Here is a 54,187-nt window from a genome sequence, read left to right on the forward strand (position 1 = left end):
GCCCTGCTCGACGAGTTCGCCGCGACGACGGACGAGGACGCCCAGCGCACGGTCGTCGACGAGCTCCAGGCCGAGTTCGACGCCGAGGCCCCGGTGATCCCCCTGTTCCCGAGCCCGGAGTGGGGCGCGTACACCGACGCTCGGTTCACGGGCTGGCCGACCGAGGAGAACCCGTACGCCACGCTGAGCACGCGCGCCCCGACGACGGTGCTGGTGCTCACGACCCTCGAGCCCGCACAGGGCTGACCGACGTCCGGCCGGCGCGACCTGCGCCGGCCGGACGCCACACCATCAGACCTTCCGTACCGCACCGAAACGGAGGACGCCGTGCTCTTCGTCCTGCGGCGACTGGGCTTCTACCTGCTCGCCTTCTGGGTGTCCGTCACCCTGAACTTCCTTCTTCCGCGCTTCATGCCGGGCGACCCAGTCTCGCGGATGTTCGCCCGCTCGCAGAGCCGGATGACGCCGGAGCAGGTCACGCAGCTCCGACAGCTCTTCGGGCTCGACGAACGCCCACTCTGGCAGCAGTACCTCGACTACCTGGGCAACGTGTTCACGGGACAGATGGGGGTCTCGATCTCCCGCTTTCCGACGCCCGTCGTCGAGGTCATCGCAGGGCAGATCGGCTGGACCCTCCTCCTGGGCGGGACCGCGCTGCTGATCGCCGTCGTCGTCGGCAACCTGCTGGGCATCCTCGCCGCCTGGCGACGCGGCGGGTTCCTCGACTCGATGCTGCCGCCCGTCCTCGTCTTCGTCGGCTCGTTCCCATACTTCTGGCTGGCGATGGGCGCGCTGTACCTGTTCGGCGTCTCGCTCGGCTGGTTCCCGCTGCGCCACGCGTTCAGTGCGGGCACCTCCCCGGCATGGACCGGTGAGTTCGCGAGCGACGTCGCCATGCACCTCGTCCTGCCCGCCGTCACGATCGTCGTGGTCTCGGTCGGCGGCTGGATGCTCGCGATGCGCAACACGATGATCGCCACGAACGCCGAGGACTACATCGTGATGGCCGAGGCGAAGGGCCTGCGCCCGGGCCGCATCATGTTCCGCTACGCGGCGCGCAACGCCATGCTCCCGGCCGTGACGTCCTTCGGGATGTCCCTCGGCTTCGTGGTCGGTGGCGCACTGCTGACCGAGGTCGTGTTCGCCTACCCCGGTGTCGGCTACCAGCTCCTCGCCGCCGTGCAGGGGCTCGACTACCCGCTCATGCAGGGCATCTTCCTCACGATCACGGCGGCCGTGCTGATCGTGAACTTCCTCGTCGACATCGTCTATGTCCGTCTCGACCCGCGCGTGCGGGTCTCCTGACGGGGCCAAGGAGACCGAGACCATGTCCGTCACAGAATCCACGTCGGCGTCGATCGGCGCCGCATCCGGCGCCGGCTCACGGCCGAACGCGCCCCTCGACCTCGCGCCCGACGCGACGGCCTCGGCCGGCCCGTCCGGCAGGCCCGCGCCCCGCCGCGGATTCCTGCGCAGCCTGCTCCGGAACCGCAAGGCGACCCTCGGCGTCGGGATCCTCCTCCTCTTCGGCGCGCTCGCCCTCCTCGCGCCCCTCCTGGTGCCCGGGGACCCCACGGTCATCACTGGCTCCGGTTCGCAGCCGCCGTCCGCCGAGCATCTGCTCGGGACGACGGCCAAGGGGCAGGACGTCCTCGCCCTCACTCTCTGGGGTGCCCGGTCGTCGCTCGCGGTCGGCTTCCTCGTCGGGCTCGCCGCGACCCTGGTGGGCGTGACCGTCGGGCTCGCCGCCGCCTATTTCGGCAAGGTCACCGACGACGTCCTGTCCCTCGTGACGAACGTCTTCCTGCTCCTGCCCGGGCTTCCGCTGCTCGTCGTCCTGGCGGCGTTCCTGCCGCCGGGCGCCGGGACCGTGGTCGTCGTCCTCATCGTCACCGGCTGGGCGGGTGCTGCGCGTGTGCTGCGGTCCCTGGCGCTGTCCATCCGGGCGAAGGACTTCGTCGCCGCCGCGACCGTCACCGGCGAAGGCCCAGGCTGGATCATGTTCCGCGAGATCCTGCCCAACATGGCGTCCATCGTCATGAGCACGTTCCTCGGCGTGGTGATCTTCGGCATCGGCAGCCAGGCCGGGCTCGAGTTCCTGGGCCTCGGCGACGTCTCCGTCGTCTCGTGGGGCACCAACCTGTACTGGGCCAGCAACGACGGCGCGCTCATGGTCGGCGCCTGGTGGGCCTTCCTGCCCTCGGGTCTGTGCATCGCGCTCGTCGCCTTCGCGCTCTCCCTCCTCAACTACGCGGTCGACGAGGTGACGAACCCCCGGCTGCGCGTACCGCGCCGACGGCGCTCCGGGGTGCAGGCGCCCGGCGGCGGAACGGTCGTGTCCGACGTCGCGGAGGCCGCCACGGGCACCGCCACCAGCCCAGCGAGCGCGAACGGGCACACCACGACCCCCGTGCTCGAGGTGCGCGACCTCACCGTCGAGTACCGGGGCGAGAACCGCACCGTCGTCGGCGCCGACCGCGTCTCGTTCACGATCGGCGAGGGCGAGGTCTTCGGCCTCGCAGGGGAGTCCGGCTGCGGGAAGTCCACGGTCGCTCACGCGATCATGCGCCTGCTGCGCGCGCCGGCCGTGATCACCGGCGGAAGCGTGCGGTTCTGCGGGCGCGACGTGCTCGCGATGCCGGACGACGAGCTGCGCAGCTTCCGCTGGCGTGACGTCGCGATGGTGTTCCAGTCCGCCATGAGCTCGCTCAACCCCGTGATGACCATCGGCGACCAGATCGTCGACGTCTTCACCACGCACGAGCGGGTCTCGCGCACCGAGGCGTGGCGGCGCGCCGGCGACCTGCTGGAGCTCGTCAAGATCGAACGCTCGCGCCTGCGCTCGTACCCGCATCAGCTCTCCGGGGGCATGCGGCAGCGCGTCGTGATCGCCATGGCCGTGGCGCTGCGACCGCGGCTGCTCATCATGGACGAGCCCACCACGGCGCTCGACGTCGTCGTGCAGCAGGAGATCATGGCGCAGATCGCGGACCTGCGCCGGGAGCTCGGCTTCGCGGTGCTGTTCATCACCCACGACATGTCGCTGATGATCGAGCTCTCCGACCGGATGGCCGTCATGTACGGGGGGCGGTTCGTCGAGAGCGCCCCTGCCGCGACGATCCTCGCGGAACCGCGCCACCCGTACACGCGCGCGCTGATGAACGCGTTCCCGCCGTTGACCGGACCCCGCACCGAGCTCAGGGGTCTCGCCGACGGCGTGCGGTTCACCGACATAGGCGACCTCGTCGAGGTGGCCGGGGGCCACTGGGTGGCGCCCCACGACACGCTCCACGACGAGGAGGTCTCAGCATGAGTGCCACGACCGATCATGCACGCGGCCACGTCGGCGGCGCCACCGACGCCGGCACGCCCGTGGTGGAGATCCGCGGGCTGGTCAAGGACTTCCCGGTCGGCGGCCTCCTCTCGCGGAGCACGTTCCGCGCGCTCGGCGGTGTCGACCTCGACGTCCGGCGGGGGGAGATCATGGCCCTCGTCGGTGAGTCCGGCAGCGGGAAGTCCACGATCGCGCGGTGCGTGGCACGCCTCGAGCAGCCGACGTCGGGCAGCCTGCGCGTGGACGGCGTCGACGTCCTCGCCACCGAGCCACGGCGCGCGTCCCGCGCGTACCGGGCCAAGGTGCAGATGGTCTTCCAGGACCCGTTCGGCTCCCTGAACCCCGCCCACCGCGTCGAGCACTTCCTCACGCGGGCTCTCCTGCTGCACGGCCGCGCGACGTCGGCCCGGACGCTCAGGAGCCGGCTCGCGGAGCTCCTGGACACGGTTGACCTGGACCACGCCCTGCTCGACGCCTACCCGCACGAGCTGTCCGGGGGGCAACGCCAGCGAGTCGCGATCGCCCGCGCACTGGCGGTCGAGCCGGAGGTCATCCTCGCGGACGAGCCCACGTCGATGCTCGACGTGTCGGTGCGCATCGGGATCCTCAACCTCATGCGCCGGCTGCGCGACGAGCGGGGCATCTCCCTGCTCTACATCACCCACGACCTGGCGGCGGCACGGTACATCGCGGACCGGACGACGGTGATGTTCGCCGGTGAGGTCGTCGAGGCCGGGGAGTCGACCGCACTCATGGCCCGTCCCGCCCACCCGTACACCCGGCTGCTGCTGTCGGCCGTCCCGGACCCCCAGCGTGCGGGGACGTTCGACCCGGTCGAGCGGGCAGCGCTGCGTGCGCAGGTGCTCGGCGCCACGACGTGCCCCCACGCCGCCGACGGGCAGTGCCGGGACGACTCGCCGGTGCACCATGCCGTCGCACCGGGCTGGACCGTGCGCTGCCATCGCTACCGCCCGCACGCCGAGGTAGCCCGCCGGGCACTCGACGTGTCCGGCACGGCTACCGCCCAGATCCCGCCCGCCTAGACATTCCCTGATCAGGCAATGCCCCACCAGACAAGGACAGAGCTGCATGAGTGAGCCGACCGTCGGCACCGCACGACGGGCCGACGACCGGATGGTCGAACGTGCCCAGGCCGATCCCCATCGACCCCGCTTCCATTTCGTCTCGCCCGCAGGATGGCTCAACGACCCGAACGGTCTGGGCCAGTGGGACGGCACGTTCCATCTCTTCTACCAGTACAACCCGTACTCGCCCGTCCATGACCGGATCCACTGGGGGCACGCCACCAGCACCGACCTCGTGCGCTGGACGGACGAGCCGGTCGCGCTCGTCCCCGGCGATACCGGACCGGACGCCGAAGGATGCTGGTCCGGCGTTCTCGTGGACGACGGCGGGATCCCGACGATCGTGTACTCCGGACGGCATGACGGGCGCGAGCTGCCGTGTGTCGCGACCGGCTCCGGCGACCTGCGCACCTGGACGCCGGCCGAGGACAACCCGGTCATCGCCGCGACACCACCGGGCGTGGACGTCACGGCCTTCCGCGACCACTGCGTCTGGCGGGAGGACGGCCGGTGGCGCCAGCTCGTGGGATCGGGCATCCGAGGACGGGGCGGCGCCGCCTTCCTGTACGACTCCGCGGACCTGCGTTCCTGGGAGTACGTCGGCCCTCTGGTGGTCGGCGACGCGTCGACCGGCGAGGCCGGGGACCCGGACTGGACCGGGACGATGTGGGAATGCGTGGACCTGTTCCGGCTCACCGGCCCGGACACGGCCACGGACGTGCTCGTCTTCTCCGCGTGGGACCAGGAGGTCACCCACCACCCGCTGTACTGGATCGGTGCCTACGAGGGCGACGTCTTCACGCCGCATCGGCTCGGGCGTCTCGACTACGGCGGCCGGTACTTCTACGCACCGCAGTCCTTCCAGGACGCCCAGGGCCGGCGTCTGATGTTCGGGTGGATGCAGGAGGGCAGGCCCGACGCCGAGACTCTGCTCGCCGGATGGTCGGGCGTCATGTCGCTGCCACGCCACGTGACGTCGGCGCCCGACGGCACGCTGGCCCAGGAGCCCGCGGCCGAGGTGAGCCTCCTGCGGCGCGATGGCATCCGCACCGCCCCGGGTCCGCTGCGTGGCGGCGAGCGTCGAGCCCTCGAGATCTCGGGGGATCAGCTCGACCTGGAGGTCGACGTCGTCCTGAGCGCGGGCAGCAGCCTGGAGCTCGCCGTCCGGGTCGCCGGGCAGGTCGACGACCCGGACGGCGAACGCACGCGCCTGGTGCTCGAGCGTGACCGAGGTGGTGCGGTCACGCTGCGGCTCGACCGCTCGCAGGCCAGCCTGGACCCCGCCGTCGACGCCACGCCTCGGTCGGGCGAGGTACCGACCGCGCCCGACGGCGCCGTGCGACTGCGGGTGATCGTCGACCACTCGGCCCTGGAGGTCTTCGCGAACGGCCGGCCGCTGACCGCACGCGTCTACCCGACCCGGCCCGACGCCACCGGCGTCGAGCTCGCCGCGTCGTCCGGCGCGGTCACCGTGACGCGGCTCGACGGCTGGCACATGGCCGACGCCTGGGACGCCCGACCCCGAGAACTGTGGCCGACGACGCCCTGACGAAAAACCGCTCCAGAAATACGCATGACGCCCAGTGACGACAGAGAGGTCGACCACCATGACCACCATCCAGCCATCCCGCCGAGCACTGCTCCTCGGTGCGGCCGGCGGCCTCGCCGCCGGCGCCGTGTCCGGGCCGCCCGGCGCGGCAGCCCTCGCCCCGTCCGCATCCGGCAAGCGTGGAGGAACCCGGAGCATGAACCAGACCTATCGCCCCGCCTACCACCTGAGCGTCCCGGACAACTGGAAGAACGACCCGCAGCGCCCCATCTACCTCGACGGCGAATACCTCTACTACTACCTGTACAACGCCGACTACCTCGCCGGCGGCGGTGGCACGGCCTGGCGGCTCGCCACGACGCGCGACCACGTCTCCTTCACCGACCAGGGCACCGCCATCCCGAAGAACACCAACGCGAACGGAGACTGCTGGTCCGGGTGCCTCGTCGTCGATCACGGGAACACGGCGGGCTACGGAGCCGGCGCCGTCATCGCGCTCGTCACGCAGGCGCCCGCCGGGAAGCAGGCGCAGTACCTGTGGTACTCGACCGACCGAGGCCGCACGTTCCAGCCCGGCGGCACCGACCCCGTGCTGCCGAACCCCGGCGCGCACGACTTCCGCGACCCCAAGGTCATCCGGGACGACGCCCGGTCACGATGGTTCATGGCGAACGCCGAAGGTAGCCGGATCGGGTTCTACGCGTCGGCCGACCTGCGCCGCTGGGAGCGCGTCGGGGAGTTCGCCAGGGACGACATCGGGCTCCTGGAGTGCCCCGACATCTTCTCGATGCGCGCCGACGACGGCTCCGACCACTGGATCCTCGGCGTCAGCGCCAACGGCAAGGGACGCGGCCTGCCGGCGACGTACGCCTACTGGACCGGCAGCTTCGACGGGTCCACCTTCGTCCCGGACGGGGCCGAACCCCAGTGGCTCGACTGGGGGTACGACTTCTACGGCGCCGTGACCTACCCGCACCACCGAGCGGACGGGACCGAGGACTCCGCCGTCCGGCACGCGCTCGGCTGGGCGAACTTCTGGGACTACCCGCACAACGCGCCGAGCATGGCGACCGACGGCTACAACGGCGACGACATGATCGCGCGGGACCTGCGCCTCGGGCGCGGCGACGACGGGACCTACTACCTCGCCTCGCAGCCGACGGCGGCCCTCGCCGACTACGTCACCAGCACCCACCGGCTGGGCGACGTCCGCGTCGACGGCACGCGCGACCTCGACGTCACCTCACGGGCCTACGAGATCTCGTGCGACCTCGTGTGGGACCCAGCGAACCGCCCCGGCAACATCGGGTTCGAGCTCTGCCGGGCCCCGGGCGGTGGGCGGCACGTCGCGGCGGGTGCGTACCTCGACGGCGGGTTCGTCTTCGTCAACCGGCGCCCGACCTTCAACCCGAGCGGGGGAGAGTCGCAGACGCCGGTCGACCGCGCGGCGGGACGCCTGCGCTTCCGAGCCCTGGTCGACCACGCCAGCGTCGAGGTCTTCGTGGGTGACGGCCGGATCGTGCACTCCCACCGGGTCTTCCCGCTGGCCGGTGACAACCACATCCGGCTCTTCTCCTACGGCGGGGCGGCCGTCTTCGAGGACCTGACGGTGCGCGAGCTCGGGGTGAGCTGACCCGTCCTCGCGCACCTCGCATGCTCGTCGAAGGAGCAGCACGGGGCGGCTCCTTCAGCTTCCCTGCGCGACCGAGCGTCGTGCCTGGTCCCGGAACTTCGCGGGTGATGCGCCGACCACGCGCCGGAACGCGGTGCTGAACGCGCTCTCGGACTGGTAGCCCGTGGCTCGTGCGAGCTCGGAGATCGACAGCGTGTCGCGGGCGAGGGCGTCGCGGGCGAGGTTCATGCGCCACTGGATCAGGTACTCCAGGGGCGGGACCCCGACGTGGCTCTTGAAGGCCTGGGCGAACGCGGAACGCGACATGTGGCTGATCTCGGCGAGCTCCTGGAGGCTCCAGGAGTGAGCCAGGTCCGCGTGCACGGCACGCAGGGCGGCGCCGACGCCGTCGTCGTTCAGGGCGCCCAGCCAGCCGCAGGGCCAGTCTGTCTGGCCGGCATGAGCACGCAGCATGTGCACGAGCAGGACCTGTGCGAGGTGGTTCTGCACCAGCGGGCCGCCGGCCGCGGCGACCCCGACCTCGGCGGCCAGGAGATCGATCAGCTGCGCGAGACGGCCGCCATGAGGATCGGCCACGCGGACGATCACGAGCGGCGGCAGAAGATCGGTCAGGAGGGCCGCGTTCCTGTCGTCGAACCCGATGTGCCCGACGCAGAGGTAGAGGTCGTCCTCGGACTCCGGGCCGATCCGTACGAACCCGTCCTCGGCACCCGCCCACACCGGCTCCGCGGGGCGCGGGCTCGCGTCGAGCGTGCTGGCCAGCACATAGGGCGGAGGGTTGCCCAGCAGAAAGGTGTCACCCGCCTGCAGGAGCACCGGCTCGTGCCCTTCGAGGATCAACCAGCACGTGCCGCGTACGAGGCCGCCGATCCGCACGTGCAGGAACGTGTCGAAGCGCAACGCCCACTCACCCACGGCCCGGAGGCTGGGCCCGACCACCGTGCGGGGCCGGAGCAGGCCGATCGCGTCAGCCACTGGATCCCGAAAGCCGAGCACCGAGAACCCCTCCTGGACGATACGTAAAGAACGCCGGACTATGCGTTATGGATCGTACCGCGCTGATCCCGCAGTATCGATGTCGCAGGTGAACCACGAGCACACGAGGAGAGCCCGGACACCGGGCGAGAAAGGCAAGTCATGTCCGACTTCGACATCCGCGAGTTCTACGACCGCTACACCGAGGCGCTCAACGCGCACGAGTTCGATCGCATGGACGAGTTCGTCGCCGAGTCCATCCTCTCGCACGGCCAGCCGGCCACCCGGGCAGACGTCATCGCGGCGCTCAAGGGCATCGCCGACGCGGTTCCCGACATCCGCTGGGAGATCAAAGAGGTCGTGATCCACGCCGAAGGCGAGACCCTGTCCTGCCACTCCGTCAACCACGGCACACCCACCAAGGAGTGGCTCGGTGTGGCTCCCACAGGCGCTCCGATCGAGATCGATGAGATCGCCATGTACAAGGTCCACGACGGAAAGTTCGTGCAGATGTCCAACGTCCACGACGTCGAGGCCCTGAAGAAGCAGCTCGCGGGCTGACCCTGTCGGGCTCGGCCATGCATGGCCCGACGCATGTGGCGCCTCGCCCGGACGGGCGGGGCGCCGCATGCTCGAGCAACGCGTCGCGGCCCTACAGGTGGTCCGAGTAGAAGTCGGCGAGCCGGTCGACGGCGGCGTCGACGTACTCGGGCACGTCGTACATCTCGTAGTGGCCGGCACCCTCGACCACCAGGAGGTCGACGGGGTTGGGCGCCAGCTTCCACAACCGCATGCCGGACTCGTAGGAGCCGGTGTTGCCGATGCGTCCGGCGAGGACGACCTGCAGCGGCTGGGTCATGAGCTGATCGACCAGGTGATACGCGTCGTAGCCCAGGAGCAGCGAGTCGCTGCGGGAGAGGCGGCGGTTCGTCGAGTGCTCGTTCCTGCCCCGCTCGGTGCGGTAGTAGGTGATCGCCTGGGTGGTGTCGATGTCGGTCAGGCCGGCCGCGGCGGCGTCCTCCAGGGTGTCGGGCAGCCAGTTCACGCGGGTCAGCTCGCCGGTGCGATTCTCCGCGATGCGGGCGTCGGCCATGGCGTCGAGCGCCGACGCCGGGCCGTCCGGCTGGAAGCCGCGGAAGGAGTCGCCGATGTCGCCCGGGACTACCGTGCCGACCGCCTTGATGCGGTGGTCCGTGCGTGCGGTGTGCACCGCATAGCCTCCGCCGGCGCAGATGCCGAGGACGCCGATGCGGTCCGGGTCGATGCCGGGGATCGTGCTGAGCGTGTCGATCGCGAAGGAGATGTCCTCGCCGCGGCGGTACGGGTCCTCGAGGTCGCGGGGTTCGCCGCCGCTCCGGCCCTGATGGGCGGGGTCGAAGACGAGCGCCGCAATACCGCGGGCGGCGAGGCGGGAGGCGTAGTTCGCGCCGATCTGCTCCTTGACGCTGCTGCCCGGCGTCGAGAGCACGACGGCGCGCAGCGGCGCGGTCTCGTCGCCGTCGTCGGGCAGGCGGTCGGGGAGGTGGAGGTCGGCCGCGAGCTCGATCGGCCCGCGGGGGATCGTGATGTGCTGCAGCATCTGACGGCACCCTTCACGTAGAGTCGGTTCGACATCCGGTCAGTTCGAAGTGGTCACTAGTACAATATCGAACTAGTACAAGACCGTACCATCCGAGGAAGGGGCTCGTGTGTCCGTCGATGCCGCGCAGCTGTGGACGCTGAACCATCGCCTCCTGACCGTCGTGCTGGACGCCTGTAGCGCCGAGCTGGCCGAGCTCGGGCTGGAGACGAAGGAGTTCTTCGTGCTTGCCGAGGTGGCGGCCTCGCCGTACCCGGCAGAGCTGGCGACGGCGCTGGTGATCCCCAAGGCGAGCGTGACGCTCTACGTGCGCAACCTGGTCGCCAAGGGCTTCATGCGACGCGAGATCGACGACGCGGACCTGCGGCGGCACCGGCTCGTGCTGACCGCCGAGGGCGAGGCAGCGCGGGACCGCGCGCTCGCGGCGCTCGCGACGGAGTTCGACCGGAGGCTGGCGATGATCGCGCCTCGCGACCGCACCGAGCTGCGGCGGATCCTGCTGGCGCTGCTCGAACCCGCTCCGCAGGCGACGTCGTGAGCGACGACGCGCTGCGGGCCCGGCCGTGGACCGACGACGAGCTGGCTCAGCTCGACCGCACGGCGCTGATCCGCGTCGCAGGAGCACGTGCCGACGGGACGCCGCGGCCCTCAGTGCTAGTCGGGCACGTCCGCGTCGGCCAGGACGAGCTCATCCGCTCGCTCAACGGCCCGGACGGCGCTTGGTACCAGGGCGCGGTCCGTTCGGGGCATGGCGTGGTCGAGGTCGACGGGCGACGCTTCGCCGTCGCGTTCATTCCGGACCTCGGCCGGGAAGCGGAGGTCGACCAGGCGTTTCGGGCCCGGTACGGCGACGACTCCGGCGTCCGCCAGATGACCCGCTCTCCGGCGCGCGACGCAACCCTGCGGGTGGTCCCGCTGACATCGTGAGGGCGTCAGGTCCGCGCGCCAGGCATGTGCGCAACCAATTCAGCACTTTCCCGTTGTGGAAACTCGATCCCCTTGCTTTGGCATCTCCCAACCCGGAGGATCGAACCCGACAGCATGCCAGCGTAGGGGGAACGCTATGAAGGTCACGATGCTCGCGAAGGATTGCGACAAGAAGGACTGCCCGACGATCTACGAGACCGACCGAGACACGATCCTCGTGCAGGGCGAGACGCCGACCGATCACGGTCTGACGATTCCTGCGCACGAGACGCTGGTGGAAATCCCCGTGGAGCTGATCCGGAAGGCTTTTGGTGACCGGATTGGTGTCTAGGAATATCGGAGACCTGTTCGATCAATTCCAGGACGAAGCGTTCCGGCTGGAGACGCTTGACGACTACAGCCAGTCGGGCAGTGTCGACGCCTACCGGTTGTTCCTCGACGGGAAGAACAAACCCGCCGACTACAACGCCGACTGGCTCGACGAGGTCCGCGGACACACCGGGGCTGGGCGGCGGATGTACCGGGTGCACGTCCTTCGCCGGCCGCTGACACCGTATCTGCGCTTCGAGCTCGGGTGGGGGTACATCACCAACGCCACGGCGGGCGAGGAGTTCTTCATCCTCGATGTGACCGAGCAGCCCAATCCCCTGCCCGATCATGTGGGGGACTTCTGGCTCTTCGACTCGACCACCTCGGCCCGCTTCAACTACAGCGACGGGAAGTTCCTCGGGGCAGATGTGCTGACCGTTGACCAAGGTCCGGAGTACGTCGCCTACCGGGAGACGGCTCTGGCGCATGCGGTGCCGTTCGCCGACTGGTGGGCAGACCACGGGGAGTGAACCGTTCGGAGCTGGGTGCAGCGCTGCGGGCCCTACGGCGAGCCTCTGGCACAGAGGCCAAGGCCGTGGCCCGCAGCTCTGTCATGTCCGCCAGCAAGCTGAGCAAGATCGAGACCGGAAAGCTCTCTCCCAGCGCAGATGACGTCGACCGGATCCTGACCGCCATCGGGGTCTCCGAGACGGTCAAGGCGGAGTACATGGAGGCCGCCCGTGCGGTGGCGACGGAGGCCACGGCGTGGCGTCTGATCCAGCGCGCCGGCCTGCACAAAGCCCAGAAGCAGCTGCAGGCCATTGAGGCCGACATGAGGCTGATGCGGGTGTTCCAGCCCGCGCTGGTGCCGGGCCTGCTCCAGACCCCGGAGTACATGCGGGCCATCCTGTCCCGGCACGACGACCTGACCGAGGAGACGGTGCGACGCACCATCAGCGCGCGGCTTGAGCGGCAAGAGGTCTTGTACGACCTGAGCAAGAACCTGCGCTTCGTCATCACCGAACCGGTGCTCCGGTGGCTGATCGTGCCGCCCCTGGTCATGGCCGGGCAGATCGACCGACTGATCTCCCTGACCCGCCTACCAAACATCGACCTGCGAGTCGTGCCGTTGGTCGGCGCCAAGCACGACATACCCAACCACGCCTTCGTCATCCGCGACGACCGCGCGGTGGCAGTGGAGACCGTGCATGCGGAAGTCGTTGTCACCGACCCCAAGGACGTCGCTCTCTACGTCGCCAAGTTCGATGGATTCGCCGAACACGCCTTGTCCGGCGACCTCTTGAAGAGGTTTCTCGACGGCATTCGCGACGACGTATTGCAGCAACGGGAAAGCGGCTAGGCCGGGCGCGAAAACAGCCTCAGGATCATCCCCAGAGCCAATAGGTACGGGGAGGTCCGACATGGAAACAGCACTGACGGAAACGACGGGCGCAATCCGGCGGAGGAACGCTACTCATGCGCCAGAGAACCAAGTGCACCTGATCGCTCTGGACATCGACGGAACCTTGACGGCAAGCGGAAGCCTCGAGGTGCCCGCGGAGACCGTCGCTGCTGTCGGTGTCGTCCGGGAGGCCGGGCATCATGTGGTTCTTGCTTCGGGCCGGTCTCTCGCGGGGGTGATGCCCATCGCTCGGGCACTGGGCATCACCGATGGCTGGGCCATCGCGTCGAACGGCGCCGTGATCGCGCGCCTGGACGCGAGGCCGGACGGATACGACCTCGACGCCGGCACCGACGTCAAGATCCTCGATGTGCGCGCGGTGATCACCGCAGCCCTGAACGCACGCCTGCCCGGACTGCAGATCGCCGTCGAAGAGATCGGCATCGGCTACTACGTCGATGCCGTCTTTCCCACTGGCCTTCTGCGTGGCCAGCAGATGGTGCTGCCGGTCCACGAGCTGCAGTCCCTCGCCTCACCGCGGATCGTGCTGCGCGCACCGGGGGTGCACGCCCTGATCAACCCGCTGCGGGCGGTCGGGCTCACCGCCACACCCGCCGACGTCGACTGGGTCGACGTCACCGGACCGAACCTGTCCAAGGCGAGCGCGCTGGAGACCGTCCGGCGCCGGCTCGGCGTCCCAGCCGAGCGCACCGTCGCCGTGGGTGACTCCGTCAACGACATCGAGGCCCTGACCTGGGCGGCCCGCGGTGTTGCTATGGGTGACGCGCCCGACCACGTCCGCGCCGCCGCCGACGAGGTCACCGGAACACTCCACGAGCACGGCGCCGCCACCGTGCTCCGATCGATGGCGGCCGCGCGGTGAACCTCGCCGTCGTCGGGCAGCAGGCGCAGGAGGCACAGCGACGATGAGCCCGCCCGACCCGACAAACAGTGCAGCGAAGCTGCGATGCCCGCGTATCACTGGGCCCACGACGCCACCGCCGCCGTCTACCACGTCTCCACCTGACGCCATCCGCTCAGACTTGGGTCGAGATGACCTTCGTCCCTGGTCCGGCTGCCCGCGGGCGAGGAATGCTGGTCGTGTGGTCGCGCCGGCCCGCCTTCGGCGAGACCGTGGAGTCATGGCACGAGCACGCGATCGCGGGCGCAGACCGTTCGGAGGCGCGATGAGCACGCATGCGGACGGCCGGACCGGAGCCGCCGCCACGAGCACACCGGTGGGCGAGCGGTACGTCTACGACCTGTCGGAGGGGAACGCCGACATGAGGGCGCTGCTCGGCGGCAAGGGTGCGGGCGTCGCCGAGATGATGCGCATCGGCGTGCCCGTCCCGGACGGCTTCACGGTGACCACCTCGGCGTGTGTCGCCGCGATGCGGAACGGCGGCGCGTGGCCCGAGCGGCTCTGGGACGAGATCCAGACGCACCTGGACGCCCTGGAGCGACGCACGGGCCGCACGCTGGGGGCTGCCGAGCGGCCGCTGCTGGTGTCGGTGCGGTCGGGTGCCGTGCTCTCTATGCCGGGGATGATGGACACGATCCTCAACCTGGGCATCTCGGACGAGTCTGCCGAAGGCCTGGCGGCCGAGTCGGGCGACCCGCGGTTCGCGTGGGACTCGTACCGCCGGTTCGTGCAGATGTACGGCGAGGTGGTCGAGGGCGTGCCGGGGCAGGCCTTCGAGGACGAGCTGACGACGCTCAAGGAGCGCCGCGGGGTGACGCTGGACACCGCGCTGACGACGGACGACCTGAAGGAGCTCGTGGCGACGTTCCGTGGCGTGGCCCGCCAGAGCACGGGCCACGACCTGCCGACCGACCCGCACGAGCAGCTCCGCCGCTCGGTGGACGCCGTGTTCGGGTCGTGGAACAGCCCGCGGGCGCGGGTGTACCGCGGGCTGAACGACATCCCGGACGACCTGGGTACCGCCGTGAACGTGATGCGGATGGTGTTCGGCAACAAGGGCGCCACGTCCGCGACGGGCGTGTGCTTCACGCGCAACCCGGCCACAGGCGCCAAGGAGCGGTACGGGGAGTTCCTCCTCGACGCGCAGGGCGAGGACGTGGTCGCGGGCATCCGCACGCCGCGGCGCCTGCCGGAGCTGGAATCAGTGCTGCCCGCCGCGTACGCGCAGCTCATGGCCACGATGGACCGGCTGGAGCACCACTACAAAGACATGCAGGACATCGAGTTCACGATCGAGGACGGCACGCTGTACCTGCTGCAGGTGCGCACCGGGAAGCGCACCGCCGCGGCGGCGCTGAAGGTGGCGCGCGACCTCGTCGCGGAGGGCGAGATCGACAAGGAGACGGCGCTGCGGCGCATCGACCCGGCCCAGCTCGAACACCTTCTGCACCCGGCGCTGGATCCCCTCCAGGCCGGAGCCCCGCTCACGCACGGCCTCAACGCCTCCCCGGGCGCGGCGGTGGGCACGATCGTGTTCGACGCCGACACCGCGGCCGAGCGCGGCAGGGTGGGCGACGCCGTCGTGCTCGTGCGGTGGGAGACGACGCCCGACGACATCCACGGCGTCGCGGCGGCCCAGGGCGTGCTCACCGCACACGGTGGCATGACGTCGCACGCCGCCGTGGTCGCGCGCGGCATGGGCAAGCCGTGCGTGGCCGGCGTCGGCGACCTGCGCATCGACGCCGATGCCCGCACGGTGACGATCGGCGACACCGTCCTCACCGAGGCGGACACGATCACCGTGGACGGCACCACCGGGTTCGTCTACCCCGGCGCGCTCCCGCTCGTGCCGCCGCAGATCACCGACGATTTCTCGACCGTGCTGGGCTGGGCCGACGAGGTGCGCCGCCTGGGCGTGCGCGCCAACGCCGACACCGGCGAGGAGGCCACGATGGCCCGCGAGCTAGGAGCCGAGGGGGTCGGCCTGTGCCGCACCGAGCACATGTTCATGGCCACCGACCGCCTGCCCGTGGTGCAGCGCATGATCCTGGCGGACACCACCGAGGCCCGGCAGGCGGCCCTGGACGAGCTGCTGCCCATGCAGCAGTCGGACTTCGAGGAGATCTTCAGCGCGATGACCGGCCTGCCGGTCGCCGTCCGGCTCATCGACCCGCCGCTGCACGAGTTCCTGCCCGACCTGGTCGAGCAGTCCCTGCTGGTGCAGAGGCTGGAGACGGACGGCGCACCCGGGGAGCCCGGGGAGCTGGAGCGGGCGCGAACCCTCCTGGCCCGCATCACGCGACTGTCCGAGGCGAACCCGATGCTCGGCACCCGCGGCGTGCGCCTGTTGCTGCTGCACCCGGAGATCGGCGTCATGCAGACCCGCGCGATCATCCGCGCGGCGCTCGCGGTGCGGGAGCGCGGCCTGGATCCGCGCGTGGAGATCATGGTGCCCCTGGTGGGGTTCGCCGAGGAGCTCCGGCGCGTGCGCGAGATCATCGTGGTCACCGCGGACGAGGAGCTCGCCTCCGCCGGCGTCACCGACCTGGGCTACACGGTCGGCACGATGATCGAGCTGCCGCGCGCGGCCCTCACCGCGGACGAGATCGCTGAGCACGCCGACTTCTTCTCGTTCGGCACCAACGACCTGACCCAGACGGCGGTCGGCATCTCCCGCGACGACGCGGAGGGCTCCTTCCTCCTCCCGTACCTCGAGGCGGGCATCGTGCCGACCAACCCGTTCGCGTCCCTCGACGCCGACGGCGTGGGCGAGCTCGTCCGGCTCGGCGTCGAACGCGGGCTGCGGGCCAGGCCCGACCTCGAGATCGGCGTCTGCGGCGAGCATGGCGGCGACCCCGCGTCGATCGCGGTGTTCGACGGCATCGGCCTCGACTACGTGTCCTGCTCGCCCTACCGCGTCCCGATCGCCCGCCTGGCCGCGGCCCGCGCGAGGCTCGACGCCCCTACGGACGACGACCGCTGACCGATGCCGCGCAGTGGGACCCGCGGCGGGACTCAGGTCACGACCAGGATGCGCGTCGGGTGCTCAGGCGCCTTCGTCGACGTGGATCGCGGCGCCCGGGCAGACGCTCGCGGCCTCGCGGACGCGGTCGTGCAGCGGCTCGGACGGCGTCTCGTCGAGCAGGATGACGATCCCGTCCTCGTCGCGCTGGTCGAACACCTCTGGTGCCAGCAGCACGCACTGCCCGGCGCCGCAGCACTTGTCCTGTTCCACGGTGACCTTCATGGTCGTCCTTTCCTCCGTCGTCGGCCGGGGTGGCTCTGGGTGGCTGTGCTACCAGGTGACCGGGAACTCGTGGATGCCGTAGACGATGGAGTCCTTCTTGAAGGGCAGCTCGTCCACGGGCACTGCCGGCCGGATGTCGGGGATGCGGCGCAGCAGCGTGTCGATGACGATCTGCAGCTCCAGCCGGGCCAGGTTCTGGCCGAGGCACTGGTGCGGGCCGAATCCGAAGGCCAGGTGGTTGCGGGCTCCCCGATCGATGTCGAACACGTCGGGGTCGGCGAAGACCTCCGGGTCGCGGTTGGCGGTGTGGGTGAGGGGGAACACGCCGTCTCCGGCCGGGATGACCTTCCCGCCCACCTCGATGTCCTCGGTGGCGACCCGCCCGATCCCCTGTTCCGCGATGGTGAAGTAGCGCAGGAGCTCCTCGACCGCGCCGAGCGTCTTGCCCGGTTCCCGACGTAGCGCTTCGCGGGCCTCGTGGTCCTGCGACAGCCGCAGGGTGCTGAGCGAGATCATGTTCGCCGTGGTCTCGTGCCCGGCGGTGAGCAGGAGGAAGGCCATGGCGACGAGGTCGGCGTGCCGGACGCCGCCCTGCTCGCGCTGCTGAGCGATCTGCCGGCTGAGCAGGTCGTCGGCGGGCTCCTCCTCCTTGGTCCTGATGAGGTCACCCATGTAGGTCACGAGCTCGACGAGGGCCTGGCGCCGATCGTCGGGCGGCGCGTTGTAGCTGACGATCGTCGCGGAGCGGGCCTGGAAGAAGTCGTGGTCGCCGTAGGGCACACCGAGCAGCTCCGAGATCACCAGCGAGGGCACGGGCAGGGACAGCGCCCGGACCAGGTCGACCGGGCGGGGCCCGGCCAGCATCGCGTCGATGTGGTCGTCGACGATCTCCTGGATGCGCGGCCTGAGCCGGTTGATCCGCTTGACGGTGAACTCGCCGAGGACGGAGCGCCGCGCCTGTCCGTGCACGGGCGGGTCCATCGAGATGAGCACCGGCGGCAGGACGCTCTCCGCTCCGCTCCTCTTCTGCCCCAGCGCGGGGAAGCTGGGGTGGGCCCGCTCGGAGCTGAAGCGGGTGTCGGCGAGCACGGCGCGGATGTCCGCGTGGCGGGTGACGACCCAGGCCTCGGAGCTCTCGGACAGCGCGACCTTGGCGACGGACTCCTGGTCCCGGAGCTCGACGTGCTCGGTGCGCGGGGCGTAGGGGCAGGTGCGGGCGGTGGGCAGTGTCGGCAGTCGTTCGGCGGTCATCGCGTCCCCCAGGATTCGGCCTCATACGGAAGGAGTCCTTCCGCTTGCCGAGGACGCTAGCAAAGCGGAATGCCATCGTCCACTTCTCCGGATTGGTACCGTCCGGTCCATGAGCGAGTGGGACGACGACGGTGCCGGCGACGCGGCCGGCCAGCACCAGGAGGGGAGCCGAATGACGGCCGAGCCGCAGGCGCTACGTTCCGACGCGCGGCGCAATCGCGACCAGATCATCGCCGCGGCCAAGACGCTGTACGCGCAGCGCGGCCTCGACGAGGTGCCGATGGAGGAGCTCGCGCGCCAGGCCGGCGTCGGCGTCGGCACCCTCTACCGGCGGTTCCCCGACCGCGACACGCTGATCAGGGAGATCACCCTGGACAGCTTCCTGACGCTGCTCGCCCGGGCGCGGGAGTCGCTCGTCGACGGCGGCCTGGGCTGGGAGTCCTTCGTCCGCGACCTGGCCACCTCGCCCGAGATGCGCTTCACCCTGCGGCTGACGGTGTTCTCGCCGGGCTCCGGGCAGGTCGTGTGGAACGACCCCCGGCTCCGTGAGGTCCGGGACGAGATCACGGACACGCTGGACGAGCTGGTGCGCGCGGGACAGGAGGCGGGGACGCTCCGCGCCGACGTGGGCACGGGCGACGTGGTGCTCCTGGTCGCGCTCGTGATCATCGGCCTGCAGGCGACCGACCACGGTCAGGCGGACGCCAGGCACGAGCGGATGCTGGCCCTGAGCCTGGACGGGCTGCGGGCCACGTCGAACCAGCCTTTGCCGGACGGCCCGCTCTCCAGCAACGCGCTCGGGCCACGCCGCTGACCCGAGCCGTGCTGGTCAGTCAGTTCGCCCCGGGGGAGGCCCCGTCCGCGGGTGCCGGAGCCGTCGGCTGTCCAGCGCCGTCGCCCTGGTCGTCGCCCTGCCGCCGACGTGCGGCGATCTCGGCCACGATCTCGGCGTGGCGGACGTCGGTCAGCGGGTAGGCGAGCATGATCAGCGCGGCGGCGAGCGCGCACACGGCCGGGACGATCCCGGTGCCGATCCGGATGCCCCACAGGGCGGCCTCGGTCTGCTGAGCGGCTCCTGCCGCGTAGCCACCCAGGGCGAGCGCGTAGGCCCCGACGGCGCCGCCTATCGCCTGGCCGGTCTTGCGGGTGAAGGAGAACAGCGCGTAGGTGATGCCTTCGGTCCGGACGCCGGTCCGCCATTCCCCGTACTCCACCGTGTCCGCCTCCAGCGCCCAGACGAGCATGTTGACCAGCAGGAACCCGAGCATGCCCAGGACCAGGCCCGTGAACGGCAGCACGACGACCCCTGCGGGGGACAGCGCGACGATCAGGCCGCCGAGTGCCATCACCACAGAGCCGCCCATGTACGCAGTGCGCTTGCCGAACCTTCGCACCAGGAACGGGATCGCGGGAGCAAGCACGAACGTCGCGATGAGCTGGATGGTGGACAGGACCGGGAACAGGTTGAGCGCGTGCAGCACGTCGCGCACGTAGTACAGCTGCAGCGTGCTCAGAGACAGCCCACCGGTGATGAACAGGACCGAGCTGACGCACAGCATGAGCAGGGGGCGGTTGCCCTTGAGGGTGGTGAAGCTCTGCCGCATCGAGACATGGGTGACCTCGCGCTTGACCCGTTCGCGGCAGGTGAAGAACGTGAACAGGTAGCAGGCGGTGCCGACGACCATGAAGCACAGGGTGGCGACGGTGAACACGGTCTGCAGGTCCGCCCCGGGCACGAGGCGGGGCGCGATGAGGATGCCCAGGCCGGCGCTGACGATCGAGCCGCCGACGCTGCGCGCACTGGCCAGCTTCGCGCGCTCGCTGGGTACCTGGGTCATGGCCCCGGCCAGGGAGCCGTAGGGGATGTTGACCAGGCTGTAGGCCAGGCCGAGCGCGGCGTAGGTGAGGTAGGCGTAGACCAGCATGCCGGTGTGCCCGATCTGCGGGACGGCGAACGTCGCCACGCTCAGGCCGAGCAGCGGGACGCTGCCGAACAGCAGGAACGGGCGGAACTTGCCCAGGCGCTTGCTGTAGGTCCGGTCCACGACGCGGCCGGCGAAGATGTCGGCGAACGCGTCGAAGATGCGCACGACCAGCAGCAGGGTCCCGGCCGCTGCGGCGCTGATCCCGGCGACGTCGGTGTAGTAGATGAGCAGGAAGGCGCCGGCCGTGGCGAACGCGAGGTTGTTGGCGAAGTCGCCGGCGCCGTAGCCGAGGATCGCCTTCGCGCTCAGCCGGCCGGGGTCGGCGGACGCCGAGCCGGTTTCTGGGCCGGTTTCTGGGCCGGAGACTGCTGAGGGAAGCGGTGCTGAGGTGGACATGGACGGCTCCTTTGCCTGTCGCTGCCGGGTGGGCGGTCTGTGGAGGTCGCTGGCGTGGGTCAGTGCTGTTGCTGTTGCTGCTGTTGCGCGGTCCAGCGCGCGCGCAGGAGGTGGGCGGCGGCCTTGGGCCGGCGGTCCCGGGTGAAGACGCCCTTCTTGTTCCCGTCGACGCGGAAGATCGCCGAGGAGGTCTGGAAGTCGGCGAAGTTCCATACCTGCTCGCCGACCACCGCCTCGACGCGGTCGTGCACGCGGTGGTACAGGTCGAGCACGTCGCGCTGGTACTCCTCGGTCCACGGCTGGGTGTGGACGGCGTGCAGGCCCGCCACGGCGTCGGCGCCGTACTCGGTCATGATCAGCGGGCGGCCGTACTGGTCCTGCCACCGGCGCAGCTCGTCCTCCAGGTGCGCCTCGGCGGAGGCCAGGTCGGCGGTGTCCTCGTACCAGCCGAAGTACCGGTTGAGGCAGATGACGTCGACGAGGTCGGCGACCCGGTCGGTCTCCGGCGTCGCCATGCCGAGATTGACGAACGTGACGGGCCGGGACGGGTCGAGCTCACGGGTCAGCGCGATCAGCGGCTCGAAGTAGTCGCGGGCGCCGGGCTCGTTCGACGCCGGCTCGTTGGCCACCGACCAGAGGATCACCGACGGGTGGTTCTTGTCGCGCGCGACCAGCTCGCGCAGCGCCTGCGCGTGCGCGGCCTGCGTGCGGTCGTTGATCGTGTCGGGGGAGAAGGTCGCGGTCCCGCTGCTGCCGAAGATGCCGCCGCCGATGTTGAGGTTGAGGCCGACGGCGGCGGTCTCGTCGATGACGAGGTAGCCGTGCCGGTCCGCGTACTCCAGGACCTCCTCGGCGTACGGGTAGTGCGACGTGCGGAAGCTGTTGGCGCCGGTCCAGCCCATGAGCGCGAAGTCGTGCACCAGGTAGGCGTCGTCGTGCCCCTTGCCGCGTACCGGGGTGTCCTCGTGCTTGCCGAACCCGGTCAGGTAGACCGGCTCGTCGTTGACCAGCAGTCGCAGCCCGTCGACCCGTACCGTGCGGATGCCGACCGGGAGGACGTACTCGTCGCCGAGGACGCCGTCGTGCTCCAGGACGGCGCGCAGGGTGTAGAGGTTCGGGCTGCCGGGTCCCCACAGGAGCGCGTCCGGGACCCGGAGGTCGGCGCTGGTCCCGTCCGCACGCGCGACGACGTCGCCGGCGGCGTCCGCCAGGTGGAGGCGGATCGTGCCGGCGCCGGTCACGGCGCTCTCGACATGGACGACGCCGGTGGTGCCGTCGATGTCGGTGGTGACCGTGAGGTCGCCGATCCGGTCGGCCGGTGCGCTGTAGAGGGCGACCGACCGGGCCAGGCCGGCGTAGTTGAAGAAGTCGTGCAGGTACCGCTGGCGGCGTGCCCCGGTCGAGGTCACCTCGACGGTGCCGGGCGGGATGGTCTCGTTGGTCAGGGTGTTGTCCACGCCGATCGTCACGAGGAACTCCGCCCCCGGGCTCACCAGGTCGGTGATGTCGGCCTCGAACGGGGTGTACCCGCCGACGTGCTCGACCACGAGCCGGTCGCCGACGTAGACCCGCCCGGCGTGGGTGGCGGCGTCAACGCGGACGAACACCCGCTGGCCCGTCCACCCACGCGGCACCCGCACCGTGCGCTGATACCAGACCCAGCCCACGTGCTCGCGCAGCGAGGGCTCCACGAACAGGTCGTTGTAGCTGGCCGGCACCGGAGCCTCGAGCGTGCCGGGCAAGGACCGGCTGCCTGGAGCGTGGTCGAGGTCGCCCGCGGCGAACCGCCACAGCCCGTCCAGGGTCAGCAGCTCGCGGGTCGCTGAGATCTGAGGTTTGAGCATCGATGCCTCCTTCGTCGCCAAAGCCGACCACACGGTCAGCATTCGTGTCAACCGGTTGCCAAGAATTCTGGTGCGAGCCACCCTCGGTCGTAGAGTCAGGTGGCAGTAGGGCTGTGGTTCGATGGGGCGCGTGAACGCGGACATCGAGAAGGCAGCGAGCGAGGAGGGTGAGGAGTCCGTGGCAATCGGTCGCCGTGGCGCGGTCACGATCTACGACGTCGCGCGGCACGCGGGGGTGAGCCCGTCGACCGTCTCGCGTGCGCTGGGCAAGCCGGGGCGGATGTCGGCGCGGATGGAGCGGCGGATCCAGGAAGCGGCCACGGAGCTCGGCTACCGGGTGAACCCGATGGCCCGTGCACTGCCGACCGGTCGCACCCAGACTTTCGGCCTGATCATCACCGACTTCACCAACCCGGTGTACTTCGACCTGGTGCGTGGCGCCGAGCGGGCGGCCGGCGAGGCGGGGTACACGATGGTCCTGGCCGAGTCCCAGGAGTCCGGTGAGGCGGAGTCGAACGCGGTCGAGCGTGTGCTGCCGCTCGTGGACGGTCTCGTGCTGGCCGCGCCACGCCTGGACGACGAGGCCCTGACCGCGATCTCGCAGGACACCTCGCTCGTCCTGATCAACCGTGCCGTCCCGGGCATCGCCTCGGTCGTCGTCGACGTGCGCACCGGTCTGTCCGCCGCGCTGGACCACCTGCAGACGCATGGGCACAGCTCGATCGGCTACCTCAGCGGTCCGGCCCGTTCCTGGATCAACACCCGGCGCTGGGAGGTGCTGATGGAGGAGGCCCCGCAGCGCGGCATGCACATCGTGGAGATCCCCACCACCGAACCGACCCTCGTCGGCGGACGCGACGCGCTGCGGCGGGTGCGGGCCGCCGGCGTCAGCGCGCTGGTGGCCTACAACGACCTGATCGCGATCGGTCTGCTGCGCGCAGCACAGGCCGGCGGGCTGGACGTGCCGGGTGACCTGAGCATCGTTGGGTTCGACGACATCTTCGGCGCCGAGCTCGTCACGCCGGGACTGAGCACGATTCGCGTTCCGCTCGGCGCGCTGGGCGAGGCCGCGGTCCAGGTCCTGATCGGCCGCGTGGATCCCGGGACCCACGAGCCGGCGAAGACCGAGTTCGTGCCCCGGCAGAGCTCGGGTCGCGCACGCTGACCGTTCTCGCGAGCCGTGGGCGGAGGCGTGGCCTCGTGTGACGCGGACACGTCGCCGAGGCTGGCGCGCTGGTCGGGTACGCCCTCGCGGCGTTCGTCGTGGTGGACGTCCTGACCGGCGTCAGAGCCCGAAATCGGCGTCTTGCACCGCTTGGTGTAACCGTGGTTACATCAAGCAATGGCGGGTGAATGGGTACTCCTGAGCTATCGGCTGCCACGCGAGCCGTCGGCTCCGCGGGTCGCGGTATGGCGGCGGCTCAAGCGGCTCGGCGTGGCACAGATCTCCGACGGGCTGGTCGCGCTGCCCGCCGACGCGCGCACTCGTGAGCAGGTCGAATGGGCGGCCGAGGATGTCGTCGAGCGGGGCGGCGCCGCCAGCGTGTGGCTGGCGCGCCCGGCCACGGACGCGCAGGAGCGGGGCCTGGCGACGGCGATGGCGGCGGCTCGCGCCGAGGAGTACCGGGACCTGGAGTCGGCAGTGCGGCGCGTGCTCAGCGGCGACGCGGACGAGCGGCGTCGTGCCCTGACGGGTCTGCGCCGCAGGAACCGTGAGATCAGCCGCCGGGACTTCTTCCCGCCGCCGGAGCGCGACCTGGCCGCGGCCGCCCTCCGGGAGCTGGCCGACGGCGTCGGCCCGGACGGCCTGTCGCGCTCGTCCGTGCGGCCGAGCCGCGCGGGCCGGAAGTCCCGGGCGGACGGGGGAGCGCGATGAGGTGGGCCACCCGTGCGGGCGTGCACATCGACCGAGCGGCCTGCGCCTGGCTGATCGGGCGGTTCATCGATCCCGGCGCGGAGTTCCTGTTCGTGTCCGACGCCGCCGGCGTCCCGCCGGACGCGACGCCGTTCGACATGCGCGGCGTCGAGCTGGGCCACCACGGTCACCGCTGCAGCTTCGAGACGTTCCTGGTCCGTTACGAGCTGGCCGACCCGGTGCTGGTGCGGATCGGCGAGATCGTCCACGAGGCGGACCTGGACGACGAGCGGTACGACGCACCCGAGGCGCCCGGCCTGGACGTCATCCTGCGCGGGCTGTCCATGACCGGCGACGACGAGCGCACCCTCGCCGTGTCGGGACCGCTGTTCGACGGGCTGTACGAGTACTTCCACCGCGCCTATCTGCTGGGCCGCGACCCGGCCTGACCGCGCCCCACGCCCGACTGCTGGAGTGAGATGACCACCGACAACCACGACGTTCCCGCCGTGCCGGATCCTGCGTCCGGGCCTGCGTCCGGTCCGGCGTCCGTGCCAGGCGGAACCGCGCGCGACCTGATCCCGTTCCGCACCGCGGTGCGCGCGTGGTTCGCGATCTCCTGGCAGACCTTCGGCGGCCCCGCCGGCCAGATCGCCGTCATGCAGCGCACCCTGGTGGACGAGAAGCGGTGGATCGGGCAGGGCCGGTTCCTGCACGCCCTGAACTACTGCATGCTCCTGCCCGGCCCGGAGGCGCAACAGCTCGCCGTCTATACGGGGTGGCTGCTGAACGGGCGGCGCGGTGGCCTGGTCGCGGGCGGGCTGTTCGTGCTGCCGGGGATGCTCGCGCTGCTGGTCCTGTCCGCGGTGTACGTCGCGTTCGGCGAGACCACGGTGGTCTCCGCGGTGTTCGCCGGCCTGGCCCCCGCGGTCCTGGCCATCGTGGTCCAGGCAGTGTTCCGCGTCGGACGGCGCGCCCTGACCAGCCCCGCCCTCGTGGTCCTCGCGGTGGCCGCGTTCGTCGCGCTGTCGCTGTTCGCGGTCCCGTTCCCGCTGGTGGTCCTCGGGGCCGGCGTGATCGGCTGGCTCGTGCACCGGCTCGTGCCCGGCTGGATCGCGACCGCCCCGCGCCGCGACCAGGCGGACGGCCCGGCGCCCCTCATCCCGGACGACTCGCTGCACGCCGAGCGACCGTCGGGCCGTCGCACGCTGTGGGTGCTGGTGCTGGGCCTGGTGGCCTGGTTCCTCCCGGTCGTCGTCGTGGCGCTGGCGACGGGCACCGGGAGCGTCTTCACGCAGCAGGGCCTGTTCTTCTCCGGCAGCGCACTGGTGACGTTCGGGGGCGCCTACGCCGTGCTGGCCTATGTCGCGCAGCAGGCGGTGCAGACCTACGCCTGGGTCACTCCCGGCGAGATGACCAACGGCCTGGCGCTGGCCGAGACCACGCCCGGGCCGCTGATCATGGTGGTGCAGTTCGTCGCGTTCCTCGGCGCCTACCGCAACCCCGGCGACCTCGACCCGTGGGCCGCCGCGCTGCTCGGTGCGCTGCTGACCACCTGGGTCACGTTCGTCCCGTCGTTCCTGTTCATCTTCCTCGGCGCGCCCTACGTCGAGCGGCTCCGCGGCAACCGGACGCTGTCTGCCGCGCTCGCCGCGATCACCGCCGCGGTGGTCGGCGTGATCGCCAACCTGGCGCTGTACTTCACGATTCACACCCTGTTCGCGTCCTCCAGCACGTGGACGGCGGGGCCGTTCCGGCTGACCGTCCCCGACCTCACCACGCTCCAGCCCGCCGCCCTGGGGATCGCGGTCCTCGCCGCGCTGCTGCTGTTCGTGGCGCGCTGGTCGGTGCTGCGGACGCTGGGGGTCTGTGCGGTGGTCGGCCTGGCGCTCGGGCTCGCGGGAGTGCTCTGATCCGCCGGGCCTCCGCTCTGCCGGGGCTCCGTGCATATCCGCATTCATGCGAACTTGCGCACACGCGCAGGTAAGCGCAGGATGGCCGCATGCTGCGCGTCCTTGCCCACGCCGTCTATCGCCGCCTGTTCGCCGCCCAGGTCGTGGCGCTGGTCGGTACCGGCCTGGCCACGGTCGCGCTGGGCCTGGTGGCGTACGACCTGAGCCCGGCCGATGCGGGCGGCGTGCTCGGCACGGCGCTGGCGATCAAGATGGTCGCCTACGTGGTCGTGGCCCCGCTGGCCGCCGCGGCGGTCGCGCGGCTGCCGCGCAAGTGGGTGCTGATCGGCGCGGACGTGCTGCGCCTCGTGGTGGCCGCCTCGCTCCCGTTCGTCGGCGAGGTCTGGCAGGTGTACGTGCTGATCTTCGTGATGCAGGCGGCGTCGGCGACCTTCACGCCGACGTTCCAGTCCGTGATCCCCGACGTCCTGAAGGACGAGGACGACTACACCGTCGCCCTGTCCCTGTCGCGTCTGGCGTACGACCTCGAGTCGATCCTGTCGCCGGTCTTCGCCGCGGCGCTCCTGCTGCTGATCCCCTCCTCGGCACTGTTCTTCGGGACCGCAGTCGGGTTCGCCGGGTCGGCGCTGCTGGTCGTCGCCACCGTCGTCCCCCGGCGGGGCGGGGACAGCACGGCCGGCACGCGGCCCCAGCTGCCGTTCGGCAGCCGCGCCCGGCGCGGGGCCGAGCTCTTCTTCCGCACCCGCACGCTGCGCCCGGTCCTGCTGCTGAACCTCACCGTCGCCGCGGCCGGCGCGTTCGTCCTCGTGCAGACCGTGGTGATCGTGCGCACCACGTTCGGCCGGAGCGAGGACGTCGTCCCGCTGCTCCTGGCCGCGAACGGCGTCGGGTCGATGGCCGCCGCGTTCCTGCTCCCGCGCGTCCTGCGTCGCGTGCCGGAACGGCGGGCGATGCTCACGGGCGCCGTGGCGCTGACCGCCGCCGTCGGGCTCGCGCCGCTCGCGCTCGGTATCGGCGAGCCGGTCCGGGGCCTGGTCGCCGTGGGTCTGCTCTGGCTTCTCGTCGGCCTGGGCTGGTCGTCGGTCGAGACCCCGGTCGGGCGGATCATCCGCCGCAACGTGCCTCCGGCCGACCTGCCCGACGCCTTCGCCGCTCAGTTCTCCTTGTCCCACGCGTGCTGGCTGATCACCTACCCGCTGGCCGGCTGGCTCGGTACGGCCGGGCTGAGCGCCACCGCCCTGGTCCTGGCGGGGATCGCCGGCGCCGCCACGCTCGGTGCCGCGCGCCTGTGGCCCGCCGTCGCCCGGATGCGATGATGTCGTTCGTGGCCACCACCCAGCGCACCACGCCCCCGGAGGCGGACCTCGACCATGCCGTCGACGTCCTGCGGCTCCTCGCCGACCGTACGCGCCTGGCGATCCTGGCCATGCTCGCGGGCACGGAGATGTCGGTGACGGCGATCGCCGAAGCGCTCGGCCGCCCCGGGGCCGGCGTCTCGCAGCACCTGGCGAAGCTGCGTGCGGGCCACCTGGTCACCTCCCGCAGGGACGGGACCACCATCTACTACGGGCAGCCCGACGAGCACGTGGCGGCCCTGGTCGCCAACGTGCTGCAGCACACCGAGCACATGCTCTACGACGTGCCGCCCCACCACCGCTGAGCGGGACAGCAGGGCGAGCGGGCCCGCCCGACGTCCGGCCACGAGCGCTGCCGCGGCGCAGGCGCTGCTGACGCGATAGGTCAGGCGTCCGCGAGCTCGGCGTGGATGCTGTCGCGGGTGACCGGCTGGCCGCAGTGGTGGCAGACCAGGTCGACCTGGACCGGCTCGCCGCAGGTGTGCCGACGGGTGAGGGGCGGGGAGTCCACCGCCCACTTGTCGCCCCACTGGGACAGGGCGAGCGTGACCGGGAACAGCTCCTCGCCCGCCTCGGTGAAGTGGTACTCGTACCGGGGCGGGTGCTCGCTGTACTGGCGTCGCTCGATGACGCCGGCTGCCTCCAGCTTGCGGAGGCGGTCGGCGAGGATGTCGCGGGACACCCCGGTGTAGCCGGCGATCCGGGCGAAGCGGTGCACCCCGTACCCGATCTCGCGCAGGACCAGGAGCGACCACCGCTCGCCGATGACGTCCATCGCCGCGGCCAGCGAGCAGGGGCGGACCTCCAGGGGCAGCTCGGACATGCGGACGCCGGGGTACGTGTCGGTGCTGGTATCGGGTTCGCTCATCAACTCACCATAGGCGAGTGTGTTGCCATTTCCAACTCACCTGGTCTACCGTTGCCGCCAGTCGGTAGGAAATCACAACTCGGTGGCTTCCTCGTGAGTCCAGGAGTTCAACATGACGACAGCTCGCCCCGTGGCCCTCGTGACAGGTGCGTCCTCCGGTATCGGGAAGGAGGCCGCGCTCGGGCTGGTCAAGGCGGGTTTCCACGTCGTCGGCACCAGCCGCGACGTCTCGCGCGCCACCCCGCTCGACGGTGTGACCTTCCTGGACCTCGACGTGGCCGGCGACGAATCGGCCGCCGCCGTGGTCAAGCAGGTGATCGACCGGTTCGGACGGATCGACGTCCTGGTCAACAACGCCGGCGTCGGCTCGATCGGCGCGGCCGAGGAGAGCTCCGTCGCGCAGGCTCAGGCGGTGTTCGACATCAACGTCTTCGGGGTCCTGCGCATGGTGCGGGAGGTCCTGCCGCACATGCGGGCCCAGGGGCGCGGGCGCATCATCAACCTCTCGTCGGTGCAGGGCTTCATCCCCGCGCCCTACATGGCCGTCTACGGCGCCTCCAAGCACGCGATCGAGGGCTACACCCAGTCCCTGGACCACGAGGTCCGGGAGTACGGCGTCCGGGCGCTGCTCGTCGAGCCCGCCTACACCAGGACCGGGTTCGAGGCCAACAGCACGCAGCCCGACCTGCCGCTGGAGGTGTACGCGCAGCAGCGGCAGACCTTCGGCCGCATGATGACGGCGGCGGTCGAGGACGGCGACGACCCCGCCGTCGTCGCCCAGGTGATCGTCACGGCGGCGACGGACCCGAAGCCGAAGCTCCGCTACACCGCCGGCACGCTGGCCGGACGCGCGAGCGTCCTGCGCCGCCTCGCCCCCGCCGGGATCTTCGACAGCCAGATCCGCAAGATGAACCAGCTCGCCGGCTGACCTCCGCCGTCCCACGAACCCACGCTGTCGAAACCAGGAGAAGACCGTGCCAGACACTTCAGACTCCGCCGCCACCGTCGCCCGCTGGCGCGCCGCCGCGGAGAGCGGTGACGTCGGCGCCGCGGTCGCCTGCCTGAGCCCGGACGTGGTGCTCAGCTCGCCGCTCACCGACCAGTTCCGGCTCGAGGGATCCGACCAGCTACGTGACTTCCTGGGCTCGGCGTTCGTCGCGATCGAGGACATCCGCTTCCACACCCAGACCGGCCAGGGCGACACGTACGCGCTGGTCTACCGGGCGCGGGTGGCGGGCCAGCCGTTCGAGGAGGCGCAGCTGCTGCGCTTCGACGACGAGGCGCGCATCGCGGAGATCACGCTCTTCGGGCGTCCTATGCCGGCCCTCACCGCCCTGATGACCACCCTGGGCCCGGCGCTCGCCCGCGGACAGGGCCGCCGCGGCCTCGCCACGCTCCTGCGCGCCAGCGCGGCGCCGATACACGCGATGGTCACCTTCGGAGACCGCAGCGTGGTCCCCCGGACCAAGCCCGGGGCCAGGCGGACCTGAGAGAGCCGGTCCTGGTCAGGGACGTGTCGCAACGCGGATCAGGTCAGCAACTGCACGAAGGCGGCTGTGCGGCGGCCAGGCGATCACCGTTGTCACGGGCGGGGCGTCCAGGACCGGCACGGCGGCGAGGTCCCGGCGCAGGTCGGCGCTGGCTGACTCGGGAAGGATGACAGTGGTGCGGCCGAGCGCGATCAGCTGGAAGAGCTGTGTCAGGTTCCGTACCTCTGCGCCCGGCCCTGCTGGGTAGCTGCCGTCGCGGCCGGGCCAGCGGGCTATCGGCAGCTCTGGCAGTGCGGTGACGTCGGTCATCCGGACCTGAGAGCGGACGGCGAGCGGGTGTGAGGCCGGCAGGACGACGACCTGTCCCTCGGTGTAGAGGGTCTCGGTGTCGAGCCCGGCTGCCGAGTCGAAAGGCAGGTGGAGCAGTGCCACGTCGGCCTGCCCGTCCCGCAGGAGCTGCTGGTGCTCGTGTGCCTCGCAGAGCAGCACCTCGACAGTGGCCGCGCCGGGTTCCGCGGCGTAGGCGTCGAGCAACTTCGACAGCAGCTCGCCGGCTGTGCCCGACTTGACGGCAAGGACCAGGCTGGGGTGCGCTGCCGCGGCCCGTCGGGTACGCCGCTCGGCTGCGGTCACTGCGCTGAGGATGGCGCGCCCTTCCGCCAGCAGCACTCCTCCGGCCTCGGTGAGCGTGACCCTGCGGCTGTTGCGTTCCAGCAGCGCGATCCCGAGCCGCCGCTCGAGCTGGGCGATCGCGCGGGAGAGGGGCGGCTGGGCTATCTCGAGGCGCTGCGCAGCCTTGCCGAAGTGCAACTCCTCGGCGACGGCGACGAAGTACCGCAGCTCACGTATCTCCATCGGCACAGGCTAACGACGGCAGACGCCAGAGCGATACCGCTCGGGTATTGCTGCGCTACCGAGATGGTGTTGGTGCCCGGCCCCAGCGCAGGCATGCTCGCTGTCATGAGCAAGAAGGCGATCGCGCTGGTCACTGGCGCGAACAAAGGAATCGGGTACGAGATCGCGGCCGGGCTGGGCGCGCGGGGCTGGAGCGTCGGTGTCGGCGCCCGGGACGAGCAGCGCCGGGAGGACGCCGTAGCCAAGCTGCGCGCGGCTGGTGCCGACGCGTTCGGCGTACCCCTGGACGTGACCGACGGCGGGAGCGTGACCGCGGCAGCCCAGCTGATCGAGGAGCGGGCGGGACGGCTCGACGTCCTGGTCAACAACGCCGGCGTTGCCGGTGGCTGGCCGGAGCAACCCTCGACCATCGACCTCGAGACCGTGCGGCGACTGGTGGAGACCAACGTCATCGGCGTCATCAGGGTCACCAACGCGATGCTGCCGTTGCTGCGCCGCTCGGAGCACCCGCGGATCGTCAACCAGTCCAGCCACGTCGGCTCCCTGACGCTGCAGACCGCGCCCGGCGTCGACCTCGGGGGGATCAGCGGGGCCTACGCGCCGACGAAGACCTACCTCAATGCCGTCACCATCCAGTACGCCAAGGAGCTGAGCGGCACCAACATCCTGATCAACAACGCCTGCCCCGGTTACGTGGCGACCGACCTCAACGGATTCAGCGGGACCCAGACCTCCGAGCAGGGCGCGGCGGTCGCCATCCGGCTGGCGACCCTGTCGGACGACGGCCCGACCGGCCAGCAGTTCGACGACAACGGGGTCGTGCCCTGGTGACCTGACCTGCCTGGGCCTGCCCGGACGGGCGGGGTCAGCGCAGATCGGTGAGGCCGTCGAGGACGATGGCGATGCCGCTGAGGAACTGGTCGCGGCAGGCCCTAACCGGCCCGACGCCGGTCGTGGCGCTCCGGCAGGAGCTCGAAACCTGCCGACACGTACGTAGCGACGGCGGCCGGGCGGGTGCTCTCGGTGATGACGAGCGCGCTCGACGACCCCAGCTCGCGGAGGGCGGCCGCCCCGGCGACCGTCACCGCCCTGCCGTAGCCGTGCCCGCGATGGTCCGGGTGCACGCCCAGCGGCTCGATCAGCCCGGGCCTGCCGGGGCCGGCCGACCACACGGTGATCGCTCCGACGACCTTGCCGTCGCCATCGCCTTCGCCTTCGCCTTCGCCGTCGACGGCGACCAGGCAGCGCGCGTCGGCGTACAGCGGTCCGGACGCCATCGCGTGCCAGCGTTCGTCGGTGAACGTCGAGCCGTCGAACGCGGCGCGGAGCACGGCCGTGTGCTCGCTCACCCGGTCCGGCCCGACCACCTCGACCCGCACGCCGGCGTCCTCCACGGGGGCGGTGAGGTCACGCCGCAGCGGGGTGAACGGTGCGTCGGTGCCCCAGCCCTCGTCCGCGAGCAGGTCGCTCACCAGGGCGCCGGGCGGTGCCTCGATGTTGACCGCGCCGTCGGGGAGCACCCCGTGCTCCGGCGTCGTCACGTCCGTGACGAGCTGTCGCGCGAGCTCCTCGTCGCGGCGGACGTCGGGCGCCGTCGTCAGCCGAAGTATCCGGGCGCCGTCGAGCAGCCCGACGGCGAGCACCCGTCCGTCCCGGCTCCAGGTCCGGACGGCGGCGGCGGTCGCCTGAGCGCCGAACCTCCAGTACCAGCCCACGTCCCCGGGGTGCAGCTGCACGGGCGCCGCGTCGTCCTGCCACTCGCCCAGTGTGCTGATGATCCCGCTCAGGTCGTCGACGTCGGGCTCGCTGATGCTGACGGTCATGGGCCGATCCAACCTCCACGCGCCGCCGTCGCGCGAGGCTTTTCGCGCGGACCGACGTGCATGCGAGCGGCCGGCCTGGGTCTCGTGGATGCGGCGGATCGACTTCCGGGTCAGCGGCCGCCTGGACGGCCTCCCGCTCGACGTGCTGGCCGGGGGACCAGGAGGTCTCGCTCATGTCCGCGCTGGTCGCCGCCCGTGCCGAGGCCGAGATGACGGCGCGGTGGTGGGACCCGGTCTGCGGCGCGACTGACCAGTAGTGGGCTGAGCGCCGCGCACTGCCTATCGGCGGGCCGTGATGCCGGCCAGGAAGATGTCCACCCCTACCAGGAACTGTGCGCGATCCTCGTGCTCGGGAAGCAGCGACGCGCTCTCGTGAACGAGCGGGTCGGAGTCCTGTCGTGTCCACTCGGCCGCCAGCGCCTCCAGGTGGGCCTTGCGGTCCCCATCGTCGGGGATGCGCCGAGCTCCCGCGGCGTACTGCGCTGCCGCGCCGAGGATGTAGTTGACCAGCGCCGACCCGGCATCGGACCGCGCCGATCCGGTGACGCCGATGTCCTGGAGCTGTGTCCCCAGGACTTTCCAGATCTGGATGACGGCGGGTTGCCACGGTTCCCGGGAGAGCTGGGTTCCGACCCAGGGGTGGGCGTCGATCGCATCGAAGATCCTGAGTGACGTGGCGCGGATCGACGCAGCCGGCTCTTCGTCGTCCTGGACCTCCGCCAGCTCCCGGCCGATGATCCCGTCGGTCGCCGCGGCGAGCAGCTCGTCCTTGTTGGCGACGTGGTGGTAGAGCGCGCCGGCGCCGGTCGACAGGCGGCTCGTGAGGGCTCGGAACGTCAGATGGCTCTCGCCCTCCTCGTCGAGGATCTCGATGGCCGCCTCGACGATGCGGTCGCGGGTGAGGGCGTCGCTGCGTCGCGGGCTTCGCGGGGTCGGCGCGGTCATGCGGCCATCTTGACAGAGTTGGAATCGTGTTCCAACCTAGATCCAGTGGAACAGCGTTCCATTGGTCTCTCGAGAGGAACATCATGACGAACCCCGTCACCATCGTCGGCGCAGGCCTTGGCGGCCTCACCCTTGCCCGCGTCCTGTACCGCAACGGCATCCAGGCCACCGTCTACGACGCCGACGCCTCGCCCGACGCCCGCCCCCAGGGTGGCCAGCTCGACCTCCACGAGCACAACGGTCAGCTCGCGCTCGAAGCGGCCGGGCTCACCCAGGAGTTCCGCTCGATCGTCCACCACGGTGGTGCGGCCTCACGCGTGCTCGACCAGCAGGGGACGGTGCTGGCGGACGTTCCGGACGACGGCACCATGGGCCGCCCCGAGGCCCTGCGCGGCGACATCCGGCGCATCCTCCTGGAATCCCTGCCGGCCGGGACCGTGCAGTGGGGCAAGAAGCTCCTCGCGGCCACCCGGCTCGGCCAGAGCCGGCACGAGCTCTCCTTCGCAGACGGCTCGGCCGTCCGCTCCGACGTCGTGGTGGGTGCCGACGGGGCCTGGTCGAGAGTCCGGGCACTGCTCTCCGCCGAGAAGCCGACGTACGCGGGGGTGAGCTATGTCGAGACCTACCTGTACGACGTCGACGAGCGCCACGCCGCGACGGCCGAGGCGGTCGGCGCGGGCGCGCTGTACGCCTTCGTCCCGGGCCGGGGATTCCTCGCTCACCGCGAGGCAGGCAACGTCATCCACACGTACGTCGTGCTGAGCCGCCCGGCCGAGTGGTTCGCGGGCATCGACTTCACCGCAGCCGCGGTCGCCAGGGCGCGGATCTCGGCAGAGTTCGGGGGATGGGCGCCTGAGCTCACCGCACTGATCAGCGAAGGCGAGACCGACCCCGTCCTCCGGAGGATCTATCAGCTCCCCGACCGCCACCGGTGGGACCGGGTTCCCGGGGTGACGCTCCTCGGCGACGCCGCACACGTCACCGTCCCTGGCGGGGAGGGCGCGAATACCGCCATGCTCGACGGCGCTGAGCTCGGAGGGGCGATCGCCGCGCACCCGGACGACGTCGAAGCCGCCTTCGCGGTCTACGAAGAGATGATGTTCCACCGGAGCGAGGCCGAGGCCGTCGCCGCGCACGAGACCATCGATCTCATCTTCGGTGACGGAGCTCCCGATGGGCTCGTCAACCTCTTCAACGGCAACGCCGAGTTCAACGACGCAACCGAACTGGACGTCGCCCGCTAGCCGGACCCGCCGTCGGGTCGGTGCGACGTCACATCCGGGCGCGCAGCACGTCGATCTCGCCACCCGGCATGGCCGGGTCGAAGCCGTGCTCCATCAGCCAGCGGATCCCCAGCAGGCTGCGCAGCGACCACCACCCGTGGATCACGTCGAGGTCGACGTCGGCGCCGTAGCCGGCGGCGACGTCGCCCAGGTGCTCCTGGTGCCCGAGCGTCAGGGTGGCGAGGTCGGACAGGGCGTCGCCCTGGCTCGCCTCGGTCCAGTCGATGACGCCGGTGACCTCGTCGCCGTCGACGAACACGTGGGCGACCTGCAGGTCGCCGTGCGTGAACACCGGCGTCCACGGCCGCAGCGCGGCCGCCGCGACCTCGCGGTTGCGGGAGACCAGGTCGGCGGGCAGCGCGCCGCTCGTGACGAGCCACTCGCACTCGGCGTCGAGCGCCGACACGAGGCCGTCGAGGCTCCGGCCGGGCCAGGGCGGCAGCGGCGCGTCGTGCAGCTTCCGCAGGGCGGCGCCCGCCGCGACCCACGCCGCGGACGACGCGGTCGACGGCTGCCCGAGGCGGGCGAGGGCCGTCCCAGGGAGTGCGGCGAGCGCGAGCACCGGCGGCTTGCGCCAGAGGATCTCGGGGGTCGGGACCGGCGCCAGGGCCATCGCCTCGACCTCGACGTCGGTGCGTGCCTGGTCGCCGTCGACCTTCAGGAACACGTCGCCGACGCGCAGCGTCGCGCACTCGTCATGGGCGACGACGACCTTGACCTCTTCTATGCCCTCTTCCATGCCCTCTTTCATGCCGGCCATCATCGCGGGGGTGCCCACCGGCGTCACCGTTTTTGTCGGGACGTGACCGCGGCGTCAGTGCTCGTCGTAGTCCGGTGCTCGTCGTACTTCAGTGCTCGTCGTAGTGGTCCCCGTGCGCGGCGTGCTTGTGCCCGTCGTGCATGTAGTCCACGTGACCCTCGTGCGGGACCGGAGAATGGCCGCAGCCCACTCCGTGCGTGTGGTCGGCCAGGGTGTGCTCGGCTACCGACTCGTGCTCGTCGTAGTGGTCGCCATGCAGGGCGTGGTGGTGCGTCCCGTGCACGAAGTCGACGTGGTCGCCGTGCTGCACGGTCGAGTGGCCGCAGTCCGCGCCGTGCTGGTGCTCCGTCGTCGTGTGCTCGGCATGCAGGTCGGTGGTAGCCATGCTGACTCCTTCTGCTCCCGGTGGACGAGTGGACGAGTGGATCGGAGTCCACATTCCCATCGCACCACGGGGGCGAGCGGGCCGCGAGGTGGCCGTTCTCCCGACGGGGCTCACGGCCACCGCATCACGAGGTGCCCTTCAGGTGCGGGGCGTCGTCGTCCGTACCGATCGGCGCGGCGAGGCCCGCGGCGCGGCGCGCCCAGGACACCTCGCGGATGTCGATGAAGGCGCGGATGCAGTCGTCGCAGCCGTACAGGTGGGTCTCCAGGCGGCGCTGGTGGCGCGGCTGGAGGTTCCTGTTGATGTAGTCGTGCATGGCGGCGCGGGTGAGCCGGCACTCGGCCTCGTGGATCACGCCGACACCGACCGGCGCGGCGTCGGCCACGGCCAGGCCGGCCAGCCCTGGTAAGTCGGGCAGGAGGAAGCGAAGCAGCGAGATGTCGGCCTCGTCCTCGGCGTCGAACGCCGCCCTCAAGTCGTCGAATCGCAGATCATCCGTGGTCGTCACGCGAACTTGCCCCCTGTTACGTATCGCCCGGTCGTGACCGGCTGGTACTAGTTTCACGTTGGATGGTGTTTCATAGAAATTCGGGTGTGATACGGACATTTTCGTCTATGCCCGACACCAACAACGCCCCCGGCCCTGCGTTACGGGACGATCGGCGTTACGGGACGACTGGCGTCACGGGACGACCGGCAGCGGGTGCACGACGCCGGTGCCGGCGTCCACGAGCGCGGCCCGCGTCAGCGTGCCGGTCAGGGGCAGGATCTCGTACGCCGCTTCGAGCACCAGCGGCGTCTGCTCCAGCCGCACGCGCGTGGCCACCGTGACGTGCGGCGTCCAGATGCCCGGGACGTAATGCTTGTGCAGCTCGTCCTCCGTGACGCCGAGCGCCGTGACGACCCGCTCCTGGCGTGCCAGGAGCGTGCTCGTCACGGCAGGGACCAGGCTCATCCGCCCGCGCCGGAATGCCGCGACGGCGTCGAACCGGATGGCGGTCGGACCGGCGTCGGGCAGCGCCTCCATGGCGGCGCGCACCTTGTCGAGATCCCAGGAGCGCAGCACCGCCAGGGACAGGTGCGGTACGTGCCGGCCGTGCGTGTGCGTCGCGAGCGACGGCACGCCGTCGGCCTCGAGCCGCTGCCACAGCCGTCGCAGGACCCGCTCGGTCGGCCCGTCGAACAGCAGACATACCGCCAGCGCCATCGTCCCAGCGTATGCCGGGCCTGGATCACCCGGCGGACTCACCCTGAGGGCGTGTGGTCGCGAGGCAGCCGCACGGTGAACGTGGTCCTGCGCGGGCCGGGCTCGTCCGCGGTGGTGGAGCGGACGGCGATCGTGCCGCCGTGTGCGGTCACTATCGCGTCGGCGATGGCGAGCCCGAGGCCGGTCGACCCGCTGTTGCGGTTGCGTGCGACGTCGGCGCGGGTGAAGCGGCGGAAGAGCGTGGGCCGCAGCTCCGCGGGGATACCCGGCCCGTCGTCGGAGACGTCGAGCACGACGGCGTCGCCGTCGCGTCCGAGCCGCACGTCCACGTGCGTCCCCGGCGGGGTGTGCGTGCGCGCGTTGGCGAGCAGGTTGGCGAGCACCTGCCGGAGGCCGGACTCGTCACCTGCCATGACCAGCCCGTCCTCGATCGCGGCTCGGGTGGTGTGCGAGACGTCCTCGTCGCTGGTTAGGTCGCCGGGCAGGTCGAGGGCCCAGGCGTGGTCCGGGCCGGCCGCGTGCGCGTCCATGACCGCGTCGATGGCAAGGGCCGCCAGATCGACGGGTGACCGGTCGAGCGGCCGCCCGGCGTCGAGGCGCGCGAGGAGCAGCAGATCCTCGACGAGACCCGTCATGCGTACCGCCTCGGACTCGATGCGGTCGAGCGAGCGCTCCGCGGTCGGCGGGAGGTCCTCGGGGGCGCGGCGGACCAGCTCGGCGTAGCCGCGGATCGACGCGAGCGGCGTGCGCAGCTCGTGGCTCGCGTCCGCGACGAAGCTGCGCACCTGCGTCTCCGAGTCGTGCCGGGCCTGGAGCGACGTCTCGACGTTCTCGACCATGCGGTTGAGCGCTGCGCCTACCTGTCCGACCTCCGTGCGCTCGTCCGTGAGGGCTGCGGGGACCCGGGGGATGGCGGTGATCGCGCCCCGGGAGAGCTCGAGCTCCGAGACCCGGCTCGCCGCGGCCGCGACGTCGTCGAGCGGGCGCAGGGAGCGGCGCACGAGCGCCGCCCCGACGAGGACAGCGGCGACCAGCGCTGCGACGCCGAGCGCCACCTCGACCAGGACGTAGCGCCGCACGGTCGCGGCCACGGTCTCGGTGCTCGTCGCGACGACCGCTGCCTGTCCGTCGTCGGTCGTCCGGTGCACCGCGCGGAACGAGCCGAGGTCGCCCAGGCTCACGTCGTGCGGGCGCCCGTCCGCGGGAACGGCCTGGAGCTCGGCGACCTGGTCGTCGTCGAGCGGCAGCCGCTCGAGCGACGTCGTGACGTGGGCGGCGAGGACCAGCTCGCCGTCGAGATAGCGCACGACCGCGGTGCTGGGCCCGAGGCCGGGCGGGAAGGCCGACCGGGCGATCCCGTCGGGAAGGCCGTCGGGGACGTCGTCCGGTGCCGGCACCGGCGGCGCGGGGATCTCGTCCGACGACGGGCCAGCGGGCAGCTCGTCGCCGAGCAGCGGCGGGGGACCCTGGGTGAGCCGCTGGCTCGCCTGTTCGAGCTCGTGGTCGACCTGAGTGAGGAGCTGCGAGCGGAGCACCGCCGTCGACGCCGCCGCGAGGCCGACCGTCACGGCCAGGACGACCGCCACGAGCACGAGCACGAGCCGCCTCCGCAGCGCGATGGGCTCTCGCGCCGGGGTCTGCCGCGCCCGGGTCCGCCGTGCGGGGGGAGGCGTCGAGGAAGGCCGGGCGTCAGGCACGTGCGGGACCCGCCCCCGGTGCGGGCTTGAGGAGGTACCCGACGCCGCGCAACGTGTGGATCATGGGCTCGCGCCCCCTGTCGATCTTGCGGCGCAGGTAGGACACGTACAGCTCGACGATGTTCGCCTTGCCGCCGAAGTCGTAGTTCCAGACACGGTCCAGGATCTGGGCCTTGGACAGCACGCGGCGCGGGTTGCGCATGAGGTAGCGCAGCAGCTCGAACTCGGTCGCCGTGAGCTGGATCTCCTCGCCCGCGCGCCGCACCTCGTGCGCGTCCTCGTCGAGCTCCAGGTCGCCGACGACGAGGACGCCGTCCTCCCCCAATGCGATCGCGCCCCTGCGCCGCAGCAGGCCGCGCAGCCGGGCGACGACCTCTTCGAGGCTGAACGGCTTCGTCACGTAGTCGTCGCCGCCCGCGGTGAGCCCGATGACCCGGTCCTCGACCGCGTCGCGTGCCGTGAGGAACAGCACCGGCATCCGGGCCTCCCGCTCGCGCAGGCGGCGCAGCACGGTGAACCCGTCCATGTCCGGGAGCATGACGTCGAGCACCACGATGTCCGGAACGGTCTCGCGCGCCATCCGGATCGCCGAGAGGCCGTCGAGGGCGGCGGAGGCGTTCATCCCCTCCAGGTGCAGCGCGGACGTGAGGAGCTCGGCGAGGTTGGGCTCGTCGTCGACCACCAGCACCCGGACGGGGGAGCCGTCCGGCCGGGTGAGGCCTGACTGGTCGGGGCTGCCGACGGGCGCGGGTGCGGCGGTCATGGAGCCAGCCTGAACCCGCGCCCGGTGATCCTCCTGAACCGTACCTGTGCGTTCGCTTTGTATCGGGCGGCCGCGCGCCGACGAGCGCGTCGGTCCCGATGCGGCGCTCAGGGCAGGGTGATCGGCAGCTTCTGCCCGTCGAGGACGTGGCGGCAGTCGCACTCGTCATCGTCATCGTCGGGCAGGGCGGCCACCGTGGCCTCGAGGACGGCGGAGAGCTTGGGCAGGTTGCGGGCGAACAGCTCCAGTACCGCCTCCTGCGTCACGTGCTCGCCGCCCTCGACGCCCGCGTCCCCGTCCGTGACGAGCGCGAGCGTGGTGCAGCACAGCGCCAGCTCGCGCGCCAGCGCGGCCTCCGGCATGGCGGTCATGTTGACGATCGTCCCGCCGTCCCGGGCGTTGCGCCGCGACTCCGCGCGCGACGAGAACCGGGGACCCTGGATCACCACCATCGTGCCGCCGTCCACGGCGGGCAGGGCCCCGGCCTGCGCCGCGGCCGCCGCCGCGACCCGGCCGCGCGGGCAGTACAGGTCGGCGAACGGGACGTGCACCACCGGCCCTTCGACGTCGTAGTACGTGTGCGCGCGTCCCCACGTGCGGTCGATCACCTGGTCCGGCACGACGACGGTCCCCGCGGCCAGCTCCGGGACCAGCCCGCCCACCGCGCACGTCGTCACGACCTGCCGGACCCCGAGCGCGCGCAGCGCCCAGAGGTTCGCGCGGTAGGGGACGCGGTGGGGCGCGAACCGGTGGTCGGCGCCATGTCCCTGCCCGCCGTGCGGGACGACACGCCCTCCCGCAGCCGCAGCCACGTCGTGAACGTGCGGGCCGCGGTGGTCCCGCGCGATCTCGGCGGACCCGTCGGACGACCCGTTGTCCACCACCACCGGGTCCTGGTCGTCGCCGGCGTTGCCGGTCTCGCGCCTCGTCGTCGGGAGCGCGGCATGAGCGCGGCGACCGTCCGGACTGGGCGCTGGAGCTGGTCGGACCCGGCGGGACCACGCACCTGACGCGCGCCGACCTGCTGGCCATGAGCCAGCACGAGGCGGTGCTGCCGATCGCCTGCGTCGAGGGCTGGAGCGCGTCGGCGCGGTGGACCGGCGTCCGGAGACGACGCCGACCAGGAGCAGCACGGCTGCGAAGATGCCCGGCCCCGTGCGCACCACCCAGTGGCCGACGAACGGTTCGGCCCCGGTGAGCAGCTGTGCGTCGGTCAGGTGCCGCAGCAGGACGGCGACGAGCGCGAGCCCGGGGACCGACGCCGCCCAGACGGACACTGCCACCGTGGGCCCGCGCCTCTGCACCAGGTCCCGCCCGGGGGCGGCGTCCAGGTCTTGCCCGATGGCGGCGTCAGGTCGTCCGCGGGGCGTCGTCCGCCCCGCAGCGTCGGTGCGGGCTCGGGTCGTGGGGTATCGGCCACTGCTCCATCGTGTCCGGTGATCGACGCCGACGGGGGGTGAGGCGACCTGACGGAAGGCTGACGGTCGGGCCTGCGGCCAGAGAACTCCGATGAACTGGCTCAGGAGGCGCGACACGTCGAGGGATACCGCCGCACCGAAGCTGACCAGGACCGATATCGGTGCAGAAAAGCTAGTATCGACCGCGAGTCCGTAGCCCGGGAACTGACGACCATGACCCCGGCCGGACTCGGTCCACCATCCGGGAACTGGCGCCGCACACCCGACGGCCACGTCGAGGATGACGGTCCCCACCCCTGCACGCCACGGTCGGCCGCGCCCTCGGCCAGTAGCCCAGGAAGGCACCACCATGACCACCGAGTCAGTCCCCGTGTGGCCCCGTATCGAGGCCGTAACCCGGTCCGACGGCACCGGCGAGCTCACGATCGACGGCACCAGCCACCCGATCCAGGCCCCCACCATCGAGGAAGCCCGTCAGACGATCCTCACGCGCATCGCCGACACCGCTGCCGAGCTCCGACGCCCGGTGCGTGCATTGGCCAGCGGGCCGGACGGGCAATGGCCCCTGATGGTGCATCCCGACGGCCGCGTCGAGGACGACGACAGCCGACCCGCGTGGGCGATCGGGCCCATCGCGCCGTCGCCATCAGCCCCTGCACCGGAGACGGCGAGCAAGACGGCGAGCAAGGACGAGGCAGCAACCCCCGAGCCGCCCGTGACCGGCGCAGCCGATCCCGCCGTCGAGAAGCCCGACAGCGGCCCATGGGCACGCGCCGCCCGCCAAGCTCAGGCGCGTGCGACCTCGACCCAGCCCGGCCTGGCCACCGGTCCCGCTCCGGTCGACCTGCCGACGCTCCTCGGGCTGCCCGAGGAAGACACGGTCGTACGAGTCCACCGCGAGGCCATCGACACCACGCCCGCCCCTGCCCAGTCGGCGGCACCGGGCCGACGCCGCATCGTCCCGCTCACGCTCGCCGTTGCAGGGGCCGTCGTGCTGGTCGCCGCCGGGACGGTCGCTGTGATCGCCCTGACCGGCAACGGCCCCGGACCTGGACCGACCGATTCCGCGGTCGCCCGGCCTGGCGCGGGAGCGAACCTCCCGGTCCAGGCACCGGCAGGCTATGGCCAGACCGCCGTCTGGTCGGTCCCGGTCGGCAGTGAACCGCAGGTCCTGATCACACCCGACGGCGGAGTCCTTGCCGCACCCGTGGGAGACGAGACGATCACCGTCTTCGACGCGGCCGAGGGAACCGCGATCTGGGAAGGACGCGACCCCGTCGAGGGCCTCCACCTCTCGCGTGTCGGTGACCGACCCGTGCTGGCCGCCGACAGCCCCGGCACCCTGCACGTGTGGCCGCTGGACACCACCGACCCCGCGGGCGTGGCTCCGACCACGATCGAGCTCGGCAGCGATCAGGCCGAGGTCACCTACGACGGCACGGCCCCGCTCATCGTGCTTCCGGACCAGGCTGTGGCCCTTCTTGAGGAGAAGAGCGCCACCCCGGTCCGCCGCGACGTCCCCGTCGGTGCGACCCCGGTGGCCGCGACCCCTGAGCACGTCATCGCGGTAGGCCCTGGCTCCTGGTGGACCATCACCGCTGATGCGGATCCTGTCCGTCACGACCTGCCCGAGCCCAAGCAGGCCGTCGGCGACCCGACAGCGGCGATCGTCGTCGGCGGCAATCAGCTGGCCGTCGTCTGGCATACCGCGGACTCGGCTGAGGACGTCCTCGCACTGGTCGGCCTGGACCGCAACGTCATCCGCGCGACGAGCCTGATCCGGTCGTCGGCGATCCCGCCTGACGCCGAACCTCTCCGAGACCGCGCCGGCTCCACCCGGACGATCGGGCCAGTTCTCGTGGACGTCGGCCCCAAACCTGTGCTCGCCGACCTCGGGGACATCACCCCCGAAGCGGTGATCGGGCGCACCGTCTACGGCACCAGCAAGAGCAAGCCGGCCGTCGCGACCTGGAGCCCTGACGGCGTCGACCTCGAGGCCAGCGAGAGCACCGGCGAGACGGCACCGATCGCAGCGCTGACCGAGGACGTCGCGTTCGTCGTGGCGTCGGAGGGCGACGAGACCCTCCTCTACGCACTGCCCCGCATCGGAGAGACGAGACCGAAGGGACGAAACCCGTGACCGACCTTCGTCCTCGACTGAGCGAGATCGACGGGCCTCAGCCCGCGTCGAACCGCTCCTCCCCCTCCTTGTCGGGGTTGTCCTCGGGGTACTCGCCGGGGATCGCGTCCTCGTACGACGGCTGCTCTGAGGCCTTGTCCGTGGCCCCGTCACGCAGCTCCGGGGCCACCAGGTCGAGGAGCTGGGCATGCAGGTCCAGGAGGCTCGTCGCATGCAGGTCGAAGACGTCGCCCGGGCCGGGCGGGTCGCCGTCGGACCGCGACACGTAGGCCGTGCGCATCCCCGCGGCCGCGGCCGCCCGTAGGTCCCAGGCGTGTGCGGCCACCATGTACGGCGTCCCCGAACCGGAGGGCAGGCTGTTCAGCGCCAGCTCGTAGAGGGCGGGGTCCGGCTTGTAGGTCTGCGCGTCCTCGGCGGAGAGCACCTGGTGCCACCGCAGCCTGGCGTTGGCGCTCAGCCCGGCGAGGACCCGGCGGCTCGCGTTCGAGAGGCCGAGCACGGCGACGTCGGCGGTGAGGAGGTCGAGACCCGCGACTGTGTCCGGCCAGGGCTGCAGCCACTCCGACGCGTCGGCGAGCCGGCCGGCGGCGTCGGGCAGCAGGAAGCGCTCGCCGACCAGCCAGGTCAACGCCTCGAGGTCCAGCTCGTGGCTGGGGGCGAAGGCGCGGCGTCCCTCGACGATCGCGCGTTCCTGCTCGGCGACGTGCCCCAGCCATCGGCGGGCCACCTCCGCCGCGGCGCCGCTGTCGATCCCGGCCGTCGCCGTCACGTGCCGCTCCAGGCTCCCGGTCTGATCGACCAGGGTGCCGAGAACGTCGAGGACGACGGTCGGCCGGGTTGTCTCCTCCGTCGCAGGTCCCATGCGTTCACCGTAATGGAATCCCCCGAACGTGTTCGATGAGAGGCAGAGTGGTGGCACGGACAATCTGGAGGAGAACGTGGACTATCGCCATGAGCTCAGGTTCGGGTCGTTCATCACTCCGGCGAACGAGGACCCGCAACGGACCGTCGACCTCGCCGTCGAGTCCGAGCGAGCCGGGCTGGACCTCGTCACGTTCCAGGACCACCCGTACCAGCGGAGGTTCCTCGATACGTGGACGCTCCTGTCGTACGTCGCGGCGCGCACCGAACGCGTCTCCCTGGCCCCGAACGTGGCCAACCTTCCGTTGCGGCCGCCCGCAGTGCTGGCTCGCTCGGCCGCCGCGCTCGACGCCCTGACGGGCGGCAGGGTCGAGCTGGGTCTGGGCGCCGGCGCGTTCTGGGACGCGATCGAGGCCATGGGCGGCAGGCGCTTGGCCCCGGGGCAGGCCGTCCAGGCCACGCGCGAGGCGATCGGCGTCATCCACTCCGCCTGGGGACGCGGCCCCGCGCGCGTCGAGGGCGAGTTCTACTGGGCGCGCGGCGCCAAGCCAGGAACTCAGCCGGCCCACGACATCGGGATCTGGATCGGCGCCTACCGGCCCCGCATGCTCGAGCTCACCGGCACCCTCGCCGACGGCTGGCTGCCGTCGGTCGGACGGCTGAGCGCGCAGGAGATGACCGACGCGAACGCGCGCCTCGACGACGCCGCGGTGGCGGCGGGCCGCAACCCGGCCGACGTGGTGCGGATCGCCAACATCTCAGGCCCGCTGTCGCCGCAGGTCGTGCCGGAGTGGGTCGACCGGCTCACGGCGCTCACCCTCAAGGAGGGTTTCTCGACGTACATCCTCGATGGCGACGACCCGGCTGGCCTGCAGCTGATCGGCCAGGAGATCGCACCCGCCGTCCGCGAGGCCGTGGCCGCCGAGCGGGGCTGACGGCGCTCCGGGCGGCCCAGCAGCTGGTCAGGAGCCGGCGCGCAGGCCCCGCAGCGTGTGCTCGAAGCTGCGGATGAAGCCGTCGCGATGCTGCTGGTCGCAGGCCCGGGCGATGATGCCGCGCTCCCAGATGAGGAGGTCGATGTCCTCCGGCGCGAGGTCTTCCCGGATCGTGCCAGTGGCCTGAGCAGCATCGAGGAAGCCGCTGGCCACCTTGCTGGCTTGCTCGCACAGGGCGGCGATCGGAGCGGAGCCGGGCAGCGCACGCAGCAGGACGTCGTTGGCGGCGGGCTCGTCGTACTGGAGCAGCCAGATCTGCCGCAGGTAGCTCTCGAACCGCTCGACCGGGTCTTCGATCGCGCTGACCACGGTGATGATGCCCCGGATGCGCTCGGCGACCAGCTCCTCCACCACTGCGTCGATCAGCCCCTGCCGGCCGCCGAAGCGGTGGTAGATGGTGCCCTTGCTGACGCCCGCGGCGCGGGCCACCTCGTCCAGGGGGCTGTTCAGCCCGTGCACCCGGAACACGTCGAGGGCCGCCGTGCGGATGCCCTCGACGTTGCGCCGTGCGTCCGCGCGGAGCCGGGGTGTGTCAGAGCTCATCGACCGCCGCCGGTCGACGTGGCGCCGACTGCGGCCGGCGTGCCGACGGTCTCGTTCCAGCTCGTGTCCAGGGCCTGCAGGAACGCCCCGACCGGCTGCGCGCCGGAGATGGCGTACTTGCCGGCGAACACGAAGAACGGCACGCCGCTGATGCCGTACTGCCGGGCCTGCTCGAGGTCCGCCTCGACGCCGTCGGCGAACTCCCCGCTGGTCAGCGCGGCGAGGGCGGCGTCGCGGTCCAGGCCGACGTCGGCGGCCAGGTCCGCCAGGACCTGGTGGTCACCGACGTTGAGCCCATCGGTGAAGTACGCCTGGAACAGCCGCTGGATCATCTCGTGCTGCTTGCCCTGCGTGGCGGCGAAGTGGCTGAGCTGGTGCGCGGTGCGTGTGCTCACGGCCTGGGTGCGCTCGAAGTGGTAGTCCAGCCCGATCTGCCGGGCGCGCTCCGCGACCTGGTCGTTCATGGCCCGCGCCTGGTCGAGCGGGAGACGGTGATGGACCGACAGGAGCTCGGCCGCGTTGACCGGGGCGTCGCCGTCCGACAGCTGGGGCATCAGAAGGAAGCTGTGGTACCGCACCTCGACGCCGGAGGCGTGGGGGAACTTCTCTAGCGCCTGGCCCAGCAGCGTGTCGCCCATGTAGCAGAACGGGCACATGACGTCGCTCCACACGTCCACCACGAGCCGGTCGCCGGCCTGGCCGAAGGCCTCGCCGGCCATCAGCGGCACTCCCCGTCCAGGTCGCAGACGCCGAACGCGTCGCCCGTGGGCAGAAACTCGAACGGCGAGGTGTTGGACTGGGTGGTCGGGTCGCCGTCGACGGCCTCGGGGGTATGTTCCGCCGCGAGGTCGACGACGAGGGCCGGCTCCGCGATCGCATTACTTGACGTCATGGTCAAGAACCCTAGGATAAGTTGAATGGTGCGTCAAGATGGCGCTCCACCACCGGCGACGGGATGAGCCGAAAGATGTCCACCGTGCAGTTCGAGCTGTTCACCTCGGCCTTCTGCGGCCCGTGCCATCACACGCGCGCCGTCGTCACGGAGGCGGTCCGGCTGATCCCGGGCGCGACGATGGTCGAGCACGACGTCGCGCACGAGACCGACCTGGCCGAGTCGCTCGACATCCGCTCCACGCCCACGGTCATCGTCCGGGGTGCCGACGGCGCCGAGACCTTCCGGGCCGGCGGCACCCCGAACGTCGCACAGGTCCTGGTGGCGGCAGAGCGCGCGCTGCGCTGACCGCTGCATCAGTCCAGGACGGCGTACGCCTCGACCTCGACCAGCACGTCGGGCTCGAAGAGGTAGTCGACGCCGATGAGCGAGACGGGCGGCATGGGCTGCGGGATCCCGAGCTCGTCGGTGACGGCGGCCAGGCCCGCCATGAAGTCGTCGATCTTCGCAGGCTCCCAGTGCGTGACGAAGAACCTCAGGCGCACGACGTCGGAGAAGGTCGCGCCGGCGCCGGCGAGGCCGCGCGCCGTGTTGCGCAGGGCCTGTGCCACCTGGCCGGCGAGGTCGTCGGTCGCGATGTGGTTGCCCTCGGCGTCGCGCGCGATCTGGCCGGCGACGTGCACCTGGCGGCTGCCCGTGCTGACGGAGACGTGGTGGTACGGAACGGGCTGGAGCATGCCCTCGGGGGTGAGGAGCTGGACGGCCATGGAAGATCCCTTCGCTGGTTCTTAGTAGGTATCTCATGTGTACCTGGTGTCCGAAGGGAACTTCAACTAGCCTAGGTTTCATGCCGGATACCAGGGAGCCCGCCGAGCGCATCCAGATCGCCCCGCAGCACCGCGAGCTGCTCGACCAGGTGCTCGACAAGTGGTCGCTGCAGGTGCTCGAAGAGGTGTGCGAGCAGCCCCTGCGCTTCAACGAGCTGCGCCGCGCGATCCCCGTGGTGACGCAGAAGTCGCTGACGGCGACGCTGCGGCGCCTCGAACGCAACGGGATGGTCGACCGGGTGGTCGTCAGCTCGCGCCCGATCGCCGTCGAGTACCGCATCTCGCAGCTCGGCAGGACCATCCAGGACCTGATCGACGCCCTGTTCTACTGGAGCGCCGAGAACATGGGCGACGTCGAGAGTGCGCGGGCGCGGTTCGACGCCGAGGGCTAGCGGGCTGCCCGGGCGTGCCTCACGTCGTCCGCGTACCTCTTAGGATGTTCGCGACAATTGGTGCGAACTGACTTGGGGCGGCTTTCGGTGTCATCGGATTCTTCGGTAAGTCTCCGTGTTGCGTGGATCGGTGCGGGCGCGGTCGTCCTGGCAGCGGTGATCGGTCTGTTCACCGGGACGGTGGAGGTGCCGGTGCTGTCGGGCAGCCCGACGTCGTCGGACCTGCAGAACCAGGTCGCGGAACTCACGGCGTCCAAGCGGGCGCTCCAGGCTGAGAACGAGGCTCTGAGCGAGCAGGTCGATAAGCTCGCCGGCCAGCAGGCAGGGTCGACGGGCTCCGGCACGGCCGGTTCCGCGGCGGCGCCCGGCGGCGAGATCACGATCAACAACTACACGTGCATCGATCTCGACAGCGAAGAGCCCGACTGGGGCGCGACCGACTACGGCGACGGCGACGGCGACCTGTGCTACTCGGACTACCTCATTGGCGACAAGCTCTCGGTCCTCGACGATGCGCCGACGCTCGACGCCTGCCGCGCCCAGACGCAGTTCGAGGACAGCATCCGCGATGTCGAGAAGCTGCAGGGCCGGTACGTCTGTGCGACGTCCGGCGCTGGACGGCTCTTCAGCGTGCACGTCACTGAGGTTTCTGAGGTGTCGCCGGGCGCGATGTCGTTCGAGATCACCCGGCTGGAGTCGTAGAGCCGGCGGTGGCAGTTCAGGCCGCGGCCGCCCAGGACAGGGCGCGCAGGCATCCCGAGCGGATGTCGTCGAGGTGCGCTGCGAGCTCCGCCGGGGCATCCCGGTTGAGGCCCTGGCGCACCGCCGTCAGGCCGGGGCCCAGGCGGAGGTGGAGTCCCCAGGTGAGGTGGGCGGTGGCGAAGCCCAGCGCAGCGGCGGGCCGGAGGTCGGCACCCGCCAGGTCGCTGACGGCGCTGCCGTAGACCTCGAGGAGGGCCGGCTCGTCGAGCTCCCCGTGCCCGCCGAAGGCGCGGTAGAGCGAGACGAAGGTACCCAGGTCGAACCCCACGGGGCCGACGCCGGCGTGCTCCCAGTCGATGAGCGCGAGGTCGCCGTGCGGGTCCAGGCCAGCGTTGCGCGGCGTGAGATCCCCGTGGACGAGGGTGGCGGGCAGCTCCTTGGCACGTGCGCTCAGCTCGTCGGCAGCGTCCAGGCAGGCGTGCAGGGCCTTCGTCTGCTCGGGCGTGAACAGGGTCCGGAGCTGCGGGTCGTCGGCTAGGCCGTCGAGGTTGTCGTGCCCTGCGGACACGTGATGGCTGTACGCGGCGTAGCCCTCCTGCTCCAGCCAGGGGGCGTCGAGCAGTCCCGGGCGCACGGCCCCCGGCGCGTAGAGCAGCGCGGTGCGCTGGGCGGCGGTCATGGCGGAGTCGGGGGTCCAGCTCTGCTGCAGGACGCCGCGGACGTCGCGCATGACGATCCAGCTGAAGCCGTGGTGGCTGAACACCGTCGCGGACGGCGGCGTCGTCAGCCCGCGGGGGAGCAAGTCGGGGACGCTGCTGCCGTAGAAGTGGGCTTCGCGGCGGTCCAGCAGGCGATCGCGCGAGTCGAGCAGCGTCATGCGCCCCCAGCCCAGGATCTTGACGATCCACAGGGACGGGTTGGCGTACGGCGTCGCGATGCTTGCCCGGAGGACCGCCGCCTGGCCGAGGCCCGTGGACAGGTCGCGCACCGAGAGCACGTGCGCGCCTGGTCCCCACGGGCCGTCATGGGAGGCGAGAGCGGCTGTGATCGTGTCGGCGTCGGGCAGGACGCGGTTGGACATCTGCTTCCTCACGGCGGCTGTGCTGGGGAGTCCGGGACGAAGAGAACATCCGACCACGAGGCAGCGGGAAATGTCATTCCGCTCCGGAGGTACCCGGATGTCGAGAATCTGGTAGGGGCTCCGTCCCAGGTTCAGAAGTGGCCACGAGGGCCGCATGACACAGGGAGTGATACCGATGGAGCAGCACGAGATCACCGAGATCCTGAACCGGCCGTACAGCCAGGAGCTGCTGGCCCGCGACATCACCCGCCTGGCCTACGTCGCCCAGGACGGCGCGCCGCGGACCGTCCCGATCGGGTTCACCTGGAACGGCTCGACAATCGTGATGTGCACGTCGAAGAACGCCCCGAAGCTGGCGAGCCTGCGCGCGAACCCGATGGTCGCCCTGACCATCGACACCGAGGTGCACCCGCCCAAGATCCTGCTCATCCGCGGGCGGGCGGAGCTGGACGTTGTGGACGGGATCCCGGAGGAGTACCTGTCGATGAACACGTCCTACGAGATGACCGCCGAGCAGCGGGTCGTGTGGGAGAAGGAGGTCCGCTCCCTCTACGACGGGATGGTCCGGATCGTGGTGACGCCGACGTGGGCGAAGCTGATCGACTTCGAGACGACGCTGCCGAGCGCGGTCGAGGAGCTGGTCCAGGAGCGGGCGGAGCGGCAGCGGGCGTGAGGGGGGTGCGGGCCCAATGTGGCGGGGGTGAGCCTCCGTTGGCATTCGCCCCCGCCGCTGACCGCCGGTTCGGTCAGGCCTTGCTGTGGATGGTGACGACGTAACCGTCGGGGTCGCGGAACGAGAACGTCGTCCCGAAGGGCCCGTCGGCCGGCTCCTGCACGATCGGCACCTGCTGGTCGCGAAGCTTCTCGTGCAGACCGGCGGCGTCGTCGTTGTGGAACCAGACGCCGATCCCGGCGCCGAGCTGCGGGGCGGCCTCCAGGTCGACGCCGGGGAACGGCTTGCGGACGGCGAACGCGACGCCGGCGGACGCGAACACCACGGCGTCGGGGTTCGGCGCGGGTACCCGCCGCAGGCCGACGACGCTCTCGTAGAACGCCGCGGACGTCTCCAGGTCGCGCACCTGGAATGAGACAAAGTCAGGACCAGCAGTCATGGGACAGCTCCTTCTCGTTGGCAAGTGTCAATAGCCTGACACTCGATCGTCAAGTGTGTCAAACTATTGACATGACCGATCGAGGCCTGCCCACGTTGCCGGAGGAGCTGGGGATTCTGATCAAGGAGACCCAGGCCGTGCTGCACCAGCGCATGGACGAGGTGCTGCGGCCCCTCGGGCTCAACGTGGCGCAGTACGCCTGCCTCCACGCGCTGCACGACAGCCCAGGGATCACGAGCTCCGAGCTGGCCCGCCGGGCGTTCGTGTCCCGGCAGTCGATGAACGTCCTGCTGCAAGGGCTGGTCCAGCGGGGGCTCGTCGAGCGCTCCGATCAACCTGGACCGCGCCGTGAGCTCGCCGCGGCGCTGACCGGGCCGGCCGTGGAGCTGCTCGACAACGCGCAGGGGCGGGTGTCGGGGATCGTGAACCGTATGACGGAGGGGCTCGACGAGGAGCGGCTGCTGCGGCTCCGGGACGAGCTTGTCGTGTGCCGGGATGCGTTGACGGCGTCGGGCGGCTGACCCCGCGAACGCGTCCCCGACCTGCTTCAGATCGTGCGCCACCATCCATCGGTCCAGAGGTTCGGGCCGATGCGGCGGGCGAGTATGTGCTCGTCGAGGTCGCGGACGAGCGCGCGTAGCTCGCGTGCGGACCTGGGCGGCAGGGCGCAGATGGCTCGTTCGAGATCTTCTCGTTCGTATGCTGAGGCGCCGCAGCATTCGGCAACACAGCCCTCGCCGGGCAGGTAGCTCCAGAACTGCCGTCTTGCGGCGAACTGCTCCCAGAAACGGAGCGTCTCGTAGACCTGGCCGGGCCGGCGTTCGAAGCGGCGGATCGCCGCTTGGGTGGAGCCTGACAGTCGAGGGTGCTTCAGGTACAGCATCGCTCGTGCGGAGCGGTAAGCATCGCGCGCGTCAGCGAGTGAGCGCAACTGACTCGGGCGCCTACGCGGCATGTCCCTTCGTGGTGATGTTCATGAGCGGCATCGTGGCACAGGCCCGGCTGTGAAGCACGCAAAACGGCTGACGAACAGGTCGCCGAGGACGGACCGGTCATCCGGCGATCAGCACCTCCACGCCCAGCCCCACGACCTGCTCGATAACGGTGTCGTGCGGATCGGCGTCGGTGATCACACCGCTCACCTTCTCCCAGGGCAGCACCTGGAACCGCGATGCGGTCCCGATCTTCTCCGACGACGCGAGGATGTAGGTGTCCGCTGCCCGCGCGGACAGTGCGCGCTTCATCGCGGCTTCCTCTGCGTCCCCCGTGGTCAGGCCGGCTTCGGGGTGCACGCCTGTGACGCCGAGCAGGCACAGGTCCGCGGAGACGTTCTGCGCCGCCTCCACCGCCGCGGCCCCCGAGGCGACTGCCGAGTGCTTGAAGATGCGACCCCCGAGCAGGAAGATCTCCGCCCCCGGGTGGTCGAGCAGGGCCACTGCGATCGTCGGGCTGTGGGTGATCACTGTGCACTCCAGGTCGCGCGGGAGCGCCTGGGCGACAGCAAGCGCGGTGGTGCCGCCGTCGAGGATCAGTGCACCGCCTGGCCGCACGAGCCCGGCGGCCAGCGAAGCGACCTTGCGCTTGCTGTCTGGGGCCACGGTCTGCCGGGCGGTGTAGCCGACTACGGCCGGCGAAACCGGGAGCGCGCCACCGTAGACGCGCTGGACCAGCCCCTCGGCGGCCAGATCGCGCAGGTCGCGCCGCACGCTGTCCTCGGAGATGCCCAGCTCGGCGGCGACGTCCTTGGCGACGACCTTGCCCTCGCGAGTGAGCAGTCCGAGCAGGTGATCGCGTCGTTCAGCAGCCAGCATCCGTAGTCTCTCCCGTTGTTGCACGTTTCTGCATGTACGGTAGCACTCGTGACCGACAAACCCTTGCTCATCCTGATCGCCGGCCCGTACCGCTCCGGCACCGACGGCGACCCGCAGGCCATGGCCGCCAATCTCGCCCGCCTCGAAGCCGCCGCCTGGCCGATCTTCGCGGCCGGCCATCTCCCGATGATCGGGGAGTGGGTGGCCCTGCCCGTCCTGCGCGCGGCCGGCGCGGGACCGACCGATCCCCTCGCTGACGAGGTTCTGTACCCGGCCGCCGATCGCCTGCTCGCCCATTGCGACGCCGTGCTGCGCCTGGCCGGCGACTCGGCCGGCGCGGACCAGGACGTGGCCATCGCTCACCGCCGTGGCCTGCCCGTCTACCACGACGTGGCCGAGATTCCCCGCCGCACCACGCAGGAGATCGCATGACGAGCCGGCCGGGCATCGACACCCCTGATCATCGCGGCCGCGTCGGCCTCGACCAGGCTGGACGCGGCCTGGACCGCAACCCCGACGTCGTGATCCGGGACGTCGAGCTCACCTCCCAGGGCTGGCACGTCCTGCGCCGCACCACGTTCGACTACCGCCGCCGCGACGGACGCTGGGAAAACCAGCAGCGGGAGACCTACGACCGTGGCAACGGCGCGGTCGTCCTGCCCTACGACGCCGGGCGCGGCCGCGTCCTGCTCACCCGCCAGTTTCGCTACCCGGCCTACGTCAACGACCATCCCGACGGCATGCTGGTCGAAGCGGCGGCAGGGCTGCTGGACGCGGACGACCCGCCGACTGCCATCCGGCGCGAGAGCGCGGAAGAACTCGGTTTCGCCCTCGGAGAACTCACCCACGTCCTCGACGCCTACATGAGCCCCGGCTCCGTCACCGAACGCCTCCACTTCTTCGCCGCCCCCTATACGCCGGCCGACCGGACCGGCGTCGGCGGCGGGCTGGAGGAAGACGGCGAGGACATCGAGGTGCTTGAACTTCCATTCGCCGAAGCCCTCGCCATGATCCGCGACGGGCGCATCACCGACGGCAAGACCATCCTGCTCCTGCAATGGGCAGCTCTGGACGGACCCTTCGCGGCCGCCGCGGGCGGTTCCTGACGCGCCCTCGCTTTCTCCGGCCTGAGGACCCGCCTTGCCCGAGGAGCCCACGATCGTCCCGCTGGGTTGATACTCGAGTGACCACCGACGACGGCTCGTGGCGCCTCACCTTGAGCGCGACGCCGGTTGTCAGTGCGTCAGTGCGTTCGACCAGAAGAAGGTCTCCACATGACGTTGAACAACGCCGTCCAACTCATCGCGTACGCCGATCGGCTCGGCGGTGACCTGCCGGGTCTTGCGCGGTTCCTGGGCCGCGACGAGATCGCGAGCGCGTTCGGCGGTGTGCACGTCCTGCCGTTCTTCACGCCTTTCGACGGCGCCGATGCGGGCTTCGACCCGGTGGACCACACGGCTGTCGACCCGCGCCTGGGTTCGTGGGACGACGTGCGCGACCTGGCACGGACCCACGACGTCGTGGTGGACCTGATCGTCAATCACGTCTCGGCAGGCTCCGCGGCGTTCCTGGACGTGCGCGCCCGGGGCGAGGAGTCGACGTCGTACCCGATGTTCCTCACGATGTCCTCGGTCTTCCCCGACGGCGCGCGCGAGGAGGACCTCGCGCGTGTCTACCGGCCGCGGCCCGGGCTGCCGTTCACCGCGCTGCGCCTGGGGAACCGCCTGCGCTACGTGTGGACCACATTCACGCCGCAGCAGATCGACATCGACGTGCGCTCCGAGCAGGGCCGCGCCTACCTCTCGTCGATCCTCGACGCCGTCGCGGGCGCGGGTG

Annotated in this window: 61 protein-coding genes and 1 pseudogene (2 of these 62 running past the window's edge); 36 read left to right on the forward strand and 26 right to left on the reverse strand. The window is 71.1% G+C overall.

Annotated elements, in window-relative coordinates; all coding sequences use genetic code 11:
- From ACFT2C_RS10030 to ACFT2C_RS10060, 7 genes and pseudogenes are all read left to right on the forward strand, one after another.
- Positions 1-246, forward strand: the final stretch of a protein-coding gene (locus ACFT2C_RS10030) for an ABC transporter substrate-binding protein (protein WP_377206893.1). Its footprint begins 1,431 nt before the window's first position; only the last 246 of its 1,677 coding nucleotides appear in the window; the start codon falls outside the window, past its left edge; it ends in the stop codon at positions 244-246.
- An 81-nt stretch (positions 247-327) separates the two neighbouring features.
- Positions 328-1,305 carry an ABC transporter permease gene (locus ACFT2C_RS10035; RefSeq protein ID WP_377206894.1) on the forward strand — a complete coding sequence of 326 codons (978 nt, stop codon included), beginning with the start codon at positions 328-330 and terminating at the stop codon, positions 1,303-1,305.
- Positions 1,271-2,284 (forward strand): annotated as a pseudogene (locus tag ACFT2C_RS10040) (ABC transporter permease); the annotation flags it as partial. The gene ACFT2C_RS10035 and the pseudogene ACFT2C_RS10040, both read left to right, overlap by 35 nt.
- Positions 2,285-2,410: 126 nt before the next feature.
- Positions 2,411-3,313 carry an ABC transporter ATP-binding protein gene (locus ACFT2C_RS10045; protein WP_377206961.1) on the forward strand — a complete coding sequence of 301 codons (903 nt, stop codon included), beginning with the start codon at positions 2,411-2,413 and terminating at the stop codon, positions 3,311-3,313.
- On the forward strand, positions 3,310-4,377 hold the full coding sequence (locus tag ACFT2C_RS10050; protein WP_377206895.1) for an ATP-binding cassette domain-containing protein: 1,068 nt from the start codon (positions 3,310-3,312) through the stop codon (positions 4,375-4,377). Before ACFT2C_RS10045 ends, ACFT2C_RS10050 begins: the two co-directional genes overlap by 4 nt.
- A 46-nt stretch (positions 4,378-4,423) precedes the next feature.
- Positions 4,424-5,968: a glycoside hydrolase family 32 protein gene (locus tag ACFT2C_RS10055; RefSeq protein WP_377206896.1), complete on the forward strand. Its 1,545-nt coding sequence runs from the start codon at positions 4,424-4,426 to the stop codon at positions 5,966-5,968.
- Between the two features lie 58 nt (positions 5,969-6,026).
- Positions 6,027-7,601 (forward strand): glycoside hydrolase family 32 protein, encoded by a 1,575-nt coding sequence (locus tag ACFT2C_RS10060; protein ID WP_377206897.1) that lies wholly within the window; start codon positions 6,027-6,029, stop codon positions 7,599-7,601.
- Positions 7,602-7,655: 54 nt separating this feature from the next.
- Here the strand turns inward: ACFT2C_RS10060 and ACFT2C_RS10065 are convergent, their stop codons facing one another.
- Positions 7,656-8,576, reverse strand: a complete 921-nt coding sequence (locus ACFT2C_RS10065; protein WP_377206898.1) for an AraC family transcriptional regulator — start codon at positions 8,574-8,576, stop codon at positions 7,656-7,658.
- A 162-nt stretch (positions 8,577-8,738) separates the two neighbouring features.
- Here ACFT2C_RS10065 and ACFT2C_RS10070 point away from each other — a divergent pair, with 162 nt between their 5' ends.
- Complete coding sequence (locus ACFT2C_RS10070; RefSeq protein ID WP_377206899.1) at positions 8,739-9,137, forward strand: ester cyclase; 399 nt, start codon at positions 8,739-8,741, stop codon at positions 9,135-9,137.
- 91 nt (positions 9,138-9,228) lie between these two features.
- Here ACFT2C_RS10070 and ACFT2C_RS10075 read toward each other — a convergent pair whose 3' ends face one another.
- Positions 9,229-10,155: an alpha/beta hydrolase gene (locus ACFT2C_RS10075; RefSeq protein WP_377206900.1), complete on the reverse strand. Its 927-nt coding sequence runs from the start codon at positions 10,153-10,155 to the stop codon at positions 9,229-9,231.
- 109 nt (positions 10,156-10,264) lie between these two features.
- On the opposite strand from ACFT2C_RS10075, the gene ACFT2C_RS10080 reads away from it, so the two are divergent.
- The 7 genes from ACFT2C_RS10080 to ppdK all read left to right on the forward strand — a co-directional run bounded on the left by ACFT2C_RS10080 (position 10,265) and on the right by ppdK (position 16,698).
- The gene (locus tag ACFT2C_RS10080) at positions 10,265-10,693 is read left to right on the forward strand and encodes a MarR family winged helix-turn-helix transcriptional regulator (protein ID WP_377206901.1); all 429 of its coding nucleotides are present in this window, start codon (positions 10,265-10,267) and stop codon (positions 10,691-10,693) included.
- Positions 10,690-11,082, forward strand: a complete 393-nt coding sequence (locus ACFT2C_RS10085; RefSeq protein ID WP_377206902.1) for a DUF2255 family protein — start codon at positions 10,690-10,692, stop codon at positions 11,080-11,082. Before ACFT2C_RS10080 ends, ACFT2C_RS10085 begins: the two co-directional genes overlap by 4 nt.
- A 136-nt stretch (positions 11,083-11,218) precedes the next feature.
- Positions 11,219-11,413 (forward strand): hypothetical protein, encoded by a 195-nt coding sequence (locus ACFT2C_RS10090; protein ID WP_377206903.1) that lies wholly within the window; start codon positions 11,219-11,221, stop codon positions 11,411-11,413.
- Positions 11,394-11,921: a DUF6879 family protein gene (locus tag ACFT2C_RS10095; RefSeq protein ID WP_377206904.1), complete on the forward strand. Its 528-nt coding sequence runs from the start codon at positions 11,394-11,396 to the stop codon at positions 11,919-11,921. The genes ACFT2C_RS10090 and ACFT2C_RS10095 overlap by 20 nt, the downstream gene beginning before the upstream one ends.
- Positions 11,918-12,751: a helix-turn-helix domain-containing protein gene (locus ACFT2C_RS10100; protein ID WP_377206905.1), complete on the forward strand. Its 834-nt coding sequence runs from the start codon at positions 11,918-11,920 to the stop codon at positions 12,749-12,751. Before ACFT2C_RS10095 ends, ACFT2C_RS10100 begins: the two co-directional genes overlap by 4 nt.
- A gap of 133 nt (positions 12,752-12,884) precedes the next feature.
- Positions 12,885-13,676: an HAD family hydrolase gene (locus tag ACFT2C_RS10105; protein ID WP_377206906.1), complete on the forward strand. Its 792-nt coding sequence runs from the start codon at positions 12,885-12,887 to the stop codon at positions 13,674-13,676.
- 304 nt (positions 13,677-13,980) lie between these two features.
- Positions 13,981-16,698, forward strand: a complete 2,718-nt coding sequence (ppdK, locus tag ACFT2C_RS10110) for a pyruvate, phosphate dikinase (protein WP_377206907.1) — start codon at positions 13,981-13,983, stop codon at positions 16,696-16,698.
- Positions 16,699-16,761: 63 nt separating this feature from the next.
- Here ppdK and ACFT2C_RS10115 read toward each other — a convergent pair whose 3' ends face one another.
- Both ACFT2C_RS10115 and ACFT2C_RS10120 read right to left on the reverse strand, forming a co-directional pair.
- The gene (locus tag ACFT2C_RS10115) at positions 16,762-16,962 is read right to left on the reverse strand and encodes a ferredoxin (RefSeq protein ID WP_377206908.1); all 201 of its coding nucleotides are present in this window, start codon (positions 16,960-16,962) and stop codon (positions 16,762-16,764) included.
- Positions 16,963-17,010: 48 nt separating this feature from the next.
- Positions 17,011-18,213, reverse strand: coding sequence for a cytochrome P450 (locus ACFT2C_RS10120; RefSeq protein ID WP_377206909.1), 1,203 nt, complete (start codon positions 18,211-18,213; stop codon positions 17,011-17,013).
- Positions 18,214-18,322: 109 nt separating this feature from the next.
- Between ACFT2C_RS10120 and ACFT2C_RS10125 the strand changes: the two genes are divergently transcribed.
- A complete protein-coding gene (locus tag ACFT2C_RS10125) occupies positions 18,323-19,027 on the forward strand; it encodes a TetR/AcrR family transcriptional regulator (RefSeq protein WP_377206910.1) in 705 nt (234 codons plus the stop codon).
- Positions 19,028-19,046: 19 nt separating this feature from the next.
- On the opposite strand, the gene uidB is transcribed toward ACFT2C_RS10125, so the two are convergent.
- A complete protein-coding gene (gene uidB / locus ACFT2C_RS10130; RefSeq protein WP_377206911.1) occupies positions 19,047-20,534 on the reverse strand; it encodes a glucuronide transporter in 1,488 nt (495 codons plus the stop codon).
- A gap of 59 nt (positions 20,535-20,593) precedes the next feature.
- Entirely contained in the window at positions 20,594-22,378 is a 1,785-nt protein-coding gene (gene uidA, locus ACFT2C_RS10135; RefSeq protein ID WP_377206912.1) for a beta-glucuronidase, read from the reverse strand.
- 130 nt (positions 22,379-22,508) lie between these two features.
- Between uidA and ACFT2C_RS10140 the strand changes: the two genes are divergently transcribed.
- From ACFT2C_RS10140 to ACFT2C_RS10165, 6 genes are all read left to right on the forward strand, one after another.
- A complete protein-coding gene (locus ACFT2C_RS10140) occupies positions 22,509-23,543 on the forward strand; it encodes a LacI family DNA-binding transcriptional regulator (RefSeq protein ID WP_377206913.1) in 1,035 nt (344 codons plus the stop codon).
- A 177-nt stretch (positions 23,544-23,720) separates the two neighbouring features.
- Positions 23,721-24,254, forward strand: a complete 534-nt coding sequence (locus tag ACFT2C_RS10145) for a Chromate resistance protein ChrB (RefSeq protein WP_377206914.1) — start codon at positions 23,721-23,723, stop codon at positions 24,252-24,254.
- Positions 24,251-24,682, forward strand: a complete 432-nt coding sequence (locus ACFT2C_RS10150; RefSeq protein WP_377206915.1) for a chromate resistance protein ChrB domain-containing protein — start codon at positions 24,251-24,253, stop codon at positions 24,680-24,682. The genes ACFT2C_RS10145 and ACFT2C_RS10150 overlap by 4 nt, the downstream gene beginning before the upstream one ends.
- A gap of 30 nt (positions 24,683-24,712) precedes the next feature.
- Positions 24,713-26,146, forward strand: a complete 1,434-nt coding sequence (gene chrA / locus ACFT2C_RS10155; protein WP_377206916.1) for a chromate efflux transporter — start codon at positions 24,713-24,715, stop codon at positions 26,144-26,146.
- A gap of 89 nt (positions 26,147-26,235) precedes the next feature.
- Positions 26,236-27,462, forward strand: a complete 1,227-nt coding sequence (locus tag ACFT2C_RS10160; protein ID WP_377206917.1) for an MFS transporter — start codon at positions 26,236-26,238, stop codon at positions 27,460-27,462.
- Between the two features lie 8 nt (positions 27,463-27,470).
- A complete protein-coding gene (locus tag ACFT2C_RS10165) occupies positions 27,471-27,806 on the forward strand; it encodes an ArsR/SmtB family transcription factor (RefSeq protein WP_377206918.1) in 336 nt (111 codons plus the stop codon).
- Positions 27,807-27,886: 80 nt separating this feature from the next.
- Here the strand turns inward: ACFT2C_RS10165 and ACFT2C_RS10170 are convergent, their stop codons facing one another.
- Positions 27,887-28,369, reverse strand: a complete 483-nt coding sequence (locus ACFT2C_RS10170; protein ID WP_377206919.1) for a winged helix-turn-helix transcriptional regulator — start codon at positions 28,367-28,369, stop codon at positions 27,887-27,889.
- Positions 28,370-28,481: 112 nt separating this feature from the next.
- On the opposite strand from ACFT2C_RS10170, the gene ACFT2C_RS10175 reads away from it, so the two are divergent.
- Together ACFT2C_RS10175 and ACFT2C_RS10180 are read left to right on the forward strand one after the other, a co-directional pair.
- Entirely contained in the window at positions 28,482-29,297 is an 816-nt protein-coding gene (locus ACFT2C_RS10175; RefSeq protein ID WP_377206920.1) for an oxidoreductase, read from the forward strand.
- A gap of 46 nt (positions 29,298-29,343) precedes the next feature.
- Positions 29,344-29,859, forward strand: a complete 516-nt coding sequence (locus ACFT2C_RS10180) for a nuclear transport factor 2 family protein (protein ID WP_377206921.1) — start codon at positions 29,344-29,346, stop codon at positions 29,857-29,859.
- Between the two features lie 15 nt (positions 29,860-29,874).
- Here ACFT2C_RS10180 and ACFT2C_RS10185 read toward each other — a convergent pair whose 3' ends face one another.
- Entirely contained in the window at positions 29,875-30,714 is an 840-nt protein-coding gene (locus ACFT2C_RS10185; protein WP_377206922.1) for a LysR family transcriptional regulator, read from the reverse strand.
- A 105-nt stretch (positions 30,715-30,819) separates the two neighbouring features.
- Between ACFT2C_RS10185 and ACFT2C_RS10190 the strand changes: the two genes are divergently transcribed.
- Positions 30,820-31,545 carry an SDR family oxidoreductase gene (locus ACFT2C_RS10190; protein ID WP_377206923.1) on the forward strand — a complete coding sequence of 242 codons (726 nt, stop codon included), beginning with the start codon at positions 30,820-30,822 and terminating at the stop codon, positions 31,543-31,545.
- 101 nt (positions 31,546-31,646) lie between these two features.
- Here ACFT2C_RS10190 and ACFT2C_RS10195 read toward each other — a convergent pair whose 3' ends face one another.
- Positions 31,647-32,537: a GNAT family N-acetyltransferase gene (locus tag ACFT2C_RS10195; RefSeq protein WP_377206924.1), complete on the reverse strand. Its 891-nt coding sequence runs from the start codon at positions 32,535-32,537 to the stop codon at positions 31,647-31,649.
- A gap of 279 nt (positions 32,538-32,816) precedes the next feature.
- Positions 32,817-33,482, reverse strand: a complete 666-nt coding sequence (locus tag ACFT2C_RS10200; protein ID WP_377206925.1) for a TetR/AcrR family transcriptional regulator — start codon at positions 33,480-33,482, stop codon at positions 32,817-32,819.
- A gap of 83 nt (positions 33,483-33,565) precedes the next feature.
- On the opposite strand from ACFT2C_RS10200, the gene ACFT2C_RS10205 reads away from it, so the two are divergent.
- Positions 33,566-34,726 carry an FAD-dependent oxidoreductase gene (locus tag ACFT2C_RS10205; protein ID WP_377206926.1) on the forward strand — a complete coding sequence of 387 codons (1,161 nt, stop codon included), beginning with the start codon at positions 33,566-33,568 and terminating at the stop codon, positions 34,724-34,726.
- Between the two features lie 28 nt (positions 34,727-34,754).
- Here the strand turns inward: ACFT2C_RS10205 and ACFT2C_RS10210 are convergent, their stop codons facing one another.
- The 7 genes from ACFT2C_RS10210 to ACFT2C_RS10240 form a co-directional block, all read right to left on the reverse strand.
- Positions 34,755-35,543, reverse strand: a complete 789-nt coding sequence (locus tag ACFT2C_RS10210) for a phosphotransferase family protein (RefSeq protein WP_377206927.1) — start codon at positions 35,541-35,543, stop codon at positions 34,755-34,757.
- Between the two features lie 70 nt (positions 35,544-35,613).
- A complete protein-coding gene (locus tag ACFT2C_RS10215; protein ID WP_377206928.1) occupies positions 35,614-35,910 on the reverse strand; it encodes a hypothetical protein in 297 nt (98 codons plus the stop codon).
- 124 nt (positions 35,911-36,034) lie between these two features.
- Positions 36,035-36,418 carry a zf-HC2 domain-containing protein gene (locus ACFT2C_RS10220; RefSeq protein ID WP_377206929.1) on the reverse strand — a complete coding sequence of 128 codons (384 nt, stop codon included), beginning with the start codon at positions 36,416-36,418 and terminating at the stop codon, positions 36,035-36,037.
- 174 nt (positions 36,419-36,592) lie between these two features.
- On the reverse strand, positions 36,593-37,117 hold the full coding sequence (locus tag ACFT2C_RS10225; protein WP_377206930.1) for a 2'-5' RNA ligase family protein: 525 nt from the start codon (positions 37,115-37,117) through the stop codon (positions 36,593-36,595).
- 38 nt (positions 37,118-37,155) lie between these two features.
- Positions 37,156-38,715 (reverse strand): sensor histidine kinase, encoded by a 1,560-nt coding sequence (locus ACFT2C_RS10230; protein ID WP_377206931.1) that lies wholly within the window; start codon positions 38,713-38,715, stop codon positions 37,156-37,158.
- Between the two features lie 91 nt (positions 38,716-38,806).
- Positions 38,807-39,577 (reverse strand): response regulator transcription factor, encoded by a 771-nt coding sequence (locus ACFT2C_RS10235; RefSeq protein ID WP_377206932.1) that lies wholly within the window; start codon positions 39,575-39,577, stop codon positions 38,807-38,809.
- Between the two features lie 107 nt (positions 39,578-39,684).
- Entirely contained in the window at positions 39,685-40,860 is a 1,176-nt protein-coding gene (locus ACFT2C_RS10240; RefSeq protein ID WP_377206933.1) for a hypothetical protein, read from the reverse strand.
- Positions 40,861-41,344: 484 nt separating this feature from the next.
- On the opposite strand from ACFT2C_RS10240, the gene ACFT2C_RS10245 reads away from it, so the two are divergent.
- On the forward strand, positions 41,345-43,135 hold the full coding sequence (locus ACFT2C_RS10245; protein ID WP_377206934.1) for a hypothetical protein: 1,791 nt from the start codon (positions 41,345-41,347) through the stop codon (positions 43,133-43,135).
- Positions 43,136-43,172: 37 nt separating this feature from the next.
- On the opposite strand, the gene ACFT2C_RS10250 is transcribed toward ACFT2C_RS10245, so the two are convergent.
- Positions 43,173-43,997 carry a haloacid dehalogenase type II gene (locus tag ACFT2C_RS10250; protein ID WP_377206935.1) on the reverse strand — a complete coding sequence of 275 codons (825 nt, stop codon included), beginning with the start codon at positions 43,995-43,997 and terminating at the stop codon, positions 43,173-43,175.
- Positions 43,998-44,073: 76 nt separating this feature from the next.
- Between ACFT2C_RS10250 and ACFT2C_RS10255 the strand changes: the two genes are divergently transcribed.
- On the forward strand, positions 44,074-44,931 hold the full coding sequence (locus ACFT2C_RS10255) for an LLM class flavin-dependent oxidoreductase (protein WP_377206936.1): 858 nt from the start codon (positions 44,074-44,076) through the stop codon (positions 44,929-44,931).
- Between the two features lie 27 nt (positions 44,932-44,958).
- Here the strand turns inward: ACFT2C_RS10255 and ACFT2C_RS10260 are convergent, their stop codons facing one another.
- From ACFT2C_RS10260 to ACFT2C_RS10270, 3 genes are read right to left on the reverse strand one after another with little or no spacing between them, the layout of a single operon-like run.
- A complete protein-coding gene (locus ACFT2C_RS10260; protein ID WP_377206937.1) occupies positions 44,959-45,534 on the reverse strand; it encodes a TetR/AcrR family transcriptional regulator in 576 nt (191 codons plus the stop codon).
- The gene (locus ACFT2C_RS10265) at positions 45,531-46,253 is read right to left on the reverse strand and encodes a DsbA family protein (protein WP_377206938.1); all 723 of its coding nucleotides are present in this window, start codon (positions 46,251-46,253) and stop codon (positions 45,531-45,533) included. The genes ACFT2C_RS10260 and ACFT2C_RS10265 overlap by 4 nt, the downstream gene beginning before the upstream one ends.
- Positions 46,253-46,426 (reverse strand): hypothetical protein, encoded by a 174-nt coding sequence (locus ACFT2C_RS10270; protein WP_377206939.1) that lies wholly within the window; start codon positions 46,424-46,426, stop codon positions 46,253-46,255. Before ACFT2C_RS10270 ends, ACFT2C_RS10265 begins: the two co-directional genes overlap by 1 nt.
- 75 nt (positions 46,427-46,501) lie before the next feature.
- Here ACFT2C_RS10270 and ACFT2C_RS10275 point away from each other — a divergent pair, with 75 nt between their 5' ends.
- Positions 46,502-46,774: a thioredoxin family protein gene (locus ACFT2C_RS10275; protein ID WP_377206940.1), complete on the forward strand. Its 273-nt coding sequence runs from the start codon at positions 46,502-46,504 to the stop codon at positions 46,772-46,774.
- A gap of 8 nt (positions 46,775-46,782) precedes the next feature.
- Here the strand turns inward: ACFT2C_RS10275 and ACFT2C_RS10280 are convergent, their stop codons facing one another.
- Positions 46,783-47,193: a RidA family protein gene (locus ACFT2C_RS10280; RefSeq protein WP_377206941.1), complete on the reverse strand. Its 411-nt coding sequence runs from the start codon at positions 47,191-47,193 to the stop codon at positions 46,783-46,785.
- A gap of 80 nt (positions 47,194-47,273) precedes the next feature.
- On the opposite strand from ACFT2C_RS10280, the gene ACFT2C_RS10285 reads away from it, so the two are divergent.
- Together ACFT2C_RS10285 and ACFT2C_RS10290 are read left to right on the forward strand one after the other, a co-directional pair.
- The gene (locus ACFT2C_RS10285; RefSeq protein WP_377206942.1) at positions 47,274-47,645 is read left to right on the forward strand and encodes a winged helix-turn-helix transcriptional regulator; all 372 of its coding nucleotides are present in this window, start codon (positions 47,274-47,276) and stop codon (positions 47,643-47,645) included.
- Between the two features lie 156 nt (positions 47,646-47,801).
- Positions 47,802-48,347: a hypothetical protein gene (locus tag ACFT2C_RS10290; protein ID WP_377206943.1), complete on the forward strand. Its 546-nt coding sequence runs from the start codon at positions 47,802-47,804 to the stop codon at positions 48,345-48,347.
- 16 nt (positions 48,348-48,363) lie between these two features.
- On the opposite strand, the gene ACFT2C_RS10295 is transcribed toward ACFT2C_RS10290, so the two are convergent.
- Positions 48,364-49,428, reverse strand: a complete 1,065-nt coding sequence (locus ACFT2C_RS10295) for a phosphotransferase (protein ID WP_377206944.1) — start codon at positions 49,426-49,428, stop codon at positions 48,364-48,366.
- Positions 49,429-49,603: 175 nt separating this feature from the next.
- Between ACFT2C_RS10295 and ACFT2C_RS10300 the strand changes: the two genes are divergently transcribed.
- Entirely contained in the window at positions 49,604-50,101 is a 498-nt protein-coding gene (locus ACFT2C_RS10300) for a pyridoxamine 5'-phosphate oxidase family protein (RefSeq protein WP_377206945.1), read from the forward strand.
- A 73-nt stretch (positions 50,102-50,174) separates the two neighbouring features.
- Here the strand turns inward: ACFT2C_RS10300 and ACFT2C_RS10305 are convergent, their stop codons facing one another.
- Complete coding sequence (locus ACFT2C_RS10305; protein WP_377206946.1) at positions 50,175-50,540, reverse strand: VOC family protein; 366 nt, start codon at positions 50,538-50,540, stop codon at positions 50,175-50,177.
- Between the two features lie 71 nt (positions 50,541-50,611).
- On the opposite strand from ACFT2C_RS10305, the gene ACFT2C_RS10310 reads away from it, so the two are divergent.
- Complete coding sequence (locus tag ACFT2C_RS10310; protein WP_377206947.1) at positions 50,612-51,061, forward strand: MarR family winged helix-turn-helix transcriptional regulator; 450 nt, start codon at positions 50,612-50,614, stop codon at positions 51,059-51,061.
- 26 nt (positions 51,062-51,087) lie between these two features.
- Here the strand turns inward: ACFT2C_RS10310 and ACFT2C_RS10315 are convergent, their stop codons facing one another.
- The gene (locus ACFT2C_RS10315) at positions 51,088-51,423 is read right to left on the reverse strand and encodes a hypothetical protein (protein WP_377206948.1); all 336 of its coding nucleotides are present in this window, start codon (positions 51,421-51,423) and stop codon (positions 51,088-51,090) included.
- Between the two features lie 169 nt (positions 51,424-51,592).
- The gene (locus tag ACFT2C_RS10320; protein WP_377206949.1) at positions 51,593-52,351 is read right to left on the reverse strand and encodes a DeoR/GlpR family DNA-binding transcription regulator; all 759 of its coding nucleotides are present in this window, start codon (positions 52,349-52,351) and stop codon (positions 51,593-51,595) included.
- Positions 52,352-52,399: 48 nt separating this feature from the next.
- On the opposite strand from ACFT2C_RS10320, the gene ACFT2C_RS10325 reads away from it, so the two are divergent.
- The 3 genes from ACFT2C_RS10325 to gtfA form a co-directional block, all read left to right on the forward strand.
- Positions 52,400-52,783 carry a DUF4406 domain-containing protein gene (locus tag ACFT2C_RS10325; RefSeq protein WP_377206950.1) on the forward strand — a complete coding sequence of 128 codons (384 nt, stop codon included), beginning with the start codon at positions 52,400-52,402 and terminating at the stop codon, positions 52,781-52,783.
- Positions 52,780-53,457, forward strand: coding sequence for an NUDIX domain-containing protein (locus tag ACFT2C_RS10330; protein WP_377206951.1), 678 nt, complete (start codon positions 52,780-52,782; stop codon positions 53,455-53,457). The genes ACFT2C_RS10325 and ACFT2C_RS10330 overlap by 4 nt, the downstream gene beginning before the upstream one ends.
- Before the next feature lie 168 nt (positions 53,458-53,625).
- On the forward strand, positions 53,626-54,187 hold the beginning of the coding sequence (gene gtfA / locus ACFT2C_RS10335) for a sucrose phosphorylase (protein WP_377206952.1). 947 nt of this gene lie beyond the right edge of the window; the window shows 562 of its 1,509 coding nt (coding positions 1-562); its start codon is at positions 53,626-53,628; its stop codon lies beyond the right edge, outside the window.

Source organism: Promicromonospora sp. NPDC057138 (assembly GCF_042670845.1).
Classification (GTDB): Bacteria; Actinomycetota; Actinomycetes; order Actinomycetales; family Cellulomonadaceae; genus Promicromonospora.

Coding starts and splice junctions, on each gene's coding strand:
- ACFT2C_RS10050 (WP_377206895.1), top strand. CDS start 3,310: ATGAGTGCCACGACCGATCATGCACGCGGCCACGTCGGCGGCGCCACC.
- ACFT2C_RS10055 (WP_377206896.1), top strand. CDS start 4,424: ATGAGTGAGCCGACCGTCGGCACCGCACGACGGGCCGACGACCGGATG.
- ACFT2C_RS10060 (WP_377206897.1), top strand. CDS start 6,027: ATGACCACCATCCAGCCATCCCGCCGAGCACTGCTCCTCGGTGCGGCC.
- ACFT2C_RS10070 (WP_377206899.1), top strand. CDS start 8,739: ATGTCCGACTTCGACATCCGCGAGTTCTACGACCGCTACACCGAGGCG.
- ACFT2C_RS10075 (WP_377206900.1), bottom strand. CDS start 10,155: ATGCTGCAGCACATCACGATCCCCCGCGGGCCGATCGAGCTCGCGGCC.
- ACFT2C_RS10090 (WP_377206903.1), top strand. CDS start 11,219: ATGAAGGTCACGATGCTCGCGAAGGATTGCGACAAGAAGGACTGCCCG.
- ppdK (WP_377206907.1), top strand. CDS start 13,981: ATGAGCACGCATGCGGACGGCCGGACCGGAGCCGCCGCCACGAGCACA.
- ACFT2C_RS10115 (WP_377206908.1), bottom strand. CDS start 16,962: ATGAAGGTCACCGTGGAACAGGACAAGTGCTGCGGCGCCGGGCAGTGC.
- ACFT2C_RS10120 (WP_377206909.1), bottom strand. CDS start 18,213: ATGACCGCCGAACGACTGCCGACACTGCCCACCGCCCGCACCTGCCCC.
- ACFT2C_RS10125 (WP_377206910.1), top strand. CDS start 18,323: ATGAGCGAGTGGGACGACGACGGTGCCGGCGACGCGGCCGGCCAGCAC.
- uidB (WP_377206911.1), bottom strand. CDS start 20,534: ATGTCCACCTCAGCACCGCTTCCCTCAGCAGTCTCCGGCCCAGAAACC.
- uidA (WP_377206912.1), bottom strand. CDS start 22,378: ATGCTCAAACCTCAGATCTCAGCGACCCGCGAGCTGCTGACCCTGGAC.
- ACFT2C_RS10145 (WP_377206914.1), top strand. CDS start 23,721: ATGGCGGGTGAATGGGTACTCCTGAGCTATCGGCTGCCACGCGAGCCG.
- ACFT2C_RS10150 (WP_377206915.1), top strand. CDS start 24,251: ATGAGGTGGGCCACCCGTGCGGGCGTGCACATCGACCGAGCGGCCTGC.
- chrA (WP_377206916.1), top strand. CDS start 24,713: ATGACCACCGACAACCACGACGTTCCCGCCGTGCCGGATCCTGCGTCC.
- ACFT2C_RS10160 (WP_377206917.1), top strand. CDS start 26,236: ATGCTGCGCGTCCTTGCCCACGCCGTCTATCGCCGCCTGTTCGCCGCC.
- ACFT2C_RS10170 (WP_377206919.1), bottom strand. CDS start 28,369: ATGAGCGAACCCGATACCAGCACCGACACGTACCCCGGCGTCCGCATG.
- ACFT2C_RS10175 (WP_377206920.1), top strand. CDS start 28,482: ATGACGACAGCTCGCCCCGTGGCCCTCGTGACAGGTGCGTCCTCCGGT.
- ACFT2C_RS10185 (WP_377206922.1), bottom strand. CDS start 30,714: ATGGAGATACGTGAGCTGCGGTACTTCGTCGCCGTCGCCGAGGAGTTG.
- ACFT2C_RS10190 (WP_377206923.1), top strand. CDS start 30,820: ATGAGCAAGAAGGCGATCGCGCTGGTCACTGGCGCGAACAAAGGAATC.
- ACFT2C_RS10195 (WP_377206924.1), bottom strand. CDS start 32,537: ATGACCGTCAGCATCAGCGAGCCCGACGTCGACGACCTGAGCGGGATC.
- ACFT2C_RS10200 (WP_377206925.1), bottom strand. CDS start 33,482: ATGACCGCGCCGACCCCGCGAAGCCCGCGACGCAGCGACGCCCTCACC.
- ACFT2C_RS10205 (WP_377206926.1), top strand. CDS start 33,566: ATGACGAACCCCGTCACCATCGTCGGCGCAGGCCTTGGCGGCCTCACC.
- ACFT2C_RS10215 (WP_377206928.1), bottom strand. CDS start 35,910: ATGGCTACCACCGACCTGCATGCCGAGCACACGACGACGGAGCACCAG.
- ACFT2C_RS10225 (WP_377206930.1), bottom strand. CDS start 37,117: ATGGCGCTGGCGGTATGTCTGCTGTTCGACGGGCCGACCGAGCGGGTC.
- ACFT2C_RS10235 (WP_377206932.1), bottom strand. CDS start 39,577: ATGACCGCCGCACCCGCGCCCGTCGGCAGCCCCGACCAGTCAGGCCTC.
- ACFT2C_RS10245 (WP_377206934.1), top strand. CDS start 41,345: ATGACCACCGAGTCAGTCCCCGTGTGGCCCCGTATCGAGGCCGTAACC.
- ACFT2C_RS10250 (WP_377206935.1), bottom strand. CDS start 43,997: ATGGGACCTGCGACGGAGGAGACAACCCGGCCGACCGTCGTCCTCGAC.
- ACFT2C_RS10260 (WP_377206937.1), bottom strand. CDS start 45,534: ATGAGCTCTGACACACCCCGGCTCCGCGCGGACGCACGGCGCAACGTC.
- ACFT2C_RS10265 (WP_377206938.1), bottom strand. CDS start 46,253: ATGGCCGGCGAGGCCTTCGGCCAGGCCGGCGACCGGCTCGTGGTGGAC.
- ACFT2C_RS10270 (WP_377206939.1), bottom strand. CDS start 46,426: ATGACGTCAAGTAATGCGATCGCGGAGCCGGCCCTCGTCGTCGACCTC.
- ACFT2C_RS10275 (WP_377206940.1), top strand. CDS start 46,502: ATGTCCACCGTGCAGTTCGAGCTGTTCACCTCGGCCTTCTGCGGCCCG.
- ACFT2C_RS10280 (WP_377206941.1), bottom strand. CDS start 47,193: ATGGCCGTCCAGCTCCTCACCCCCGAGGGCATGCTCCAGCCCGTTCCG.
- ACFT2C_RS10285 (WP_377206942.1), top strand. CDS start 47,274: ATGCCGGATACCAGGGAGCCCGCCGAGCGCATCCAGATCGCCCCGCAG.
- ACFT2C_RS10295 (WP_377206944.1), bottom strand. CDS start 49,428: ATGTCCAACCGCGTCCTGCCCGACGCCGACACGATCACAGCCGCTCTC.
- ACFT2C_RS10300 (WP_377206945.1), top strand. CDS start 49,604: ATGGAGCAGCACGAGATCACCGAGATCCTGAACCGGCCGTACAGCCAG.
- ACFT2C_RS10305 (WP_377206946.1), bottom strand. CDS start 50,540: ATGACTGCTGGTCCTGACTTTGTCTCATTCCAGGTGCGCGACCTGGAG.
- ACFT2C_RS10310 (WP_377206947.1), top strand. CDS start 50,612: ATGACCGATCGAGGCCTGCCCACGTTGCCGGAGGAGCTGGGGATTCTG.
- ACFT2C_RS10315 (WP_377206948.1), bottom strand. CDS start 51,423: ATGCTGTACCTGAAGCACCCTCGACTGTCAGGCTCCACCCAAGCGGCG.
- ACFT2C_RS10320 (WP_377206949.1), bottom strand. CDS start 52,351: ATGCTGGCTGCTGAACGACGCGATCACCTGCTCGGACTGCTCACTCGC.
- ACFT2C_RS10330 (WP_377206951.1), top strand. CDS start 52,780: ATGACGAGCCGGCCGGGCATCGACACCCCTGATCATCGCGGCCGCGTC.